This is a genomic window from Tuberibacillus calidus DSM 17572 (assembly GCF_000430685.1).
Taxonomy (GTDB): Bacteria; Bacillota; Bacilli; order Bacillales; family Sporolactobacillaceae; genus Tuberibacillus; species Tuberibacillus calidus.
The window spans coordinates 1-40,408 of record NZ_AUMM01000034.1; the positions used below are offsets into that span (position 1 = coordinate 1).

The 40,408-nt window shown below is 45.3% G+C and carries 41 protein-coding genes and 1 pseudogene; 14 read left to right on the forward strand and 28 right to left on the reverse strand.

Features of this window, described 5'->3' with window-relative positions:
- Window positions 1–43 precede the first annotated feature (43 nt).
- From H532_RS0109695 to H532_RS0109710, 4 genes and pseudogenes are all read right to left on the reverse strand, one after another.
- The gene (locus H532_RS0109695; protein WP_027725322.1) at window positions 44–1,135 is read right to left on the reverse strand and encodes an IS256 family transposase; all 1,092 of its coding nucleotides are present in this window, start codon (window positions 1,133–1,135) and stop codon (window positions 44–46) included.
- A 108-nt stretch (window positions 1,136–1,243) separates the two neighbouring features.
- A pseudogene (locus H532_RS18455) lies at window positions 1,244–1,678 on the reverse strand (lipoate--protein ligase family protein); the annotation flags it as partial.
- 13 nt (window positions 1,679–1,691) lie between these two features.
- The gene (gene lplA, locus H532_RS0109705) at window positions 1,692–2,678 is read right to left on the reverse strand and encodes a lipoate--protein ligase (protein WP_027725323.1); all 987 of its coding nucleotides are present in this window, start codon (window positions 2,676–2,678) and stop codon (window positions 1,692–1,694) included.
- Between the two features lie 285 nt (window positions 2,679–2,963).
- Window positions 2,964–3,578: a LysE/ArgO family amino acid transporter gene (locus H532_RS0109710; RefSeq protein ID WP_027725324.1), complete on the reverse strand. Its 615-nt coding sequence runs from the start codon at window positions 3,576–3,578 to the stop codon at window positions 2,964–2,966.
- A 135-nt stretch (window positions 3,579–3,713) separates the two neighbouring features.
- Between H532_RS0109710 and coaA the strand changes: the two genes are divergently transcribed.
- On the forward strand, window positions 3,714–4,598 hold the full coding sequence (gene coaA, locus H532_RS0109715; RefSeq protein ID WP_038112087.1) for a type I pantothenate kinase: 885 nt from the start codon (window positions 3,714–3,716) through the stop codon (window positions 4,596–4,598).
- Window positions 4,599–4,747: 149 nt separating this feature from the next.
- On the opposite strand, the gene H532_RS0109720 is transcribed toward coaA, so the two are convergent.
- On the reverse strand, window positions 4,748–5,026 hold the full coding sequence (locus H532_RS0109720; protein ID WP_027725326.1) for a hypothetical protein: 279 nt from the start codon (window positions 5,024–5,026) through the stop codon (window positions 4,748–4,750).
- A gap of 770 nt (window positions 5,027–5,796) precedes the next feature.
- Here H532_RS0109720 and H532_RS0109725 point away from each other — a divergent pair.
- The 4 genes from H532_RS0109725 to H532_RS0109740 all read left to right on the forward strand — a co-directional run bounded on the left by H532_RS0109725 (window position 5,797) and on the right by H532_RS0109740 (window position 8,358).
- On the forward strand, window positions 5,797–6,300 hold the full coding sequence (locus H532_RS0109725) for a hypothetical protein (RefSeq protein ID WP_027725327.1): 504 nt from the start codon (window positions 5,797–5,799) through the stop codon (window positions 6,298–6,300).
- Between the two features lie 33 nt (window positions 6,301–6,333).
- Window positions 6,334–6,948: a signal peptidase I SipW gene (sipW, locus tag H532_RS18460; RefSeq protein WP_051263250.1), complete on the forward strand. Its 615-nt coding sequence runs from the start codon at window positions 6,334–6,336 to the stop codon at window positions 6,946–6,948.
- A 95-nt stretch (window positions 6,949–7,043) separates the two neighbouring features.
- On the forward strand, window positions 7,044–7,661 hold the full coding sequence (locus tag H532_RS0109735) for a TasA family protein (protein WP_027725328.1): 618 nt from the start codon (window positions 7,044–7,046) through the stop codon (window positions 7,659–7,661).
- An 82-nt stretch (window positions 7,662–7,743) separates the two neighbouring features.
- Window positions 7,744–8,358 carry a TasA family protein gene (locus H532_RS0109740; protein WP_027725329.1) on the forward strand — a complete coding sequence of 205 codons (615 nt, stop codon included), beginning with the start codon at window positions 7,744–7,746 and terminating at the stop codon, window positions 8,356–8,358.
- Between the two features lie 233 nt (window positions 8,359–8,591).
- Here H532_RS0109740 and H532_RS0109745 read toward each other — a convergent pair whose 3' ends face one another.
- The 8 genes from H532_RS0109745 to liaF all read right to left on the reverse strand — a co-directional run bounded on the left by H532_RS0109745 (window position 8,592) and on the right by liaF (window position 16,851).
- Window positions 8,592–9,329 carry an MBL fold metallo-hydrolase gene (locus tag H532_RS0109745; RefSeq protein ID WP_027725330.1) on the reverse strand — a complete coding sequence of 246 codons (738 nt, stop codon included), beginning with the start codon at window positions 9,327–9,329 and terminating at the stop codon, window positions 8,592–8,594.
- A gap of 21 nt (window positions 9,330–9,350) precedes the next feature.
- Window positions 9,351–10,730: a protoporphyrinogen oxidase gene (hemY, locus tag H532_RS0109750; RefSeq protein WP_027725331.1), complete on the reverse strand. Its 1,380-nt coding sequence runs from the start codon at window positions 10,728–10,730 to the stop codon at window positions 9,351–9,353.
- A 139-nt stretch (window positions 10,731–10,869) separates the two neighbouring features.
- Window positions 10,870–11,796, reverse strand: a complete 927-nt coding sequence (hemH, locus tag H532_RS0109755) for a ferrochelatase (protein ID WP_027725332.1) — start codon at window positions 11,794–11,796, stop codon at window positions 10,870–10,872.
- A 12-nt stretch (window positions 11,797–11,808) separates the two neighbouring features.
- Window positions 11,809–12,846, reverse strand: a complete 1,038-nt coding sequence (hemE, locus tag H532_RS0109760) for a uroporphyrinogen decarboxylase (RefSeq protein ID WP_027725333.1) — start codon at window positions 12,844–12,846, stop codon at window positions 11,809–11,811.
- Window positions 12,847–13,156: 310 nt separating this feature from the next.
- A complete protein-coding gene (locus H532_RS0109765) occupies window positions 13,157–14,128 on the reverse strand; it encodes a DUF4097 family beta strand repeat-containing protein (RefSeq protein WP_027725334.1) in 972 nt (323 codons plus the stop codon).
- 134 nt (window positions 14,129–14,262) lie between these two features.
- Window positions 14,263–14,895 carry a response regulator gene (locus H532_RS0109770; protein ID WP_027725335.1) on the reverse strand — a complete coding sequence of 211 codons (633 nt, stop codon included), beginning with the start codon at window positions 14,893–14,895 and terminating at the stop codon, window positions 14,263–14,265.
- Window positions 14,879–15,916, reverse strand: a complete 1,038-nt coding sequence (locus H532_RS0109775; protein ID WP_038112073.1) for a sensor histidine kinase — start codon at window positions 15,914–15,916, stop codon at window positions 14,879–14,881. Before H532_RS0109775 ends, H532_RS0109770 begins: the two co-directional genes overlap by 17 nt.
- An 11-nt stretch (window positions 15,917–15,927) precedes the next feature.
- Window positions 15,928–16,851 carry a cell wall-active antibiotics response protein LiaF gene (gene liaF, locus H532_RS0109780; RefSeq protein WP_027725337.1) on the reverse strand — a complete coding sequence of 308 codons (924 nt, stop codon included), beginning with the start codon at window positions 16,849–16,851 and terminating at the stop codon, window positions 15,928–15,930.
- Window positions 16,852–17,087: 236 nt separating this feature from the next.
- On the opposite strand from liaF, the gene H532_RS0109785 reads away from it, so the two are divergent.
- Window positions 17,088–18,485: a membrane protein gene (locus H532_RS0109785; protein ID WP_027725338.1), complete on the forward strand. Its 1,398-nt coding sequence runs from the start codon at window positions 17,088–17,090 to the stop codon at window positions 18,483–18,485.
- Between the two features lie 121 nt (window positions 18,486–18,606).
- Here the strand turns inward: H532_RS0109785 and H532_RS0109790 are convergent, their stop codons facing one another.
- The gene (locus H532_RS0109790; protein WP_027725339.1) at window positions 18,607–19,164 is read right to left on the reverse strand and encodes a CGNR zinc finger domain-containing protein; all 558 of its coding nucleotides are present in this window, start codon (window positions 19,162–19,164) and stop codon (window positions 18,607–18,609) included.
- 235 nt (window positions 19,165–19,399) lie between these two features.
- On the opposite strand from H532_RS0109790, the gene H532_RS0109795 reads away from it, so the two are divergent.
- Complete coding sequence (locus tag H532_RS0109795) at window positions 19,400–19,876, forward strand: DinB family protein (RefSeq protein ID WP_038112074.1); 477 nt, start codon at window positions 19,400–19,402, stop codon at window positions 19,874–19,876.
- Window positions 19,877–19,919: 43 nt separating this feature from the next.
- Window positions 19,920–20,792: a DNA-3-methyladenine glycosylase family protein gene (locus tag H532_RS0109800; RefSeq protein WP_027725341.1), complete on the forward strand. Its 873-nt coding sequence runs from the start codon at window positions 19,920–19,922 to the stop codon at window positions 20,790–20,792.
- On the opposite strand, the gene H532_RS0109805 is transcribed toward H532_RS0109800, so the two are convergent.
- From H532_RS0109805 to ilvD, 11 genes are all read right to left on the reverse strand, one after another.
- Window positions 20,789–22,003, reverse strand: coding sequence for an ABC transporter permease (locus tag H532_RS0109805; RefSeq protein WP_027725342.1), 1,215 nt, complete (start codon window positions 22,001–22,003; stop codon window positions 20,789–20,791). The genes H532_RS0109800 and H532_RS0109805 overlap by 4 nt on opposite strands.
- Entirely contained in the window at window positions 21,991–22,746 is a 756-nt protein-coding gene (locus H532_RS0109810; RefSeq protein ID WP_027725343.1) for an ABC transporter ATP-binding protein, read from the reverse strand. The genes H532_RS0109805 and H532_RS0109810 overlap by 13 nt, the downstream gene beginning before the upstream one ends.
- Before the next feature lie 153 nt (window positions 22,747–22,899).
- Complete coding sequence (locus H532_RS0109815) at window positions 22,900–23,844, reverse strand: threonine ammonia-lyase (protein WP_038112091.1); 945 nt, start codon at window positions 23,842–23,844, stop codon at window positions 22,900–22,902.
- Window positions 23,845–23,867: 23 nt separating this feature from the next.
- The gene (leuD, locus tag H532_RS0109820) at window positions 23,868–24,482 is read right to left on the reverse strand and encodes a 3-isopropylmalate dehydratase small subunit (protein ID WP_027725345.1); all 615 of its coding nucleotides are present in this window, start codon (window positions 24,480–24,482) and stop codon (window positions 23,868–23,870) included.
- Window positions 24,483–24,554: 72 nt separating this feature from the next.
- Window positions 24,555–25,979, reverse strand: a complete 1,425-nt coding sequence (gene leuC, locus H532_RS0109825) for a 3-isopropylmalate dehydratase large subunit (RefSeq protein ID WP_027725346.1) — start codon at window positions 25,977–25,979, stop codon at window positions 24,555–24,557.
- Between the two features lie 26 nt (window positions 25,980–26,005).
- Window positions 26,006–27,115 (reverse strand): 3-isopropylmalate dehydrogenase, encoded by a 1,110-nt coding sequence (gene leuB, locus H532_RS0109830; protein ID WP_027725347.1) that lies wholly within the window; start codon window positions 27,113–27,115, stop codon window positions 26,006–26,008.
- Between the two features lie 64 nt (window positions 27,116–27,179).
- Window positions 27,180–28,721: a 2-isopropylmalate synthase gene (locus H532_RS0109835; RefSeq protein ID WP_027725348.1), complete on the reverse strand. Its 1,542-nt coding sequence runs from the start codon at window positions 28,719–28,721 to the stop codon at window positions 27,180–27,182.
- Window positions 28,708–29,739: a ketol-acid reductoisomerase gene (gene ilvC, locus H532_RS0109840; protein WP_027725349.1), complete on the reverse strand. Its 1,032-nt coding sequence runs from the start codon at window positions 29,737–29,739 to the stop codon at window positions 28,708–28,710. Before ilvC ends, H532_RS0109835 begins: the two co-directional genes overlap by 14 nt.
- 46 nt (window positions 29,740–29,785) lie before the next feature.
- Entirely contained in the window at window positions 29,786–30,304 is a 519-nt protein-coding gene (gene ilvN / locus H532_RS0109845) for an acetolactate synthase small subunit (RefSeq protein WP_027725350.1), read from the reverse strand.
- Window positions 30,301–32,016 (reverse strand): acetolactate synthase large subunit, encoded by a 1,716-nt coding sequence (gene ilvB, locus H532_RS0109850; RefSeq protein WP_027725351.1) that lies wholly within the window; start codon window positions 32,014–32,016, stop codon window positions 30,301–30,303. The genes ilvN and ilvB overlap by 4 nt, the downstream gene beginning before the upstream one ends.
- A gap of 464 nt (window positions 32,017–32,480) precedes the next feature.
- The gene (gene ilvD, locus H532_RS0109855) at window positions 32,481–34,148 is read right to left on the reverse strand and encodes a dihydroxy-acid dehydratase (RefSeq protein WP_027725352.1); all 1,668 of its coding nucleotides are present in this window, start codon (window positions 34,146–34,148) and stop codon (window positions 32,481–32,483) included.
- Between the two features lie 758 nt (window positions 34,149–34,906).
- Between ilvD and H532_RS0109860 the strand changes: the two genes are divergently transcribed.
- Entirely contained in the window at window positions 34,907–35,335 is a 429-nt protein-coding gene (locus H532_RS0109860; RefSeq protein ID WP_027725353.1) for an HIT family protein, read from the forward strand.
- A gap of 418 nt (window positions 35,336–35,753) precedes the next feature.
- Window positions 35,754–36,290 carry a tryptophan transporter gene (locus tag H532_RS0109865; protein WP_038112080.1) on the forward strand — a complete coding sequence of 179 codons (537 nt, stop codon included), beginning with the start codon at window positions 35,754–35,756 and terminating at the stop codon, window positions 36,288–36,290.
- 202 nt (window positions 36,291–36,492) lie between these two features.
- Here the strand turns inward: H532_RS0109865 and H532_RS0109870 are convergent, their stop codons facing one another.
- Complete coding sequence (locus tag H532_RS0109870) at window positions 36,493–36,690, reverse strand: hypothetical protein (protein WP_027725355.1); 198 nt, start codon at window positions 36,688–36,690, stop codon at window positions 36,493–36,495.
- A 238-nt stretch (window positions 36,691–36,928) separates the two neighbouring features.
- Between H532_RS0109870 and H532_RS0109875 the strand changes: the two genes are divergently transcribed.
- On the forward strand, window positions 36,929–37,276 hold the full coding sequence (locus tag H532_RS0109875; protein ID WP_027725356.1) for a YtxH domain-containing protein: 348 nt from the start codon (window positions 36,929–36,931) through the stop codon (window positions 37,274–37,276).
- A 206-nt stretch (window positions 37,277–37,482) separates the two neighbouring features.
- Window positions 37,483–38,025 carry a DUF3267 domain-containing protein gene (locus H532_RS0109880; protein ID WP_027725357.1) on the forward strand — a complete coding sequence of 181 codons (543 nt, stop codon included), beginning with the start codon at window positions 37,483–37,485 and terminating at the stop codon, window positions 38,023–38,025.
- Here the strand turns inward: H532_RS0109880 and H532_RS18465 are convergent, their stop codons facing one another.
- Window positions 38,026–38,601: a YpmS family protein gene (locus H532_RS18465; protein WP_051263251.1), complete on the reverse strand. Its 576-nt coding sequence runs from the start codon at window positions 38,599–38,601 to the stop codon at window positions 38,026–38,028. It abuts the gene before it with no gap.
- Window positions 38,602–38,828: 227 nt separating this feature from the next.
- On the opposite strand from H532_RS18465, the gene H532_RS19915 reads away from it, so the two are divergent.
- Complete coding sequence (locus H532_RS19915; RefSeq protein WP_038112098.1) at window positions 38,829–39,026, forward strand: hypothetical protein; 198 nt, start codon at window positions 38,829–38,831, stop codon at window positions 39,024–39,026.
- 146 nt (window positions 39,027–39,172) lie between these two features.
- The gene (locus H532_RS0109895) at window positions 39,173–40,045 is read left to right on the forward strand and encodes a peptidylprolyl isomerase (protein WP_027725359.1); all 873 of its coding nucleotides are present in this window, start codon (window positions 39,173–39,175) and stop codon (window positions 40,043–40,045) included.
- Window positions 40,046–40,105: 60 nt separating this feature from the next.
- On the opposite strand, the gene H532_RS18470 is transcribed toward H532_RS0109895, so the two are convergent.
- On the reverse strand, window positions 40,106–40,408 hold a 303-nt coding region (locus H532_RS18470; protein ID WP_245566445.1), incomplete at its 5' end, for a transposase.

Here is a 40,408-nt window from a genome sequence, read left to right on the forward strand (position 1 = left end):
GGAAAGGGAGAATCCCTTTATTTTGTTCGTTTACAATATTTGGTTAGTTATAACGTTTTTCAAACATTTGTTGAAGGGTTTCATAGGCTTCAGCAAATCCTCGTAATTTTCTCATCGGCTTTAGACGTTTCCGAATCTCCTTGATCGTTCGTTCGATGGCATTGGTCGTATAAATCACACTTCGAATACTGCTTGGATAATCCATAAATGTAAGGAGGACATCCAACTCATTGGCCCAAGATTGAACTTCTCTTGGATATTTGCTGGACCATTTCGACTCAAACTGTTGAAACATTTGTAACGCCATCTCCTTATTCGGCGCGCGATAAATCAGCTTGAGATCCTCGGCCATTTCGAATTGATCTTTTTTCCGAACACGGCTGAGGGTGTTGCGGACTTTGTGCACGACACAGCGCTGCACATCGGCTTTCGGATAAACCGCCTTAAAGGCTTCCTCCAGCCCCGGAAGGCCATCGAAGACGCCAAGAAGCACTTCCTTGACGCCTCTTTGGTAGAGGTGTTGAAGAATCTCCTGCCATACATAGGCGCTTTCTTGTCCTCCCACGAAGAAATCCAGAATTTCTCGATACCCTTCTTCATTCACTTCTAACACTTCATAAATGACTTCTTTCTCTACCGTATCGCGGCGAAGTTTCACGTACAAGCCGTCCAAATATAAGACCGAATAACGTTGGTGTAGTGGACGAGCGTGCCATTTCTCGATGTCTTCCTTCACGACATCGGTAATCCGGCTGATCGTCGCAGGAGAATAGGTGCTTCCTAGAATTCGTTCGATAAACTTGCCAATTTCCCGTGTACTCATGCCACTTTGATACATCCTAATGATTGCTTCCTCCAGCCAGCCGGTGTGCCGTTGGTAAGGGGCAAACAACTGTGTTTGAAATTCCCCGTTTCGGTCTCTTGGAACCAAAAGACCCTCAATCCGGCCATATTGCGTATCTAGATTTCGCTGATAGTAGCCGTTTCTCATATTCGGTGTTCCAGCCTGTTCGATTTCGAGGAAATTTTTCATTTCTTCCCGCATAATCAGCTCTAATTTTTCTTTCACAAATTGACGAATAACACTTTCCAGTTGATTTGCCCAGTCGACATTCGGTATACTTCTTTTAGACATAGGTAGGGTACTCCTTTCTCTGGAATGTGTTATGGCTAAATCAGAGAATACCCTACCTTTTTTCTTTTGGTCTAGCAAAATGCTTTACACAAACTTTTATACATCATCAAACATCCTGCCGCGGGTCGCAAATTGGGCGTTGCCGCTGATTTTCTTACCGTTTACGACAAGATCATTTCTTCCTTGTAGTTCGGCTTCAACCCCCATTTGCCGCAGTGCCCGCACTACAGGATCGGTAAACTTTTTGAAATTGTGAATGCTGTTGCCATCATCTTTGGTTATAAAACTAAAGCTTAAGTCGCCTTCGTCATTATAAACCGCTCCGCCCCCGGACAAGCGCCGCGTGACCGTCACATGGTTCTTTTTCACAAAATCCATATTGATTTCTTCGACGGTGTTTTGATTTTTCCCAACAATCACGGTTGGCGACATGCTGTAAAACAATAAATACGTTTCATTGATATCAAGTTCCGTTAAAATGTATTCTTCCAAAGCGAGATTCAGCGTGGCATCCATTTCGTCATGATTATCGATGTATTTCACCAAGCCCCCTCCCTTAATAGATCAATTCTAAGAAGTCATCCATCGTGATCGGGCCAAAATAGTGTTTCAAGTCCACATCATGCAAAGCTTCGCGGATGTCTGCTCTCGTATACTTGATCCCCACTAGGCGGTTTTCAATATCGGAAACCTCACCGACCCCAAAGAAATCACCGAAAATTTTACATTGTTCGATGACCCCTTTGTCGACATCCAAGCGAATATCGATCGAACCGACCGGAAAACGTTTGGAATGCTGGATGTTAAACTTCGGCGATCTTCCATAATTCCATTCCCAGTTTTGGTATCTTTCTTTAGAGATTTCGTTAATTTTTTCCCAATCATTCTCGGTTAAGTGATATTGTTGAATCGGCCCACCGTCAAACAATCCTTCGAGGAGGCGTTGTTTAAAGGTGTCGATGTCCATTTTTTCCTTCATATACTCCGAAATATTCGTCACACGGCTGCGAATCGATTTGATGCCTTTGGACTCGATTTTATCTTTCTTCACTTTAAGAGCTTTCACGACAGCATCAATTTCCGTGTCAAACATCAGCGTGCCATGGCTGAACATCCGGCCGCGGGTAGCGAATTGCGCATTACCGCTAATTTTTTTCCCATCAACCAAAATGTCGTTTCTTCCGGATAATTCCGCTTCGACACCCATCTTACGCAACACGTTGACGACTGGGTCGGTGAATTTTTTGAAGTTATGAAAACTATTGCCGTCATCTTTTGTGATAAAACTAAAGTTTAAATTTCCGCGGTCATGGTAGACGGCGCCACCCCCTGACAAGCGGCGGACAACGTAAATATGATTTTCTTCGATATAGTCCGTATTGATTTCTTCTATGGTGTTCTGGTTTTTGCCAATGATGATAGACGGGTCATTAATATAAAAAAGTAAGTACGTTTCCTCCGGGTCTAGGTATCTCAGGATGTATTCCTCAATGGCTAAATTGATTCGCGGATCGTGGCAGCCTTTATTATCGACAAATAACATGATGGATCCTCCTTCATTGTCCATTTCTCTTTAAATATGTCACAGATGATAAACCATCGCAACGTGCATGCTCTCTATGTTTATTGAAAACACGCTCTCGGTTTTTAAATGATCTAATGGCTTAAAAATTTTGTGAAAACCGGCTGTTTATTCCTCACATATAATAACTCGGCTTGCCAGGCCTTTTAGGCGAAGCCGATCCTTAGTGGCGCTTATACTAGCCTGAAAAATTTTTTACTTTCTTACCTGCACAAAAAAGGCCCCGCCAGAATACGGGACGGTTAACTATATTAGGTTAGTAAACATTTGATAGAAAAAGTAGACGGCCACGATCCAAATAATGATGGCTGACAATTTGTTCAAACGATTGATCCAACGTCCTTCTCGATCGACGTTTCCTATGAGCCGCCCACCTAAGGCTAGGCCGAAAAACCAGAGCCACGAGACAAGAATGCAGCTTAACGTGAAGACCCATTTTTCTTTACCTACGTACGCCAAAGACCCCGTTCCGATGACGCCGACGGTATCAAGGATAGCATGAGGATTGAGAAGCGAAACGGATAAGGCAAAAACGACTTGTTTAAGCGGGGCGGTTTTTTTCGCTTCTTGAACGGTAGCATCGCTCTTCCAAATCTGCCAACCTATCAAAATGAGAAAGACAAACCCTATCAAAAAAATGACGGTTTTAAGCCAAGTGATGGCCATGACCGCCACGGAAACACCAAGGACGGCAAGCGCGATTAAAAGGGTATCGCAAAGAGCTGCCGTGATGACGGCTGGTAGCGCCCTTGTCAACCGATGATGAAGCGCGCCTTGATTAAACACAAACACGTTTTGCGGCCCAAGCGGTAAAATTAATCCTAAGGCGAGAACAAAACCATGGACAAAGGCCATCATCAAACCGGATCCACCCTTCATGTATTCATTTCATTCTATTTTAGCGTAATGTTGAAGTTAAAGCATTTCTTTTCTTTTAAAAAGGATTTCATTTATAATAAACGTTGCAAGTTATTGAAACATGTAGGGAGAATTTTCATGGAATTTATGACATTCCGCCGTGATGAATGGCAACAGTTATTTCAGTCGTCAATTGAAATTGAAGCGCTATCATTAAATATTCCAAATGAAGAAGTCCATCACATCTTTCAGCCACTCGCGGAGCTGCTCCATTTTTTAGTTTTAAATAAGAAACAAACCGCGCGAGCCTTAAGCGATTTTCTCCGGAAAGACGTCGGTCACTCGCCTTTTATCATCGGTATTGCAGGAAGTGTGGCGGCAGGGAAAAGCACGACGGCTAAAGTGCTCGAAAGCCTTCTCGCTCAATATCATGAGCATCCAAAGACAGCGATTTTATCAACCGATCAATTTTTACACCCCAATCGGATATTGGAAGCGCGCGGCATCATGCATCGAAAAGGCTTCCCGGAAAGCTATGATTACGCGAATCTGCATCAAACGTTGAAAAAACTTACTAGCGGAGAAGCACGCGTGGAAGTACCTGTTTACTCTCATGCAACGTACGACATTCTTCCCGAACCCGTCATCTTAGAAAAACCCGACATTTTATTTGTGGAAGGAATCAACGTGTTGCAAGTCGATACAGGTGAAGCGCCGATTACGGATTACTTGGACATCGCGATTTATGTGGATGCTAAAGAGGAAGATCTTTTTCAATGGTACTGGGAGAGAATTCAAGAGCTCGTGAATCGGGCCATGAATGATCCGACTTCCTATTTTCATCAGTTTAAAGATTTGGAAGCGGATGCGTTACTAATGATGGCTAAAAACGTTTGGGAGTCCGTTAATTTGAAAAATCTTTATGAACATATCCTTCCGACACGCGAACGCGCGGACATTATTCTAGAAAAAGGCGCGCGGCATATGGTCCACGCGGTCCACATCAATAACCGCTTGCTTTAAGTTAAAAATAAAACCTGACTCTGCTAAGGAAGCTTGGCTCTGTCAAGCCTTTTCGGCAAAGGCAGAGCATGCGAATCCCTTTTGCTGCCTTGAAAAATGATAGATTTTCAGTTAGAAAAAGCAGACCCCACGCGGTCTGCTTTTAATATCTAACCTTTTTTCGCTTTTTTTGATTCGGTTTTGTCACCCGACTCCGGAGGAAGAAAACTCAGAGTCTCTCGCACCAACGCATTGATTTTTTGATTCACAAATTCATCACCATAAATCGCTTTGGCTTTACTGATGGCCGAGATCACGGTTTCATCAAATGTGATAATCGGTTCATCTTCCTCTAACTCATTATAGAGGTTAATAATTGTCTCCATTCCGCTATTCACACGATCGATCGCATCACTAAACGCTTGGTTTTCTCTAGTGTTGGCCTTCATTTCTCCCACCATCTTTACGTCTATTATTAATAGCATTCCCACTTCGCGGATTTTCATTATGATAACTATTTATCGTTGATGAAAAAGAAAAACCGCATCCACCCGATCTTCTTAGATTGAACTACCCCCACTTAATTTTCTAAGGAAAATTTGAAGTGAGAAATTCCTGCGTAGAGGATTCTAAATTTTTGAGCCCTAAATGGCAGATAGGACCGCTCCAAATACCATTTCGGGTTAACTCCTATTTCATAATGGCTTTTTGGATACAGGTATTGGAAAAATAGCTCCCAAATCAGGCTTATTTCCCCAGTAATTTCCATCAAAACACCATTTCAAAAAATTTTTCAGCCCAAAACGGCAGTTAGAACCACTCCAAACGCCATTTTGGATCACCCCCTACTTCAAAACGGCTTTTTGGATACAGATATTGGTAAAATCACTATCAAATCGGGCTCGTTTATAGCTAAACACCATTTCAATAAAATGTTCATCCTAAAATGGCCGATGGAGCCCATGCTAAAGGACATTTTGATCGCCCACCCCATTTATTACCGATACTATTTGAGGATGGGATCCCAATAACATGTGGAATCCGCCATAAAAATTAATCGGCAAAAATTTTTAAAAAACTTCTTGACTGGTAAAATCTTTTTGTTTATAATCATCTCGTGAATGTTCGATATAAAGAACAAAAAAGAGTTTAATTGTGCGGGGCATTTTATTTTTGTTAATATGTTCGTTTTATAGAACAAATAGTAGGTGAAAACAGCATGCGCAAAAAACGTTTAACGGAAAAACGGATCTTACGGCTAAAGGTGCACTTGCTTCTAAAGCTCCTCACTATTCCAATCCTTGGGATCTTTTTAATTGGAAAACTTACTAGCCCGACGACAGCTTACTATAACAGTAAATCTAGTAAAGCATTCACGATAAAAACTGCCAAGCATTTTAGCATCGATCACGAGACAAAAAAGAAAAACAATACTGAGGAGAAAACGGATGATCATACCTCCTCCTCACCTACCGGCGAAACATCAACATCCAATCAAGGGTCTACTAATGTTAATCCATCACAAAATCAGGATGCACCTCAAAATGAAAACGCTGATGCCAGCCAACCCGAAGAAAAAGATGATGCATCGAGTGAAACAACACCTGAAACATCCAAAGAAACGAACACGACTCAAACGGAAAACAATCATCCAAGCGATAATTCAAAAGATGGAGCAGAGGATGCCAAAACCAACGAACCACCTGCAGCCAATCAGCCTTAAATGCTTGGAAGTTCCATTGAAGGGATCGATATTATGAAACAGTTAAAAATCATCAAATGGTTGAACAGAGGCGTTACCGCCCTTTTGGCTGTATTACTCATTTTAATGGTTTACATCGCCATTTCTGCAAAAAGTTCGGGCGGGGAACCTAAAATCTTCGGTTATGAATTGAAAACCGTTTTATCGGGTTCCATGGAACCAACATTTAAAACTGGATCCATCATCGCCGTAAAACCCATTAAAGATGCCACACATTTGAAAAAAGGTGACATTATTTCTTTTAAAGTAGATCAAGACACACTCATCACTCACCGAATCTACAAAGTTATCGGATCCGGCAAGAATATTAAATATGTGACGAAAGGTGACAACAACCGTACGCCTGATCTTGATGCCGTTCAGCCGCAAAACATTGAAGCCATTTATACAGGAGTGACCATTCCTTACCTTGGTTATGTGATGAATTTTACACACTCTAAAATCGGTTTTTCGATCCTGCTTTTTGCGGTTGGAATTCTATTAATCATCTATTCTGCCATCACTTTATGGAAAGCCTTTAAAGAACTTACCCCGCCAACGGGTAAAACGCCACCTAAGCCAAACCATGAAAATGTAACATCCGTTAGCCAGTCTTCGTTGAACCCTTGAGATAGACTCGAAGCCACAGGGGCAAAGCCCTTATGAGTCCGTCTCGGTTCATATATAAAAATAATGCCCAAATAAGGGTAAGAGGAGGAAAAGAAATGGGGATTAAAGCAAAATTAAGCATGGGGGTTGCTTGTGCGGCACTCGGCTTATCACTCATCGGAGGGGGGACATACGCATATTTCCACGATGCCGTGGAAACCAACAACACATTTGCAGCAGGCACATTGGATCTTTCGGTGAAACCTTCGACAATCATTGATGTCAACAATTTAAAGCCTGGGGATTGGATGAACCGGACCTTTGTCCTTAAGAATGAAGGTTCACTCCCCATCAAGTCCGTTAATTTACTCACGGATTATACCGTTATTGACGCAAAAGGCGACAATACGGAAGATATGGGTAAATACATTCGTGTGAACTTCCTTAAAAACCTTGATAAGGACGGTATCCTTGACGGTGACGAAAATGTCATCGCTTCCGCCACCTTGGATGAACTAAAAGGTGAAGCGCCGGATGCGGTTAAAAACTACTTAAGGAACATTCTCCATCTCTTAGACGGTGAAGACAGCGGCCTAAAGGTTGGAGATTCGGATAAAATGTATGTCCAATTCGAATTCGTGGATAACCACAAAGATCAAAACCAATTCCAAGGCGATTCCGTCAAGCTCAAATGGACATTCGATGCTCAACAAACTGAAGGAGAAGCTCGTTAATACACAAAAAAATAAAGGTGGGTCTCTCCCACCTTTATTTTTTCTAAAAATATCCTGTTATCTTTTAAAGGAGTAGCGAAAAATGAACAATACAAAATGGTTGTTATTTTGTATACCCGTTCTTCTGATTTTTCTCGGAATAAGCGTAGCTAAGGCCGATTCAAATGAAAAAGTCTATGACTTTACGGTTTCCCCCAGTAAATCGCTTTTTAACATCACCAATTTCAAACCAGGAGATTGGGCTGAAAGAGAATTAACGCTTGATAATAATGGTACGAAGGATCTTCAATATGAGATAAAAATGAAACATCCCTCTGGTGAGGATCGCCTTTTTCGTCAACTTCTGCTAAAAGTTGAAAACGAGTCACAAGTCCTTTTTGACGGCAAACTGAAGGATTTTAAAGGCGTCGACGCTCAACAATTAAAAAGTGGCGCCCAAGACAACATCAAGTTTACTGTTAAGATGCCCGAAGAACTCGGAAATGAATATCAAGGAACGACAACGCAATTTGATCTATTAATATATGTTGATGGTGACCTTACAGGTATCGTCGGCAACGGCTTTTCCGGTGGTCGCTTACCGAATACCGGACTCAATGATCCTTTTTATTTCCTCCTTGCGGGAACCGGTTTGATTACGGCAGGCACATTTTTGTTGTTGTTTAAGAAATTAAAAGGAGCGAGAGTACAGGGATAAAGTTTACCCTAAAATGGCAGTAAATAGACAAAATTTTTAAGATGTCTCAAAAAATTGATCCACGCAATAGCTGTAGACCAAAAGACGAATGGCGACATGACCAACAGACAGATAAGTTTTCGGTTACGAAAGTGCATAAGAATGTGCCATGTTGACATACGTTTCGCTGTGCCAACCATCCAAGAGTCCTGGAAGGGATGCACCATCCTTTTGGCTTTAAAGGCACATGTTTTTTATTTGCTGCCCCAACTCCAGCCGCTTTTGGCCAGAGCCAATTTCCCTTTGTATACCGTCGCTGCTTCCTTTAAAAGATTTTCGTGATCGCCATAATGCGGCAAATGCGTGAGCAAACATTCTTTGACATGAGCTTCTTCAGCAAGTCGCCCGACATCCAATGAATTCAAATGGCCCATCGGCTTGCCGTCTGTTTCTTTGTACAGACTGCATTCCGCAACTAACAGGTCCGCGTCTTTGGCAAAGGGAATAAGTTCCGGAATAAAGCTGGTATCTGCCGTATACACGATTGTCTTACCACCGCTTGTAAACCGCATGGCCGCGCAGGGAGCAGGGTGGACGGTTTGTAAAAAGTCGATTTGAAAAGGCCCCATCTGTAAAGATTCGTCGATTCGGTAGGGAACCCCGACCGTCGCTTCTTCGTACGTGAGAGACTGAAATTTATCCGGCTCCAGCTGGTGTCCGTATATCGGTAGCGTTCCCGATGGTGTGCCGATGTATTTTTCCACATGTTTCGCGTATTGGAGTACACCAATATCCGCGACATGGTCATGGTGGTAATGCGAGAGAATGACCGCATTCAGCTTCGATAGCTCACAATACTTTGGGAGTTGGGCCAATACGCCGCTTCCACAGTCTACTAAAAGCCGAAAATCCCCTTCTTCAAGAAGGTAGCTCGAGGTCGCTTCCCCGATTTCCGGATGACCACCCCAAAAACCAACAACGGTCCATTTCATCCCATCACATCCCTTTCTTTTTTACGTTGCCAATGTATTCAGCACATCTTTGGCAGCTTGCATGCCTTGGCGAATGCAATCGGGAATACCGATGCCGTCATATGAAGCACCCGCAAGATAAACCCCAGGATATTCTTTGGCGAGCCTTTGGCGGATTTCGTGCAGCCATTTTTTATGACCGACAGGATATTGCGGCATCGCTTCCGGAAAGCGCGAAACGAGAGCAAAATCAGGGTCGCTCAGAATATCAACAGTGCCCTGCATATCTTTTAAGGCGATCGAAACTAATTCATCATCGGACTTCTCGATGATACGGTCATCGCCGGCTTTTCCTACATAACAGCGAATGAGCGCCTTACCCTCTGGTGCAGCATGCCCCCATTTCAAGTGCGTCCATGTGGCCGCTGTTATCGTCTTGGGTTCACGGCGCGAAACGACAAAGCCTGTGCCTTCCTTATGCATCCGCACCGCCTTTTCCGGAAAAGCCATCGCAATCGTTGCAACGGATGTGCTTGGGGCTTGCGTTTTTCTTTGTAAAAAGTCAGCCTCACTGAGTAACGCTTCTGTCACTTGGTGCGGAACGGCAAAAATGATTTGATCAAAAGCCCATGAACCTCCGTCACTTTCAATCGTATAATCTGCCTCGTTCCGGTGCACTTTATGAACCTTTTCACCGACCCGAACGTCAACGACCTCCGGTAGAAAAGCGGCTTTCAGCGCATCGACAATCGTTTCAAGCCCTGTCGAAAGCGTCGCAAACTGACTCGTTTTCTTTCGCGGCGCTTGGTTTTGCAGTCCAAGCATGAGGCTTCCTGCGCGTCTTTCCACCTCAATAAAGTGAGGCAGCGCCATCTTTAAACTTAATTGGTAAATATCTCCGGCATATATACCTGATAGGAGCGGACTGATAATATGATTCACCACTTCTTGCCCGAGACGGCGTTCGAAAAACTCACCGACTGACATGTCGTCAAAATCGGGAAGCGGCGGAATGAATAAATCATTTAGCGCGCGGGCTTTACCGTCCATGGTTAAAAGGCCGGTGTCAAGGAGCGGTTTGATGCGCGTTGGTACGCCCATCACCGAGCCTTCAGGAATCATATGGAGAGTATCATCTTTTAAAATATACGACGTTCCCGTTTGATTCGAAATGAGCCCTTCACTTAAATGAAGCGCTTCGACCAGTTCTAAAACTTCCACTTTTCGTTTTAAAAATGAGTCCGGCCCGCGCTCTATGACAAACCCTTCTCTTCGTTCCGTGCGGATTTTGCCGCCCAAGCGCTCGTCGCTTTCAAAAAGCGTAACCTGAAACTCTTCCTTGGTCTCCATTACATGCTTTTGAATGTAAAAGGCAGCCGTCAATCCGGTGATGCCGCCTCCGATAATGGCCACTTTTTTCATGAAACTCGCTTCCTTCTCAAAGCTTTTTCTGTTCCGATTCGCTTTTCCTTCCCTACAGCAATCGTCGATGCCCTTCCAGCAAAAAATGCGGCTTCCACGTTCGTCTAAACTGTATCAAAGGATGGTGCAATCCCGATTCTTAAAGGACTTTTAAGACCACATCGGTTAAGACATGGATAAATTCCGGATCGGCATTAGGCATCGGCGGCCGGTGGTATTGCACCCCGAATTCATCGCAGACTACTTTACACTCATAATCATTATCATATAAAACTTCCAAATGCTCAGCGACAAAACCGACGGGACAATAGATGAAATGCTTATAGCCTTTTTCTTTAAACAGATCGCGCGTCAAATCTTGGACATCCGGTCCGATCCACGGGTCCCGGGTTTGTCCGGCGCTTTGCCAGCCGACTGCAAAGTGTGGAACTTTTGCTGCTTCAGCGATTAGCTTAGCGGTTTCTTGCAATTGGTTCGGATAAGGATCGCCATAAGCGATAATTTTCTCTGGCAAACTGTGGGCGGAAAAAATCACGACCGCATCATCATGTTCGCTTTCAGGGATCGCCCGAAATTCCTCTTGGACGCGTTTCGCCCACCATTGGATGAAACCTGGCTCATCATACCAGCTCTCGATGGGAACGATCTTCGGACCAGCGATTTCCTCGGCTGTTTGTTGTGCGCGTTCCATATAGGACTTCACGCTGAAGGTGGAATAATGCGGGGCGAGAACGAGCGCGACCGCCTGTTCAATCCCGTCTTTTTTCATCGCTTTGACAGCGTCCTCAATGAACGGCGAAATATGTTTTAAGCCCAGATAAGCTTTAAATTCATATTGGTTTTGTCTGGCATTCAAGCTTTCTTCGAGACTTGAAGCTTGTTCATTCGTAATTCTTGCAAGCGGCGATACGCCACCGATCGATTCATAGCGATTTTTCAAATCCTCGAGCTCTTCATCTGATGGTCGACGACCGTGGCGAATATGCATGTAATAAGGTTCAATGTCCTCTGGTTTGTTTGGCGTTCCGTAAGCCATGACGAGCAAGCCGATTTTCTTTCTTGCCATGCTTTCGCCCCCTTAGTTACTCTTTGTGTAATCGTGAACCCACTCTGTCAATTTCTTTAAAACATTGCCGTCCACTTCAGGAAAAATGCCATGTCCCAAATTAAAAATATACCCGGGTTGTTTTTTCCCTTGATCAAGAATAGCTTTTACTCTTGTGAAAAGCATCTCCCAAGGCGCAAGCAGCATGGACGGATCGAGGTTCCCTTGTAGGGCCTTGTCCACGCCAAGCGCTCTGACCTCATCGATCGAGATGCGCCAATCAACCGATAAAACATCGGCCGGAAGCTGATTCCAAATCTTTAAAAGGTGAGCGGTACCGCTACCGAAATAAATGGATGGCACCCCGGTCTTTTTAATTTCCGAAAAGATTTTTTCCATGGTTGGTGCAATATATTGTTCATAATCATCCGCGCCAACCGCGCCTACCCATGAGTCAAAAACTTGCACCGCTTGGGCGCCGGCTTCAATTTGCGAACGCAAATAAGTGATCATGATATCGGCAAGCTTATCCATGAGGGCTTGCCATACGTCCGGTTGGGCATACATAAATCCTTTGGTTTTATGGTAGTCTTTCGAAGGACCACCTTCAATTAAATAGCTAGCAAGTGTGAACGGCGCCCCGGCAAAACCGATTAATGGGACGGATAATTGTTCACGAAGCAGGCGAATGGTCTCTGCGATGTACGGCAAATCGCGTTCTGGATGTAGATCACCAAAGCGCGAGAGGTCAGTCATCGAGCGGATGGGATTTGCAATGACTGGACCTTTCCCCTCGACGATTTCGACCTCGATCCCGGATGCTTTAATAGGGGTCATAATGTCGGCAAATAAAATGGCCGCATCGACGCCAAGTTGCTCGACCGGCAAACGCGTCACTTTCGCGCATACTTCCGGATTCTCATTGATTTCAAAGAACGAATACTTTTTTCGAATATCCCGATATTCTTTTTGATAGCGTCCGGCTTGTCTCATGTACCAAACCGGTATGTACGGAACAGCTTCTTTGCGACATGCTTTTAAAAACGTATCATTGAATGGTTTGTTTTCCAAAAGTCTTTCACCTTTTCTCGTATTTTCCTACTTTATATTATGCCATATTTTCAGCATCTGTCAGGCATCCAACTCGCACGAAACGGTTACAATTTCAAGTGTCCATCGAAAGTGCTTGCTTGATCCTTGCGCGACATGCTATTACGCCTTTTATGTCGAACATGCAACCTGTAATATTCTAACATTTTCACCGGTAAAACTTGAATCACGAAAGTTTGCTAAAGTTTAAATCCCATGTTGCCCATGTAAGAATGGGAGGCAAAAACAAAAACCACTTCTTTTAGAAGTGGCGAAAGTACTATGGGATATTTTAATTTAGCCTGAAGCAGCCGGAATTTGTCCGTACCGTCAGTTTATTTTCACCGGCACCGATTTTGCCGATAAAACTGTTTTTAGTTTTAGACTGACACTCCATTTCTTCTAATGAGATATTACTGCTGCCGGAATTTCCTTTAAACTGCACCAAGAGTGAATCGGGATGATCCAATTGAACCGAAACACTCCCACTGGAAGTTCTGAGCTTCCATTCCCCTTCGATATGATCATTCCTAGCTTTTATGCTTCCGGATGATGTCTCCGCTTTTAAAGCACCATGGACGTCACGGATTTTGATGCTCCCCGAAGAAGTAGAGAGGGACAGATTTTTCGCCGTAAGCTCCTGTACATCGAGTCCACCGCTCCTGGCCTTCATCTCCAGCTTCGATCCGGATTGTATATGGGAAGCGCGAATGCCGCCGCTAAATGTTTGAACCGAAATATCGGATGATGAAAGCAGGTCGTTCACATGGACGCTACCGCTTGATGCTTTAAAAGAACATTCCGAGTTTGCTTCGGCATCATTTACCCTGATGCTTCCGGAAGATGTTTTTAGTGATAAAATATCTGCCGTCAGTCTTTTCCCCTCAATACAACCGGATTTCGTGTTGACATCAATCTTTTTATACCATTTTTGCGGAAAATAAACGTTGACTTTTGAGCGATCCATGAAAAAACCGAAAATGAAAGAATGGCTTTTCCTCGCCACATTAATTTTGGCACTGTTATTTTCAAGTCTGACATCTAAAAATATGGTATCCGAAAGCTTTTTATTGACTTGCCCCTTTAATTCCACCGTTATTTTTTCTTGATCTGATGGAAGCAAGTTAACACTTGTAGACGTTGTTGATATAATGATTTTATCCACATCGGGGACATCCAATTCTTTTACTTCATAAAGTTCGACCATTGGAAACATGCCGGTAAAAGATTTCACCATCGAAATGATTACCCGCGCCAACCCCAACGCTCACACTTCCTTTCCTTTAGCCATGGCCACTACCGATGACATTTTCTTTCTCATTTTATCTATGCGAACGAACGATTTATCCGTTATGACTCGCGATTAAATCAATCCCCTTTGGAAGGTGGCTAAATCTACTAGACCAACCGATGCTGGTGAGCGTAGATCGCTGCTTGTGTGCGGTCATTTACACCCAATTTACTTAAAATATTGCTGACATGGGTTTTCACGGTTTTAATGCCGATGTACAGTTCGTCTGCGATTTCGGCATTCGTTTTACCCTTTCCTATTAAAATTAAAACCTCCAGCTCGCGGCTAGTCAGATCCTCGTGCTTAGGGCGAGAATCGCGGAAGCGGTTGACCATTTTGCTCGCCACTTTGGCATCGATGACGGAATCACCCCGCACCGCTTTGCGAATGGCTTCCACAATGGTCTCAGCCGAGGCGGTTTTTAACAAATAGCTCGTCGCACCGGCTTCAAGGGCCGGAAAAATTTTCTCATCATCATAGTAGCTTGTTAAAACGATGACCCGGCATTGAGGTCTTGCGGCGAGCACTTCCTTGGTTGCTTCAATGCCCCCCATTTTTTCCATGATTAAGTCCATGAGAACCACATCCGGTTCCCACTCTCTCACTTTTTCAGTCGCCAACGAGCCATCATTGACTTCACCGACAACCTCGATATCCTCTTCGATCTCAAGATAGGCGCGAAGACCCCTTCTGACCATATCGTGATCGTCGACGATCATGACTTTAATCGGCTGTGTCATCTTTCTTCCCCCTTATTGGAATGCGGATATCGACCGAAGTCCCTTCACCGATGCGGGAAGTGAGTGTGAATTTCCCGCCTAATTCCTCACAACGTTCCCTCATCGTTTTTAATCCATATGACGCTTTCTTTTCTTCGGTGATGTCAAAACCTTTTCCGTTATCTTGTACTTTTAAAACGACTGCACCGCTCGTCTCCGTCAACTGCAATTTTATGACACTTGCACCAGAGTGGCGGAGCGCATTGGAAAGACTTTCTTGTAAAAGGCGAAACAAGTGATCTTCGACACCCTTGGATAGGCCGTCAATCGCTTCGATATCGGTCTCAAATTTGATAGTCGTTCGTGTTGACAGTTCGTCAACGAGTTTTTTCATCCCCTCATGGAGAGCATCGTTGGATAAATGCACAGGTCTTAAATGGAGAAGTAACGCCCGCATTTCTCCTTGCGCTTTTTGAGCAATCTCAGCGATCTCTTCAATTTGCTGCTTAGCCATATCTACGTTTTTATCGATGGCCCGCGTTGCCGCCGATGCTAACATATTTAACGCAAATAGCTGCTGGCTAACGGCGTCATGAAGATCCCTTGCCAGCCTTTGTCTTTCCTCAATGGTTGCTGCGGTTTTCGCTTGCTCGGCGAGTTCAGCTTTTTCATCCGCGAGCTTTTGCAGATATTGCACTTGATTTTCAAAACGGTCGGCGAGCCTATTCAAAGCGCGTTCAATCGGCGCCAGTTCCCCCGGTTCCTGAATGGCGATGCGGTCGGAGAGCTTACCGTTGGACAATATTGTAATAAAAGCGGTCAGATCATCGAGATGATGCTTTAGGATCCAGCGGTCTTTCAGAGTTAAGTAAAGGCCAAGCGCAAACACAATGATAAAAACTAAAATTGAGCTGACAACGGCAAAAGAAGTGTCCCCGATCTTTTGGTAGGCGGCATAAGCTTCAAGAACGGCAAAAACGGCCAAAGCCGACAATGCCGCCAATATAAATTGTTTTTTGGCGGTTTGAATGGTTTTAATCATTTCCCCGCCTCCTACACTCTGTCAATGCGTATGTCTAAAATTTTAAAATCTAGATCAAACACGATACGCCGCGTCGCTTCATCAAAGTTTGGCGTTTTATATTGGATATCTTTGTGGCCAATGCCATCCTGCTCGTCATCATCCCCGATCTTAACAGTCGTAATACTCGCTCCACCTCTCACCATGAAAGCGACATCTTCCGGAATAAGGATATCAATATCCCCCACCCATCCGGACAGGCGGATTTCCGTTTCGCGATCGGGAATATAAGCAACCGTAAAATCAAATGCATAATCGCCGATCATCGCCGATAGCGACAAAGGCTCCACTTGCCAATTTGGCTCGTTAAACGCAAATTCCTTTACCAAATTTAAGATGGATGTCCCTTTTCCATATATTCTTTTGCCATGCTTGGGATGTGGCGGAACCGGAATATCGTCCATCCAGTGTTCAGATTTTAATTTTTCTTTCAAGTACTTCTTATAACTTTTCCGGTCATGACCATCCGGAAAGTCATCCATCCACTTTGCGGATTTTAACTTTTGTTTCAAATACTTTTTATAACGTTTCCGGTCATGACCATAATAGCTGCCGCGAAAGCCGCCAAGCATTTCCAAACCTAAATAAACCAAAAACAAGGGCCAAAGTCGCCAAAGATCGCCCCAGTGAAAAGTGACATAGCCTAAAGCATTGGCGAGCAATAAACCCCCATAAGCTGTTCCGAATAGTCCCATAAACCAGTGAGGCTTTCTTCCGCGAAAGAGTGGTTGGAAAATAGACCATAGGCCGTAGAGAAAAATAATTCCCTCAATCAGGATTAAAAAAATTGATCCGAAGCTGTAGTCAATAAGACCCATATTCGAGGCAACGAGCCATCCACCGATAAAGATAAAAATCAATGCAACGAGTAAGTTCCCGAAGGCTATACCTCTCATCTTCTTCACTCCAATGCTAGCAGAAAATCAAAGCTAGCGAACTTTTTCAATAGAAGCATAGAAAAAATCATTGATCTTTTCTTGTCTATTACTATAACGCCCTTTGCCACCGTTTGGAATAACCCTCGGGTTGTTTTTTCTCTCCGTCTTCAGTCGGAGGCCGGAAAAAGTACGTCACACAAAATGGGCGTTTGACATATTGTAAGATACAGCCAAAAAAATGGGAGGCATCTCTTATGGGCATCGAATTAACCGCGCTCCATTGGGTTTACCTCATATTCATCATCGCCATCATCGGGGTCATGGTCATGCGGCGCGACACGACGCTTGTTTGTCTCATCGGCATTTTCATCCTTGGCCTAGTCGCCACCTCATCCGTCGTTACAGCATTGACAGGTGTCTTTAACAGTTTGATATATGCGATTACCCAACTTCTCAGCACGATTTTCGTCATTTCTGTCATCGTCGCCATGAGCCGTGTCATGATGAAAACAGGGATCAGCGATGTGATGATCCGTCCGTTTGCAAAGCTAATAAAAAATTCAACCACGGCTTACTGGGTCATCGGGATCGTCATGATGATCATCTCTTGGTTTTTCTGGCCGTCCCCCGCTGTGGCACTTCTGGGGGTCGTCCTCCTTCCGGTCGCACTTAGGGTGGGGCTACCCGCATTAGGGGTGGCGATGGCGATGAACCTTTTCGGTCACGGCATAGCCCTTTCTGGAGATTACATCATACAAGGGGCACCGACCTTAACCGCCCAAGCGGCAGGCATTCCAGTATCCGAAGTGATGCGTGCAAGTGTTCCGCTTGTCATCGTCATGGGCGTCGTCACAACCATCGTCGCTTTCTACTTTTTGAAAAGAGATATGAAAAACGGGACATTGAAGGTAACTGACGAGGAATTGTTATCTGCAGAAACCGGAAAAGGGGATCAAACAGACGCTCTTTCGCCAAAAGCAAAAACCTTTTTTGCCTTGCTGATTCCGATCCTTTTGATCTTGGATGTTGTCGGTATGCTGGTGTTCCATCTTCAAGGTGGGGATGCAACGAGCCTCATCGGTGGCACCGTCATTTTTATTTTAGCCGCCATTTCCCTTTCGGCACATCATAACAAAGGCCTTGAAAAAATCACTTCTTATTTAATTGAGGGTTTACAATTTGGGTTCAAAGTTTTCGGTCCCGTCATCCCGATTGCTGCATTTTTTTACATGGGAGATGCCGGCTTCGCAGCGGTGTTCGGGCATGTATTGCCTGCGCACTCAGAAGGGATCGTCAACGACCTGGGCAATGCCCTCGCCCAGTCGGTTCCGGTAAATAAAGAGGTAGCCGCAGGAACCTTAACGGTTGTCGGGGCGGTGACGGGGTTAGATGGTTCAGGTTTTTCGGGCATATCGCTCGCAGGTTCTGTCGCACACTTATTTGCCGCAGCGATTGGAAATGGCATCAGCACCCTTACCGCTCTCGGGCAAATCGCTGCCATTTGGGTCGGCGGAGGAACTTTGGTTCCGTGGGCTTTAATTCCTGCAGCAGCTATTTGTAACGTGGATGCCTTTGAACTCGCTCGACGCAACCTTGTCCCCGTCATCATTGGTCTCATCGCAACGACGATTGTTGCCATGTTTCTCATCTAAACGTATAAAAAACAGAGGTTGGCCCAAATGCATATCCCGCCAATTGGGGTCCAGCCTCTATTCGTATTTTTATAGAATGGTACAGCTTGTAAAAAAGATAAGATATTTATTAAATACGTCTTTATTTTTTTTGCTGTTTTTTTCGTTCCCTAAACCGCCGGACTTTCATCAAATTGCCGCACATTTTATCATCACAATAGCGCTTGGAATGGTTCTTTGTCGCGTCATAGAAGACCCACAGGCAGTCCTTATTGTCACAGATTTTCACCCTAGATAAATGCCCCTCAATCAATGAATGGATAAAAGACGTAACAATCGCCTCGATGACACGGCTCCATCCTTTTTGGGTTGTTGAGAACACCAGGCGCCAACCATCCTCGCTTTTGACGAGCTCCCTTACTACTGGTGATTGTTGTAAATAATCATTTAGTAAGAGAATGTCCTTTTCGTCCACATCACCGCCTGAAGCCACACTTTCTGTCACCCGGCTGAGAAACGCGCGCAATTGGGTGAGGTGCTTGAAATCTTCTTCGTTTAAATCAAGTCCTGATTCCAGTTCCCATTTATTTAAAAAGGAGGCTCGCCATTCCGCTTCAAGCAAGCGGTCACGAGAGGGTTTTCCTGTCCCGCGCCAATCCCTCCAAATGCTGTTTAAAAAATCGATCCATATGAACTCCATAAGACACACCTTTTTTCTTGTACTGGCAAGAAAAGTATAAAATTTTTTCTGACTAGAATAAAAGCAACTAGACTTTGCCTACGTCAAAAAACTTGTCTGATCAATTTTTCTGTATTGACCCATGTAAAAGTTATTGTTATGATGACTTTGTAACCATTAAAAATAATTTTACTGGTTACAAAACTATTTTACTGCACCTGAATGATAAATTCCAGTTGGGCAAAGGAGGATAACAATGAACGCCATCCAATTGATTCAAAAACTCAGGGACTACAGTTGGGATGAAGAAGCATGGCAGCTCCCACTGGCACCCGCCATCGAAGGCATTTCGGCAAGCGTTGCCGCATGGCAACCGCCGGGCGGCGGCAATACGATCTGGCAAACCGTCAACCATCTCAACCACTATAATCGTCTAATGGTCAAAAGGTTGAGAGGCATTCAAGCTTCGTCAACCGCTCGAAACAACACGGAAACATTCGGTGCACCTGGCGATCCCAATGACCAAGAGGGCTGGGAAAAGACGGTCGCAGAAGCCAAAGCGATTGCGCAAGATTTGAAAGAGGTTTTTGCTACCTTAACGGAGAAAGATTTAGAAACCGATGATCTCGGCGAAAGAATCGCCGATTGGATCATGCACGATAGCTATCACACCGGACAAATCGTCTTGTTAAGAAAAATGCAGGGCTCCTGGCCGGCCACACGTGAAGGTTGAGGCCTACATACTCAGGCACCGGCGAATATTTGGAGGTTAAGACATGAATTGGATCGTAGAGGTACCGAATGATTTTAAATTCGAGACGACCGCAACCGGGCACGGCTGGTATCGGCTCGCTCCGTTTCACTATGATAACGACCAAAAAACCCTTTATAAAGTGGAAGAACTTGAGAGCGGAAAAGTGGTGCACATCACCATCGCACCATATGGCGAAGACGCCGTCACCGTTTCGGTTAACGATGGCGTACTGGATGATTCAGAGCAAGCCGAAATTCTACAAAAGGTGCGCTGGATGCTCCGCCTAGACGAAAACCTACAGCCTTTTTATGAAAAATGTCTCCAAATCCCGGAAATGGCTTATGTCGCTCATGAAAAACACGGGCGTTTGCTGCGCTCCTCTACGATCTTTGAAGATATTGTCAAGGTGATGCTGACGACCAATACCACATGGAACCGAACGATTTCTATGGCCGCCGCCATCGTCAACAAAATGGGAAAACCACTAGAAAGCCACCCTGAATTAAAGGCGTTTCCGAAGCCAAGCACCTTTGTTGAAAAAGGAGAAGCGTATTTAAAAGAAGAAATCCGCCTCGGTTATCGAAGCGGTTACTTGTACGAATTGGCTTTAAAAGTGGCATCCGGTGAACTCGATTTAACGAAATGGAAAAACTTGCCGACAGAACAACTGATCAAAGAATTGAAAGCCATTAAAGGCATTGGTCCCTATGCCCAAAGCACATTGCTGATGATTCTTGGGTCATACAGCGAGCTCCCGGTTGACAGCGAGTTTCGCAAGCATGTCGAAAACAAATATTTTAAAGGAAAAAAAATGACTGCAAAAGCCGCATCCGCTTTATACAGCGAGTGGGGCAACTATAAATACTTGGCGTATTGGTTTGACAGGCACCCTTAAACCGTGCCTGTTTTGTTTACCTTACGTTTCACGTAACTATAAGTAAAAGCGTAAATGAGCGCGAGACCGACTAAAAGAGTAATCCCCGCGATTTCCAGGCTTCGGCTTATAAACAGAGTGAAAAGGCTAAAGATAACCATTTGTACCAATAATACGGTGCTGTATATATGAAGAAAACTGCTTTTTAAATATTTTTCGGATAGCGTAAAACTCGTGGACGAACTCGCAAAATATTCGTTATAGAGTGCTGTTAGTTGACTAGCCGTAAGATACGTAAAAACCCAAGCGACAATGGCTGACGTCACGCCTTTCGGGAGTAGGATCATGAGCAGGATGCCAATGAGAAGAAGTCTGAACCAAATCCCCAAATATTCACCGGAACGAATGAATGTTTTAAGGTAAAACTTTTTAAATACCTGTGCTTGTCCATAACCGTAAAGCTCGGTAAGCCCCGTCAACCATCTTCTCGGTTTCATGCGATTGCGCATTTTCGGTACATCCGTAATCATGTTAGCCAATCGGTAAAACCGCTCAAGCTGCCGTTTTTCACCCGCAAGCAACTTGTCCCATTTCAAGAGGTGTTTGGACAGAGGCTGAATGATGCTCAAAGTCAATACAACAATGGCAAGAATGACGATAACAACCGCCCACCACGGCGTTTTAAAAAGAACCATCCCGATAAAAACGATCGTCAAAAAGCCTCTTAAAAGATCATATAGCGTGCTCTCTAATACATGTTGTTCTTGCCAGACCGCATAAAGATTCCAGGCTTTCACAGCAAAAAGCAGGACGAGAATGATGAGGTATCCCATTATATCCGAACTAACGGTATGGCGATAAAGCGGCATGGCAATCGCCCAGACAAACACGATGCTAGTGCCTTGAAGCAAGCCATTATAGATTAAAGCCTGGCGAAAATAGCCCGCCAATTGTTTTTCAACCGGTAATAAAAAAACGAGATCCGCCGATTTTAGGAAAGTTCGTAACGGCGTGCGAAAGACTAAGATGCCAAAGACAGCGGTCAATATCCATTCGGTCGGAAAATCGGATGACAGCCCTTTAATCCAGCGTTGGTAATAGACACCGCCACCTAAAATAAGGATATAAAGCGAAAACATAAAGCCGCTGTTACCAAGCAATTTTAAATATCGGGACGCTTCCTGCCAAAATTCTCCGCGCCGCACCATCCATAATTGCTTTATTTTTTCCATGGCTCTTCACCTTTAGCCACAGCAACATAGAGATCGTGCAGAGTAATCTTCGGGTCGCCAACCTTCTGTCTTAATTCCTCCATCGTCCCTTGCATGGCAATCTTTCCTTGATGTAGGAGTATAAACCGATCGCAATATTGTTCGGCTGTCGATAGGATATGGGTCGACATGAGAATGCCAGAGCCTTTTTCTTTCATTTCCACCATCAAATCCAAGAGGGCTTGAATAGCCAGCGGATCCAAGCCGACAAACGGCTCGTCCACGACATAAAGGGCCGGTTCGACGAGAAAGGCGGAGAGGATCATGACTTTCTGCTTCATGCCCTTGGAAAAATGGGCCGGAAACCACTTCAACCTATTCGTCATTTGAAACATTTCCAAAAGTCCCGGGAGTCGTTTTTCATATACCTCTTTTTTTAAACCATATGCCATCGCCGTTAACTCCAAATGTTCGCTCAGTGTCAATTGTTCATAAAGACTTGGCGTCTCGGGAATATAACCGATCCGCGAACGATAACGATCGGCATCCTCTTGAATGGTCTGACCGGCAATTTTAATAACACCTTCTGTCGGTTCAAGAAGCCCTAAAATATGTTTGATCGTCGTGCTTTTCCCCGCTCCGTTTAAACCGACTAGGCCGACAAGCTCCCCCTGATTCACATGAAAATTTAAATCATGAAGCACTTGGGCTTTTCTCGAATAACCGCCGCTTAAATGTTCCACTTCCAAAATCGGTTTTCCCATGACTTTACTCCTTATTTTTAACTTTCATTTCTTTTTATTTTCTCAAAACCGGCGGCGGAATGCCACTCATCTCCCCGAAAACAGTGACAAAAGGATATCTTTCCTAACCAATATAAAAAGCCGGATGCCATCCGAACATCCGGCTCCAGTTGGTTATATCATAAGTGATGAAGACTTTGGCGATTGGGCCAAGTCAAGGAATTGCGGAATGCGGCTGGCATCGACATTGCCGCCAGTAATCATGACACCAATCTTATTACCTCCAATCAAATGAGGTTTCGCAAGAAGTGCTGCTAAAGCGCTAGCCCCCGCCCCTTCCACGAGCATTTTCTCACGCTCGAGCATCAAAAGAATGGCGCAGGCAATATCCCGGTCACTGACGGTGATCATCTGATCAACGTAACGCTCAATTATAGGAAATGTGAGGCGCCCCGTTTCCTTTACCAGAAGACCATCGGCAATAGACTGCACAAAGGGCAAGCGCTCATCGGGCGCTCCGTAAAAGCGCTTGTAAGTGGCTTGCGCTCCTTCTGCTTGAACCCCGATTAGTTTTATTTCAGGATGCGTCTCCTTGACGGCAACGGCCGTGCCCGCAAGAAGTCCACCTCCGCCGACCGGAACGATGATGGTATCCAGTTCCGGGCATTGCTGCAACATTTCAAAGGCGACCGTCCCTTGGCCTGCTATAACATGCGGATCATCAAACGCATGTACGAAGGTGCCGTTAGCGGATAATGCTGCATTATAGGCTTCCTGATAAGTTTCACCGATCAAAACAACTTTTGCCCCATAGCTTTCCGTTGCCTGTACCTTTGCCTTAGGTGCTGAAACAGGCATATAAATTTTTGCAGAGAGTCCCCTCATCGTACCGCTTAAAGCAACGCCTTGTGCGTGATTGCCAGCCGAAGCGGCCACGACTCCTTGGCTAGCCTCACGATCCGTAAGCGAAAAAATTTTGTTCGTTGCGCCGCGAATTTTAAAAGAACCAGTCTTTTGTGCGTTCTCCATTTTCAAATAAACGGTTTTCCCCGTTAAGCGATCGATGGTTTTCGACCGTTTCAGCGGCGTGCGATGAACGATGGAATATAAGCGCTCCATCGCGGTTATTACATCTTGTAGTGTCAAGCAATTCCCATGTTTTCACCCTCTTCTTTCCACTTTTCTTCAAAAGCGCGAATTTTATCTTCCAATTGCAATGTCAGAGCGATTTCGTCCCAGCCATTTAGTAAGCATTGTTTTCGATACGGGTCTATGTCAAAGCGAGCGGTAAAATGGAATGCCTCGCAATGAACGGTTTGTTCGGGTAAGTCCACCCTAACTTTGAGGGAACCCACCTCTGCTTTTTCCATCAGAAAAGCGGTTTCCTCCTCTGAAAGAACAATCGGCAAAATACCGTTTTGTAAACAATTATTATAAAAAATATCGGCAAAACTCGGAGCGATGATCACTTTAAAGCCAAAATCAAGGAGCGCCCAGGGTGCATGCTCTCTTGAAGAGCCGCAGCCGAAATTGTCTCCGCTGACAAGGATCGATGCCCCTTTATATATCGGATTGTTTAAAACAAAATCCGACCGCTCATTTCCTTTATGATCATACCGCCAATGATAAAAGAGAAACTGACCGAAGCCTTGGCGCTCAATGCGTTTCAAAAACTGTTTGGGCACGATTTGATCGGTATCCACGTTGGCCCGATTCAGCGGACAAACTTTGCCTTCATGCACACGAATCGGTTCCATAACCATCCCCCCAACAGAATTATTTTCTAAAACTTCTGACACGAAAGGTTGTATTTAGATACACCTTTACCATCATGAAATCGTAATGGTTTCTTCTTGGTTCAAGCGGTGGACGGGGATGAAATGCCCGGCAATCGCCGCAGCTGCCGCCATTGCGGGGCTGACGAGGTGCGTCCTTGAACCGGCACCTTGGCGTCCCTCAAAATTCCGATTGGATGTCGACGCTGCCCGTTCACCTGGTTGCAAAACATCATCATTCATGGCCAAGCACATGCTGCATCCAGGTTCGCGCCATTCAAACCCGGCCTCTTTGAATATGCGGTCCAACCCCTCTCTTTCTGCCGCTTTTTTCACCGAGTGTGAGCCGGGGACGACGATGGCTTTGACCTTTTCATGGACTTTGCGACCTTTGACAATTTCAGCAGCAATCCGCAAATCGCTGAGACGCGAATTCGTACAGGAGCCGATGAACACATGGTCAATGGCGATCTCTTCTATCGGTGTGCCCGGCTTCAATCCCATGTACTCCAAAGCTTTTTCTGCAGCTTTTCGCTCGGATGGTTTAGCAAAATCATCCGGTGAAGGCACCCGCCCCGATATCGGCACACACATGGATGGATTCGTCCCCCATGTGACCTGGGGCTCAATGGTCGAAGCATCCATTTCAATCGTTCGATCATAGACCGCCCCATCATCAGTTTTCAATTTGAGCCACGCCTCAGCTGCTCGGGAAAAAGTCTCTCCCTTTGGGACATATTTTTTCCCTTCCAAATACTCGATCGTTTTTTGATCGGGGCTGATCATTCCGGCCCGTGCCCCTGCTTCAATGGACATGTTGCAAACCGTCATGCGTTCTTCCATTGACAGATTGCGGATCGCTTCACCGGTATATTCGAAAATGAAACCCGTGCCTGTTTTAACCCCAAATCGAGCAATAAAGGCGAGAATGATGTCTTTTGCACTCACTCCAGGTCTGATGCGCCCGTTAATCTTTACTTGCATGGTTTTCGGTTTCGATTGCCATAAAGTTTGCGTAGCCAGAACATGTTCCACCTCGCTCGTTCCAATGCCAAAAGCGAGAGCACCGAAAGCACCATGAGTAGACGTGTGGCTATCTCCGCAAACAATGGTTTTTCCCGGCTGGGTTAAACCGAGTTCCGGTCCGATGACATGGACAATGCCTTGGTCAGGATGATGGATATCCGCAAGCGGAATGCCATATTCCCGACAATTTTCTGCAAGGGTCAACATTTGCTTTTTGGCAATTTCATCGTGAATGACATGGCGGTTTCGCGTCGGCACATTATGGTCCACCGTCGCATAAGTCAAATCAGGACGCCGAACCCGTCGTCCGGAAAGCCGTAACCCTTCAAAAGCCTGCGGAGATGTGACTTCATGAACAAGATGCAAATCAATGTAGAGCAAATCGGGTTTACCTGGTTCGCGATGAACGACATGACGTTCCCAAATTTTATCAATAATCGTTTTTGGTTCCATCATCTTCCTCCTAAAACCATGCATCTTTATTGAAATGTTGCCATGATGCCAGCGATCACTTCATCCTCACTCAAATGGTCAAGGATTTTGCGAATCATGGTCTTCGTGTTGACGATCACTCCGCCGGACACAGCCAAATCAGGCGTATGGTAACCCGCTTCAAGCGTCTCATAAACGGCCAGCTCGATGGCATCGGCTTCCTCAACCATATGGAACGAGTATCTCAGCATCATCGCTGCCGATAAAATCATGGCCAGCGGATTGGCTTTTCCGGTTCCAGCGATATCAGGGGCAGAACCATGGATGGGTTCGTAAAGGCCGACGTTGTCCTCTCGCAAACTCGCCGATGGCATCATTCCTAAAGATCCGGTCAGCATACTAGCTTCATCGCTCAATATATCGCCAAACAGATTTTCCGTCACAATGACATCGAAGGCACGCGGTGTTTGAATCAACTTCATCGCTGCCGCATCGACGAGCAAATGCTCCACTTCAACGTCAGCATAACGGCTGGCCGTCTCCTCAACGACTTCCCGCCACAATTTGCTGGACTCTAACACATTGGCTTTATCGACAGAGGTGAGTTTCTTTCGCCGGGTGCGCGCCAACTGAAAGGCTTTTTCAATCACTCGCACCATTTCGTGCTTCGAATAGCGGAGCGTATCAACGACTTGTGGTTCGGTTTCGCCAAATCGACCGCTTGGCTTTCCGAAATAGATGCCGCCCGTTAATTCCCTGACCAACACGAAATCGATGTTTTCAACTACTTCCCGCTTTAATGGCGAGGCACTGATCAATGATTGTACCGCTTTTACAGGGCGGAAATTCGCAAAAAAACCCATTTCCTTTCTCAGCCCGAGCAATCCTTTTTCCGGGCGGAGATGGCTTGGGCCACCCTCCCATTTCGGCCCTCCAACCGCCCCAAGTAAAATCGCATCGGCTTCACGGCAAATACGAAGCGTTTCCTCGGGAAGGGGGACACCGTAACTGTCAATGGCAGAACCGCCGATTTTCCCTTCCACAAATTCAAAATGGTGATGAAACCGTTTCTCGATGACGCGTAAGACATCAAGTGCTCCAGCCATGACTTCTTTACCGATGCCGTCACCTTCAAGGACAGCGATTTTCTTTTTCATGCGAAACCCCTCCGTTCCAGGCGATTGGTATGAAGTGAGAACCAAAGTCAATCAACAATGTTGGCTAAATTTGGATTTGCTCCTGATCGACGCGTTCTCTCCCCAAAGTCCGATTGACCGCATCTAGGAATGCCCTTGCGCTCGCTTCCAGAACATCCTGGTTGGTCGCCCGGCCGCCGGATGTCACATCATCCCGCTTAATGCGCACAAAAGCTTCCGCTAGGGCATCACGGCCGGCCCCGATGGATTTTAGTTGATAGTCTTCAAGATAGACGTCCCCACCAATCATCCGCCCCAACGTATTGTAGATGGCCTCCACACTTCCTGCCCCTGTTGCCGCATCTTCCAATCGTTGACCGTCGGGACTTATCAGCGCTACAGTCGCCGTTGGTGTGTGGTTGGTACCATATTGAACCTGGACGGACACGAGTTCATATTTCTTGACATCCGGAGAAGCCGTTTGGCGATCGGTCAAAATCGTGAAAATATCATCATCCGTCACATTTTTCTTGCGGTCTGTTAAGGCCTTGAAGGCGCGGAAGGCTTCATTTAACGCCGCTTCATCCAATTCGAAGCCCATCGCTTCCACCTTTGTTTTAAAAGCATGACGTCCGGAATGCTTGCCAAGCACGATGCTAGATGTTGAAACGCCAACCATCTCCGGCGTGATAATTTCATAGGTTGATTTTTCTTTCAGCACACCATCTTGATGTATCCCTGACTCATGGGCGAAGGCATTTTTACCGACAACCGCTTTATTTGCTTGAACCGAAAGCCCCGTCAATTTACTGATCAAGTCACTGGACCTTTTGATTTCCTTGAGGTTCAACCGTGTTTCCGCTTGATAAAAATCTTGCCGGATTTTCAAGGCGACCGCGATTTCCTCTAACGAAGCATTGCCCGCTCGCTCACCGATACCATTGATCGTTCCTTCCACTTGCTGTGCCCCAGCTTCGATGGCCGAAAGCGTATTGGCTACCGCCATCCCCAGGTCATCGTGACAGTGAGCGGATAATTTAGCTTTATGGATGTTTGGAACATATTCCAACATGTATTGAAAGAGCCGACCATACTCCAATGGTGTCGCATATCCCACCGTATCAGGGAGATTGACCACATCGGCGCCACTCGCGATAACCGCTTCAATAACCTTTGCTAAAAACGCCCAGTCGGAGCGGCTCGCATCTTCTGCAGAAAATTGCACTTTCGGAAAAAACTTTTTGGCATAACGCACCGATGCTACAGCCGTCTCAAGCACTTGGTCCGGCGTCTTTCTTAGTTTATAAGTCATGTGAATTGGCGATGTGGCGATGACAAGGTGTAGGCGCGGTTCTCTGCTTACCCTAAGCGCTTCCCACGCCGCATCAATGTCCGAACGATGCGCCCGCGATAGACCTGTTACAGATGAATGTTTCACCGTTTTGGCAATTTGTTTGACCGCTTCCAAATCCCCTTTAGAGGTCGCCGGAAATCCCGCCTCAATGACATCGATGCCAAGGCGTTCCAATTGTTTGGCGATTTCAATTTTCTCTTGAATATTCAAATTAACACCTGGAGTTTGTTCGCCGTCGCGCAAAGTGGTGTCAAAAATCTCAATGTTTCGCACCGGTGACCACTTCCCTCTCTTCTTGAATATGTTTTTGCACAAACGGCATAAGCGCCCGTAACTTTCGCCCAACGACTTCGATCGGATGATTTTTTTCACGTTCATTGATGGCATTAAACTGCGGACGATTCACTTGATTTTCTAAAAGCCATTCTTTGGCAAATTTTCCGCTTTGAATATCTTTTAGAACATCGCGCATTCTCGTTTTCGTGTCTTCATTGATGATGCGCGGTCCGGACACAAAATCTCCCCACTGCGCGGTATCCGAGACGGAATAGCGCATGCCGGCCAAGCCATCTTCATATAACAAATCAACGATCAGTTTCATCTCGTGAAGACACTCAAAATAGGCAACTTCTGGCTGATACCCGGCCTCTGTAAGTGTTTCAAACCCCGCCTTAATAAGCGATGTGAGTCCACCGCACAACACCGCTTGTTCGCCGAACAGATCGGTTTCGGTTTCTTCTTTAAACGTTGTCTCTAAAATGCCGGCTCGCCCTGAGCCAATGGCTTTAGCGTAGGCAAGAGCCAAAGCCTTCGCTTCGCCGCTTGCATCTTGGTGAACGGCCACCAGGGATGGGACGCCTGCCCCTTCCTTATAAATGCGCCTCAACAAATGTCCGGGAGCTTTAGGTGCTACCATGAACACATCAACGTGTTCCGGAGGGACAATTTGATTGAAATGAATATTGAATCCATGTGCAAAGACAAGGGCTTGACCCGGGCGCAGAACAGGTTCAATAGATGTCTCATAGATTTGTGTTTGCCGCTCATCCGGTGCCAATAAAACGATCACATCCGCTTGTTCGCTTGCTTCAGAAACTGAAAACACCGAAAACCCATCGGCCTCCGCCCGTTGAAAGGATTTCCCTTTCCGTAAGCCGATGACAACCTCACAACCGCTGTCGCGCAAATTTTGCGCATGGGCATGGCCTTGTGAGCCATATCCAATGACCGCTACTCGTTTGCCTTTAAGCACATCTCCTTGAATGTCTCCGTCATAGTACACTTTTGTCAAAGTTTCCACTCTCCCTTTTATCAAAAATTTTTATTTAAAACCGCCCCTAAATAACGGAGCGCGGTTTTATCTCTGTCACCGAGCGTTGTCTTCCCCTCGGTAAAGCGGTGATGCCTGTGCGTGCCAATTCTTTGATGCCGTACGGTTTTAGCATCTCGATGATGGCGTCATTTTTATCGGCATCCCCTGTGACCTCGATCGTGACGCTTGTCGCGCTCACATCGATGATGGAAGCTCGAAAAGGCTCAACAATCGCGCGAATTTCGCCCAAAATTTGCGGGTGGCATAATACCTTTATTAACACTAATTCCCTCGCAACGATCGCTTGATCGGTCAAATCGGAAACCGAGAGACAATCAATTTGCTTATTCAGCTGTTTAATGAAAGGATCCAAATGGATGTCATCATCGATCTCAACAACGATCGTCATTTTTGAGCATCCCGGTTTTTCTGCCGGACCGACTGAAAGGCTCTCAATATTCCATTGCCTTTTGGAAAACAATCCGGTCACGCGATTTAACACACCACTTCGATTTTGGACAACAACTGTGATGATTCGCTTCATGGTTTCACTCCTGTCATTTCATGAAGGCCTTTGCCGGGAGCGACCATCGGATAAACGTTTTCTCTCCCATCGACCCGGCAATCAATTAACACGGGTTCCTTATTGGGTAAAGTCGTTTTCAGAACATGTCGGAGTTCCGCTTCGTTCTCGACTCGGAAGGCTTGGATGTCATAGCTTTCTGCCAGTTTTACAAAATCGGGCTGTACGGGAATAAGTGAATGGGCATAGCGACTGCCATAAAAAGCTTCCTGCCACTGACGGACCATTCCGAGCGCCTGATTATTGATGATAATGATTTTCACCGGAAGGCGAAGCTCTTGAAGGACGGATAATTCCTGCAAGGTCATCTGAAACCCGCCATCACCAATAATGGCTATCACGGTTTCATCGGGGGCAGCAAGCTGAGCGCCAATGGCAGCGGGTAACCCGTACCCCATTGTGCCAAGCCCCCCTGAAGTCACCCAGCGGCGCGGCTGGTTAAAAGTAAAATATTGAGCCGCCCACATTTGATGCTGACCGACATCCGTCGTCACTACGGCTTCCCCTCGGGTTTGTTCATACACTAATTCCACGACTCTCTCAGGTGCTAGGGCGTTTTTTCCGGATCGATACCAAAGCGGGAATTCGTTTCGATACCCCTCAAGTTGTTTCAGCCATGTCTCCGCTTGCTGTATAGGCGGATCCATTTCATTCAATTTCTCAAGCGCTTCTCGCGCATCGGCAACGATTGGGATGTGAGTCGGCACGTTTTTGCCGATTTCCGCTGGATCGATGTCGATATGGGCGATAACGGCCTTTTTGGCAAAATAGCTTAAATTTCCCGTCAGCCGATCATCAAAGCGGGCGCCGATATTGATGAGCAGATCACAATCGTAAAGCGCCATATTGGCGGCATAAGTCCCATGCATGCCAGCCATACCGAAGAAGAGAGGGTGCGCTCCAGGAAAGGCGCCCAATCCGAGCAGCGTACTCACGACCGGTATGTTTCTCTTTTCAACAAAGCTTAATAGCGCTTGAGAGGCTCCCGCGTGAATGACTCCCGCTCCAACAAGAATGACCGGTTTTTTGGAATTTCTGATTTCCTCCGTCAGTTTTTGCAGATATAAGACATTTGGTGCCGCAACCGGTGTATACCCCGGTAAAATCATCTCGCGCTTTTCTTTGACAACCGCCGATTCCGAAGAAATATCTTTCGGAATATCGATCACAACCGGTCCTGGCCTTCCGGTTCTAGCGATATAGAATGCCTCCTTCACCACTCGCGGCAGTTCCTCAACACGGCGAACTTGGTAGTTATATTTCGTAATCGGCGTGGTAATGCCCATCACGTCGGTCTCTTGGAACGCATCGGTTCCAATCACATGTGTGGCCACTTGTCCGGTAAATACAACCAAGGGGATGGAGTCCATCATCGCATCAGCAATGCCTGTGACGAGGTTGGTTGCCCCCGGTCCCGAAGTAGCGAGCACGACACCTGGTTTTCCGCTCACCCTGGCATACCCTTCCGCCGCATGAACCGCCCCCTGTTCATGCCGTGTTAACACATGGTTAATAGAGGCCTTGTAAATCGCATCATAAATCGGCAACACGGCACCGCCAGGATACCCGAAAATCATTTCAACGCCTTCATCAACGAGCGCACGAATGAAAAGATCGGCTCCCGTTTCCGCTTCCGAATGCCTTTGAACCGTTGTCTCCGCCTTTAATTCCACTTTTTGTCCCTCCTGTTTCAAATTGAAAAATGATAAAAGGCCTTTCCACTCCCGTACCCCAGCCTGAATGCGATGGGATAAAGGGGTGAAAAAGCCTTTCCACGGTACCACCCTTTTTCACGGACGCCCTCACGAACGCCGCCTCAGTGACTTGTGAGCCGATTTGCCACCTATCTCGCTTTATAAAACAATCGGGCTACTCGGTCGACCACAAGTCAGGTTTGGATAACGGGTAACCAGTTAACCCGATTTCTCCTACTCAATCATTTTTCAGAGAAACACTCCGGGGTGAGAGAATAACAGGTGACATTACCGCTTTCCACCAACCAGCAGCTCTCTGTCAATGTCTTAAGCCTGCCTTCGTTATCCCCTTCAACGCTTTCGCAATATTTGCTTTAAAACCGACGTTTTTTGCGCGTTTTTAGATGTTTATCTCTTCAAGCGTCATTCATCGCTCTCAGCTTCTAGATTTTTAACACCCCGCCCGTATTGGCGCTCGTCACTAACTTCGCATAGCGGGCAAGCCATCCGTGCTTGATTTTCGGCTCTGGAGCCTGCCAGCGCTTCCTTCGCGCCGCAAGTTCTTCTTCGTCAACGAGCACGTTAATCGTCCGGTTAGGCAAGTCAATCATTATCTGATCGCCATCCTCAAGCAAAGCAATCGGCCCGCCTTCAGCCGCTTCCGGTGAAATATGCCCGACGCAAATGCCCCGCGTCGCTCCAGAAAAACGTCCGTCAGTGATGAGCGCTACATCTTTTCCTAAACCTCTGCCAACGATGGATGAGGTTGGGGCAAGCATCTCCGGCATTCCCGGACCACCTTTTGGCCCTTCATAACGAATGACGACGACATGCCCTTCTCTTACCGTGCCATCCTCGATCCCTTTCTGTGCTTCCTCTTGTGAGTTAAAAATGATCGCTTCACCGATAAAAGTTTTGACACTTGGATCAACAGCGCCAACCTTAATGACTGCGCCATCGGGAGCGAGGTTCCCGTATAAAATCGATAATCCGCCGGTTGGACTGTAAGCTTTATCAAGCGGACGGATGACATTTTCATCCACAATCTTGGCATCTTTTACATTTTCATAGAGCGATCGTCCGGTGATCGTAATTCGTTCTTTATGAATTAACCCGTCTATTTTGCAGAGCTCACGGATGATGGCACTGACACCGCCGGCTAAATGCACATCATGCATCGAGTAATCCGAAGCCGGGCTGATTTTTGCCAAGTAAGGAACCTTTTCGGCAATTTGATTGACCCGCCGTAAATCGTAGTCGATACCCGCCTCATGGGCTAAAGCTAACGTATGCAAAATGGTGTTGGTCGAGCCTCCCATCGCCATATCCAATGCCAAACAGTCATCGATCGCTTCTTCGGTAATGATGTCGCACGGACGGATATCTTCTTCGATAAGGTGCATCAGGTAATGGGCGGCTTCGCGAATTAGCCGATGGCGCTCGGTAGATGTTGCAACAATGGTGCCATTTCCCGGAAGCGCCAAGCCAAGCATTTCCAACATTGAATTCATGGAATTAGCGGTAAACATCCCCGAACATGACCCGCACGTTGGGCAAGCGGCGGTTTCAAGTTCTTCTAATTCGGCGACATTTATTTTTCCAGCCTGGTGCGCCCCGACCCCTTCAAAAACCGAGACGAGGGATAATGGTTTTCCCGTCTTTGAACGTCCGGCCTCCATTGGCCCACCCGACACGAAAACGGCGGGGACATTCGTGCGTGCTGCCGCAAGAAGCATACCAGGCGTGATTTTGTCACAGTTGGGTATATAAAAAACGCCGTCAAACCAATGGGCCTGAATCATTGTTTCTGCAGAATCGGCAATTAATTCCCGGCTCGGCAGCGAATAGCGCATGCCAATATGCCCCATGGCGATGCCGTCGTCGACGCCAATCGTATTAAATTCAAACGGTACGCCGCCCGCTTCCCAAATCGCTTCTTTCACAACATCGGCAAATTCCCTTAAATGTTTATGCCCTGGAACAATATCAACATAAGAATTACAAATGCCAATGAAAGGTTTGTTCATGTCCTTTGTTTTTACTCCAGCAGCGTGTAGCAGACTGCGATGGGGGGCGCGATCGACCCCCTTCTTAATCGTATCGCTGCGCATGGGGCCACCTCCTCGCTTCCTTTCACCCTTAAAAGCAGTAAAGAGTCGCGTGAAAAGAAAAAAGTGTAAAGAACTTCCACAACCATACTGACCATGGTCGCCTTTAAACTTTTGTTTCGGCTATTTCTCAAATCAATTTTGTTGTGGACATCATAACGCCGATGCCGCGGAAGGTCAATACCCTTTTTCATAAAATATCAGCAATTTTGATTTATCTAATAAAATTGAAATCGCTTTCATCCTTGTTCCATCAGCATTTTTTGCAAAACAATATTTTTTTAAAAATTTTTTGAAAACGCTTACGAAAAATTCGTGTTTTTAGCACCACTATAAATTCCTGGAAACCACCTGACTCTTTTTTGTCAGTTTATCGTTTCTGTAGAATTATTTTTATAAATTTCATTTATATACATACTTCTCCTAGTCAGTTATTTTTTAGTGTGATGGCTTAAACCGCTCGTCCTTAGACTCTTCACAGATAGGGGCGATAGGACTTTATGTGATGATTTCCCGGTTCTTCTTTATAGATCGCGTTTTTGGGTTGTCATGGTCGATGGGCATTGGTAAAATTTAAAGAAAACTCGGCTTTGCTAAAGGAAACTTGGCTCTGCTAGAGGAAGAAAGTGCCTAAGTTGACCTTATGCAGGTCTGGTCAAAAACCGGTGCAAGTCTTTAGTCGGAGCCATAGTTACCCTAATACTCGCCTGAAAAACAACCTATTTCTTACCAGTAGATAAAAGACGTAGGGAGGAATGGTCATGTCGCATGATCCAAATTGCATTTTTTGTAAAATCATCAACGGGGAGATCCCTTCTGCCAAAGTTTACGAGGATGAAAACGTCTATGCGTTTCTTGACATCAGCCAAGTAACAAAAGGGCACACGCTTGTCATTCCAAAAGAGCATTATGCGAACGTTTTTGAATTGCCGGAGGATGTTGCTGGAAAGCTTTTTTCTGCCGTTCCGAAGATCGCTAATGCCGTCCGCGAAGCATATCAACCGATCGGCCTAAACTTGTTAAATAATAACGGGGAAGCCGCCATGCAAACGGTCTTTCATTACCATATCCACATTTTGCCGCGGTACGGGAAAGGTGATGGCTTCGGCTTAGTTTGGAAGCCGCATAACGACGACTATACCTTCGATGATCTCCAAACCATTGCTTCTGAAATTGCCGAAAAACTTTGATGCAACAGAAGTCGAGCAGGCGAAGTTTTTACCAAAAACCTACGAAGAAAGCATTCGTCAGATGGCATGACGTTTTTCCACCAGTCTCCTTAAACGTCACGCCATATTAAAGAGAGGCATACACCTTTTATCCATGGTCCTTTTGGAGCATTGTCCAACTTTGCCATATGGTACGGATGGCCTTTTTTCACTTTTTATTCATGGTCCTTTTGGTGCAATGTCCACCATCATCGCGCATGAAGTTTTTTATCTCCAAAGGCGGAAATTTAACTTGTGCGTTCCATTCAGGGTGCGACTTTGATATAATAAGATCAAATGCCGAACGAATAAATATCGGCAAACAGGCGGCGATGTTTTTGCGATAAGCATGAGCGCATTATCGAAGGATATCGTTGTCTTGAGAAGAGGAGAGATGAGAATGAGTCAAGTTTTGAAGTTGATTTTAATCGCTTTATTTATGGCCATTGGGACAGTCTTACATGCCGTTGTTCCGAGTTTTCCAATGAAGCCAGACCTTTTGTTATCGATGATGTTCCTTGCGATCTTCCTGTTGAGTGATCGTAAGAACTTTCTCGTCATCGGTCTCGTGGCCGGGCTCCTTTCCGGGCTGACGACGACGATACCTGGCGGGTTTTTACCGAACGTCATTGATAAACTCATTACCGCTTCGGTGATCTTTGGGATCTTTTCACTGATCCGCAATGTCATTCCGAAATATGTCAACGCCCTTGTTTTAACGGCGCTTGGCACCGTTTTAAGCGGCACGGTATTTCTAACATCACTAGCGCTTATTATCTCTTTGCCGCCGGGAACAAGCTTCCTCGGATTATTTTTAGCGATCGTTTTACCAACGGCAGCGATTAACACCGTTCTGATGGCAGTGGTATTCCCAATCGCCCAACAAATCATGAAAAACAGCATTTCTAACCGAAATACCGTAAAAAAAGTTGGATAAAGATAATTGGGCTCTGCCAATCATTTGCAAAAGGCAGAGCCTTCGTTCTATTATACTGGCCAGAAAATCATCATAACGGTATAAAAATAAAGCCGCGGACCTTCCGCGGTTTTTTAAATGGAAAGATAGTATAAACCAGCATCATTACACCAAGGGTTTCTCCTTCACCTAACAGAAAGGATATCCCCTGCGTCTTGTTTGATTATTTAAGGAACCATGTCGTGAGCGCCATCATCAAAATGATGACCCCAATGAGGCCGAGGACCATGGTCATACGCTGCCGTTTTAAAATCGTGATATTTTTAAAAGCATAACGCTTCTGGTTTTGGATTTCTAAGAGCGTTCGGCCAATCAGCCCCAAGCCGATAGCGAATAAAAGAAAAAGGAAAAGTCCGCGCATTCCCCCACGCCCCTCCCCGGGAAATGTTGAAAACCGATCCCTACACGATATCGTGGAAGGCATCTTTGATGATATGTTTACAACCCCCCGGGCAATGTTCAAAAACCGTTCCCTTCACGACCCTTTATATTAAAATTATGCGTGTTATACTATAAACATGAAGATTTAGAATCTGTACATAACCACGAATGTCTTGGGAAACGTTTATAAATAGGCAAAAATTTGCGAGGTGACGGAAATGGGAAAAGCAACCTCCTTTCTATGCGGCTTTCTGACTGCCGGAGTGATTTCCAGCGTAGCGGTATTATTAAGCACACCGAAATCGGGTAAAGAATGGCGGAAAGAATTGAAAGAAAAATGGAATGATGCCGAATTTAGCATGACAGAAGTCAAAGTGGCAACAGAAACACTTAAAGAAAGCGTTGGAGAATTCGGCAGAAAAAGTCTACCTGCATTGAAACAAACCGTCCGTGACATCCAAGAAATCATAACGGTTTGGCGTGAAGACATTAAGCCGAATCTTGAGAGCATATCCGGACATTTGAAAGAAATGAAACCATCCGAACCGCCGTCTGATAAAAAATAAATCAGTGACCGGAACAGGCCCAAAGAGGCCTTTTTTTATACATTTTAAAAAGGGATTAGCACGTCAGTCCCAATGTTTCATCATCGGCATAAAAATTGTCACAAAAAATAAGGCCATTTGGGGTTGATTTTATTTAAAAACCACAGTAAAGTTATGCAGGTAATCCATTCTTAACAACATCGATTTGAAAGCAAAGGATTGAGATGATGAATTGCTTGAACTCATTTAATCTATATAAAGATTTTGGGACCGTGCGACTCTTTCTTCTGTCGTTCTTAGGCATGATTGGTTATTATATCGTTTATAACTTAGTATGCAATGGACTGATCGAAGCTCGAGAAACCGTACCGTTCCATTTTTTTATCTATTTTGCTTGTGCGCTCGTCGTCTACCCGCTTCATAAAATATTGCATGGCGTCCCCTTTTGGATAACCGGCTACAAAGCGAGCTTGACTATCGAACGGACGGGAATTTTACCGAGAATGTATTGCGTAATCAGTGGAGCGATACCAAAACGCGTCTATTTCCTCGGCATGCTATTTCCGCTGATATTTGTAACCAGTGTTTTGTCATTATTGAGTGTGCTATTTTCCACGGGGATTCTTTATTATTCCGTGATTGGTACCATCAACTTCGGCCTTGGCGTCTGTGACCTCCTATGCATGGTCCGTCTTGTCTCGGCTCCGAAACATGCTTTTATTGAAGAAGACCGTGACAGTTTACGCATCCTCATCAAACAAAACGCCTAACTAGTCCTTACGGTAAACATTGAAAAAAATGCGATTATTGGGTAGGTCCATGGTTTTTGCCTTAAGATAGAAGCGGTCTTGGATGACAATGCGATTCATGTCAACATAAATCTCCTGTTTGTCAGGAAGAACCGTGATCCACTTGGGTAGCCCAGACCCCGCGCGAATGAATTTAAGCACTTCTGAAGCTGGGAGGGCCAATCGGCCTAATTTGATTTCTTTTTCTCTCAGAACGATGTTCCCAAGCCGGTCGACATCAGGGTGAAACGACATCGCGAAAGGTACATTGATCCCCAACACTTTTAATTCACCATTGATGTCGAGCGTATCGCTTAAGTCCACCTGATAAGATAAATTCCCCGACGGGTGTTTGGCAATTTCCGCATTCACCCACTTCACAAGTTGTTGCTTGTCCGCTTGAACCGTAAAGACTGGTTTTTCAGACGTAAGCTGCCTCGGGTTCTTTGGCAGCTTTTCACTTTCTTGAAACGGAATCACAAGTAGGGCAATGATCAACAATATAATGAACACATCAAGCCCCACCAATATTAAGAAGGCTTTTTTCCACTTGTTCATGTTTACACCTCTTTTAACCTTACTCATTATGCTTTGAAGGAGACCGCTTTTTTATGAAAACTTCCCTCAGCAGTAGCCAATTGCAAAAAGCTGACCGGAACGATACTTGCGCCCTTTCCATAGATCAGAGACATTCCCCATCATCTTTTCACTTACCGAATCAGACTACCATTTTACGTGCTTTTTTGTTAATCTTAAATTACGTGTTTTTGTTGGAGGTTTGTGAGATGATTACGATCGCCTTTATCATCTTCGGCGCCCTTTTTCTTTTTGTGTTAAACGGCTTGTCCATTGCTTTTTGCAATAAAAGAGAAATGCCCGAAGACCATCAGCATCATTTTATACGACTTATCAATGTCCTTGTGACGATTATGCTCATTAGCAGCTATTTTGAATTGTTGCTCCGCCTCGGTAAACCGCTTTAATAGAGAAGAGCTAATGATGATACATATTGGGATTGTGTAATCATTTACAATTTTTGTTTGAAAACTCAACCCAAATCGTAAAATATGTTATATTATATTTGATTCAAATGTCCAAAGAAAATTTAAACGGAGCTAGGAGTGTCGACATGAAAAAATTGGCAGCCGCCATTGCGGTAGGATTTGGATTAATCAGCATGACAGCTTGCGGGAATAGCGGTAACGATCCCGTTGTAAAAACCGATGCTGGAACGATCACACAAGAGCAATTTTACAACAAGTTAAAAGACCAAGCGGGAGACCAAGTGCTACAAACCATGGTCTATGAACAACTGCTGTCCAAAAAATACAAGGTCACCGATAAAGAAATCGATAATAAAATTAAAGAGCTGATGGAACAAAATAAAATTTCCGACCAAGACCAATTAAAATCCGTTTTGGCTCAAAACGGACAAACCATGGATGATTTAAAAGATAATGTTCGCTTGAATTTGTTGATTTTTAAAGCGACCACAGATGGCGTGAAAGTCTCGGACAAAGAAATGGAAGATTACTTTAACAAAAATAAAGATACACTCATGGAAGTGAAGGCAAGTCACATTCTTGTCAAAGACTTGAAAACCGCAAACGAAGTCGAACAAAAGCTTAAAAACGGTGAAGATTTCGCTAAGCTCGCTGAAACTTATTCGACGGATACCGCGACAAAAGATAAAGGCGGCGACCTTGGCTGGTTTCACAAAGGCGACATGGTTCAAGCCTTCGAGAAAAAAGCATTCAGCATGAAACCCGGTGAAATCAGTGAACCAGTGAAATCAGAATACGGTTACCATATCATCAAACTAGTTGCCAAAAAGGACAGCCTGAATGACTTTAAAGACCAAGTCAAAGAAGCTGTTCTGCAATCTAAAGCGAAAGATACACAAACCGTTCTGGACAAGCTCGTCAAAGACAATCATGTAAAAGTTAAGGACAATGACTTTAAAGATCTATTCAATACAACTTCAGCCAGCACATCGAAGTAAGAAAAACCGGGCATACGCCCGGTTTTTTAAGTAGGGACTACTGAACAACCTACATTTTGATCAAAAGCTTACCACTCGCAGTTTGTGACATGAAAATACCTGACGAATGATCAAGTGAAAAAAGGAAAAAAAAGTATCCCGAAGGATCTTTTCAAGGTTCATAACCAGAAACTGCAGGGCAATGACGGTTTCACTTGTCTGTCGAAGGCGTGCTCGAATAAGACCAAGCCCATATGTACGCTTGCCCTCGCCAAATTTGCCTTCGACGGCGTTCCGATCCAAGGCGTCCTGGTATTCTATTCGTTTTTGGGCGCTGTCTTCCTCACTGTCTTTTAAAGGCCGGCCCAGTTTCGGTCCGCTCAG

What these genes read in the sequence shown, in the direction of transcription:
- H532_RS0109695 (WP_027725322.1), bottom strand. Translation starts at nt 1,135, where the DNA reads ATGTCTAAAAGAAGTATACCGAATGTCGACTGGGCAAATCAACTGGAA.
- lplA (WP_027725323.1), bottom strand. Translation starts at nt 2,678, where the DNA reads ATGTTATTTGTCGATAATAAAGGCTGCCACGATCCGCGAATCAATTTA.
- coaA (WP_038112087.1), top strand. Translation starts at nt 3,714, where the DNA reads ATGGAATTTATGACATTCCGCCGTGATGAATGGCAACAGTTATTTCAG.
- H532_RS0109720 (WP_027725326.1), bottom strand. Translation starts at nt 5,026, where the DNA reads ATGAAGGCCAACACTAGAGAAAACCAAGCGTTTAGTGATGCGATCGAT.
- H532_RS0109725 (WP_027725327.1), top strand. Translation starts at nt 5,797, where the DNA reads ATGCGCAAAAAACGTTTAACGGAAAAACGGATCTTACGGCTAAAGGTG.
- sipW (WP_051263250.1), top strand. Translation starts at nt 6,334, where the DNA reads ATGAAACAGTTAAAAATCATCAAATGGTTGAACAGAGGCGTTACCGCC.
- H532_RS0109735 (WP_027725328.1), top strand. Translation starts at nt 7,044, where the DNA reads ATGGGGATTAAAGCAAAATTAAGCATGGGGGTTGCTTGTGCGGCACTC.
- H532_RS0109740 (WP_027725329.1), top strand. Translation starts at nt 7,744, where the DNA reads ATGAACAATACAAAATGGTTGTTATTTTGTATACCCGTTCTTCTGATT.
- H532_RS0109745 (WP_027725330.1), bottom strand. Translation starts at nt 9,329, where the DNA reads ATGAAATGGACCGTTGTTGGTTTTTGGGGTGGTCATCCGGAAATCGGG.
- hemY (WP_027725331.1), bottom strand. Translation starts at nt 10,730, where the DNA reads ATGAAAAAAGTGGCCATTATCGGAGGCGGCATCACCGGATTGACGGCT.
- hemH (WP_027725332.1), bottom strand. Translation starts at nt 11,796, where the DNA reads ATGGCAAGAAAGAAAATCGGCTTGCTCGTCATGGCTTACGGAACGCCA.
- H532_RS0109770 (WP_027725335.1), bottom strand. Translation starts at nt 14,895, where the DNA reads ATGACACAGCCGATTAAAGTCATGATCGTCGACGATCACGATATGGTC.
- H532_RS0109775 (WP_038112073.1), bottom strand. Translation starts at nt 15,916, where the DNA reads ATGATTAAAACCATTCAAACCGCCAAAAAACAATTTATATTGGCGGCA.
- liaF (WP_027725337.1), bottom strand. Translation starts at nt 16,851, where the DNA reads ATGAGAGGTATAGCCTTCGGGAACTTACTCGTTGCATTGATTTTTATC.
- H532_RS0109785 (WP_027725338.1), top strand. Translation starts at nt 17,088, where the DNA reads ATGGGCATCGAATTAACCGCGCTCCATTGGGTTTACCTCATATTCATC.
- H532_RS0109790 (WP_027725339.1), bottom strand. Translation starts at nt 19,164, where the DNA reads ATGGAGTTCATATGGATCGATTTTTTAAACAGCATTTGGAGGGATTGG.
- H532_RS0109795 (WP_038112074.1), top strand. Translation starts at nt 19,400, where the DNA reads ATGAACGCCATCCAATTGATTCAAAAACTCAGGGACTACAGTTGGGAT.
- H532_RS0109800 (WP_027725341.1), top strand. Translation starts at nt 19,920, where the DNA reads ATGAATTGGATCGTAGAGGTACCGAATGATTTTAAATTCGAGACGACC.
- H532_RS0109805 (WP_027725342.1), bottom strand. Translation starts at nt 22,003, where the DNA reads ATGGAAAAAATAAAGCAATTATGGATGGTGCGGCGCGGAGAATTTTGG.
- H532_RS0109810 (WP_027725343.1), bottom strand. Translation starts at nt 22,746, where the DNA reads ATGGGAAAACCGATTTTGGAAGTGGAACATTTAAGCGGCGGTTATTCG.
- H532_RS0109815 (WP_038112091.1), bottom strand. Translation starts at nt 23,844, where the DNA reads ATGGAGCGCTTATATTCCATCGTTCATCGCACGCCGCTGAAACGGTCG.
- leuD (WP_027725345.1), bottom strand. Translation starts at nt 24,482, where the DNA reads ATGGAACCGATTCGTGTGCATGAAGGCAAAGTTTGTCCGCTGAATCGG.
- leuC (WP_027725346.1), bottom strand. Translation starts at nt 25,979, where the DNA reads ATGGAACCAAAAACGATTATTGATAAAATTTGGGAACGTCATGTCGTT.
- leuB (WP_027725347.1), bottom strand. Translation starts at nt 27,115, where the DNA reads ATGAAAAAGAAAATCGCTGTCCTTGAAGGTGACGGCATCGGTAAAGAA.
- ilvN (WP_027725350.1), bottom strand. Translation starts at nt 30,304, where the DNA reads ATGAAGCGAATCATCACAGTTGTTGTCCAAAATCGAAGTGGTGTGTTA.
- ilvD (WP_027725352.1), bottom strand. Translation starts at nt 34,148, where the DNA reads ATGCGCAGCGATACGATTAAGAAGGGGGTCGATCGCGCCCCCCATCGC.
- H532_RS0109860 (WP_027725353.1), top strand. Translation starts at nt 34,907, where the DNA reads ATGTCGCATGATCCAAATTGCATTTTTTGTAAAATCATCAACGGGGAG.
- H532_RS0109865 (WP_038112080.1), top strand. Translation starts at nt 35,754, where the DNA reads ATGAGTCAAGTTTTGAAGTTGATTTTAATCGCTTTATTTATGGCCATT.
- H532_RS0109870 (WP_027725355.1), bottom strand. Translation starts at nt 36,690, where the DNA reads ATGCGCGGACTTTTCCTTTTTCTTTTATTCGCTATCGGCTTGGGGCTG.
- H532_RS0109875 (WP_027725356.1), top strand. Translation starts at nt 36,929, where the DNA reads ATGGGAAAAGCAACCTCCTTTCTATGCGGCTTTCTGACTGCCGGAGTG.
- H532_RS0109880 (WP_027725357.1), top strand. Translation starts at nt 37,483, where the DNA reads ATGAATTGCTTGAACTCATTTAATCTATATAAAGATTTTGGGACCGTG.
- H532_RS18465 (WP_051263251.1), bottom strand. Translation starts at nt 38,601, where the DNA reads ATGAACAAGTGGAAAAAAGCCTTCTTAATATTGGTGGGGCTTGATGTG.
- H532_RS19915 (WP_038112098.1), top strand. Translation starts at nt 38,829, where the DNA reads ATGATTACGATCGCCTTTATCATCTTCGGCGCCCTTTTTCTTTTTGTG.
- H532_RS0109895 (WP_027725359.1), top strand. Translation starts at nt 39,173, where the DNA reads ATGAAAAAATTGGCAGCCGCCATTGCGGTAGGATTTGGATTAATCAGC.